Source organism: Streptomyces sp. 142MFCol3.1 (genome assembly GCF_000424945.1).
Taxonomy (GTDB): domain Bacteria; phylum Actinomycetota; class Actinomycetes; order Streptomycetales; family Streptomycetaceae; genus Streptomyces; species Streptomyces siamensis.
This window is the reverse complement of record NZ_AUKV01000019.1, coordinates 173,015-217,001: the sequence shown is the minus strand read 5'-3', so window position 1 is coordinate 217,001 and position 43,987 is coordinate 173,015. Positions and strand designations below refer to the sequence as shown.

At 70.7% G+C, this 43,987-nt stretch carries 44 protein-coding genes and 1 riboswitch (1 of these 45 only partly in view); of the genes, 31 read left to right on the top strand and 13 right to left on the bottom strand.

The genetic code is table 11. From position 1 onward, the window contains the following. The 3 genes from H305_RS0127470 to H305_RS0127460 all read left to right on the top strand — a co-directional run. A partial coding sequence (locus H305_RS0127470; RefSeq protein WP_028803262.1) for a cytochrome c oxidase subunit I occupies window positions 1-971 on the top strand: 971 nt, incomplete at its 5' end. Next, entirely contained in the window at window positions 968-1,366 is a 399-nt protein-coding gene (locus tag H305_RS0127465) for a cytochrome c oxidase subunit 4 (protein WP_028803261.1), read from the top strand. The genes H305_RS0127470 and H305_RS0127465, both read left to right, overlap by 4 nt. A 128-nt stretch (window positions 1,367-1,494) precedes the next feature. Beyond that, entirely contained in the window at window positions 1,495-2,763 is a 1,269-nt protein-coding gene (locus H305_RS0127460; protein WP_028803260.1) for a L,D-transpeptidase, read from the top strand. Between the two features lie 29 nt (window positions 2,764-2,792). Here H305_RS0127460 and H305_RS0127455 read toward each other — a convergent pair whose 3' ends face one another. Next, the gene (locus H305_RS0127455) at window positions 2,793-3,194 is read right to left on the bottom strand and encodes a response regulator transcription factor (protein WP_028803259.1); all 402 of its coding nucleotides are present in this window, start codon (window positions 3,192-3,194) and stop codon (window positions 2,793-2,795) included. Window positions 3,195-3,396: 202 nt separating this feature from the next. Between H305_RS0127455 and H305_RS0127450 the strand changes: the two genes are divergently transcribed. From H305_RS0127450 to H305_RS0127425, 6 genes are all read left to right on the top strand, one after another. After that, window positions 3,397-4,017 (top strand): cytochrome c oxidase subunit 3, encoded by a 621-nt coding sequence (locus H305_RS0127450; protein ID WP_028803258.1) that lies wholly within the window; start codon window positions 3,397-3,399, stop codon window positions 4,015-4,017. A 64-nt stretch (window positions 4,018-4,081) separates the two neighbouring features. Continuing rightward, entirely contained in the window at window positions 4,082-4,891 is an 810-nt protein-coding gene (locus tag H305_RS0127445) for a c-type cytochrome (protein ID WP_028803257.1), read from the top strand. After that, on the top strand, window positions 4,888-5,955 hold the full coding sequence (locus H305_RS0127440; RefSeq protein ID WP_028803256.1) for a ubiquinol-cytochrome c reductase iron-sulfur subunit: 1,068 nt from the start codon (window positions 4,888-4,890) through the stop codon (window positions 5,953-5,955). Before H305_RS0127445 ends, H305_RS0127440 begins: the two co-directional genes overlap by 4 nt. Beyond that, window positions 5,952-7,589 carry a cytochrome b gene (locus tag H305_RS0127435; RefSeq protein ID WP_028803255.1) on the top strand — a complete coding sequence of 546 codons (1,638 nt, stop codon included), beginning with the start codon at window positions 5,952-5,954 and terminating at the stop codon, window positions 7,587-7,589. Before H305_RS0127440 ends, H305_RS0127435 begins: the two co-directional genes overlap by 4 nt. A 153-nt stretch (window positions 7,590-7,742) precedes the next feature. Then, window positions 7,743-8,807: an anthranilate phosphoribosyltransferase gene (gene trpD / locus H305_RS0127430; protein WP_028803254.1), complete on the top strand. Its 1,065-nt coding sequence runs from the start codon at window positions 7,743-7,745 to the stop codon at window positions 8,805-8,807. A 94-nt stretch (window positions 8,808-8,901) separates the two neighbouring features. Beyond that, a riboswitch (SAM riboswitch) is annotated at window positions 8,902-9,018 on the top strand. Between the two features lie 172 nt (window positions 9,019-9,190). Then, a complete protein-coding gene (locus H305_RS0127425; protein WP_028803253.1) occupies window positions 9,191-10,591 on the top strand; it encodes an aminotransferase class V-fold PLP-dependent enzyme in 1,401 nt (466 codons plus the stop codon). 61 nt (window positions 10,592-10,652) lie between these two features. Here H305_RS0127425 and H305_RS0127420 read toward each other — a convergent pair whose 3' ends face one another. Both H305_RS0127420 and H305_RS47195 read right to left on the bottom strand, forming a co-directional pair. Continuing rightward, window positions 10,653-10,934, bottom strand: coding sequence for an Lrp/AsnC family transcriptional regulator (locus H305_RS0127420; RefSeq protein WP_028803252.1), 282 nt, complete (start codon window positions 10,932-10,934; stop codon window positions 10,653-10,655). A gap of 42 nt (window positions 10,935-10,976) precedes the next feature. After that, window positions 10,977-11,753 (bottom strand): rhomboid family intramembrane serine protease, encoded by a 777-nt coding sequence (locus tag H305_RS47195; protein WP_051371015.1) that lies wholly within the window; start codon window positions 11,751-11,753, stop codon window positions 10,977-10,979. A 153-nt stretch (window positions 11,754-11,906) separates the two neighbouring features. Here H305_RS47195 and H305_RS0127410 point away from each other — a divergent pair, with 153 nt between their 5' ends. From H305_RS0127410 to H305_RS0127390, 5 genes are all read left to right on the top strand, one after another. Beyond that, window positions 11,907-12,146, top strand: coding sequence for a hypothetical protein (locus tag H305_RS0127410; protein WP_028803251.1), 240 nt, complete (start codon window positions 11,907-11,909; stop codon window positions 12,144-12,146). 32 nt (window positions 12,147-12,178) lie between these two features. Continuing rightward, window positions 12,179-13,528 (top strand): NYN domain-containing protein, encoded by a 1,350-nt coding sequence (locus H305_RS0127405; protein WP_028803250.1) that lies wholly within the window; start codon window positions 12,179-12,181, stop codon window positions 13,526-13,528. Window positions 13,529-13,832: 304 nt separating this feature from the next. Further along, entirely contained in the window at window positions 13,833-14,867 is a 1,035-nt protein-coding gene (locus H305_RS0127400; protein WP_028803249.1) for a C40 family peptidase, read from the top strand. A gap of 238 nt (window positions 14,868-15,105) precedes the next feature. Next, window positions 15,106-16,128, top strand: a complete 1,023-nt coding sequence (locus tag H305_RS0127395; protein ID WP_028803248.1) for an NlpC/P60 family protein — start codon at window positions 15,106-15,108, stop codon at window positions 16,126-16,128. A 51-nt stretch (window positions 16,129-16,179) separates the two neighbouring features. Next, window positions 16,180-17,385, top strand: coding sequence for a hypothetical protein (locus tag H305_RS0127390; RefSeq protein WP_028803247.1), 1,206 nt, complete (start codon window positions 16,180-16,182; stop codon window positions 17,383-17,385). Here the strand turns inward: H305_RS0127390 and H305_RS0127385 are convergent. Further along, window positions 17,357-17,890, bottom strand: a complete 534-nt coding sequence (locus H305_RS0127385) for a PadR family transcriptional regulator (protein ID WP_028803246.1) — start codon at window positions 17,888-17,890, stop codon at window positions 17,357-17,359. The genes H305_RS0127390 and H305_RS0127385 overlap by 29 nt on opposite strands. Before the next feature lie 185 nt (window positions 17,891-18,075). Here H305_RS0127385 and H305_RS0127380 point away from each other — a divergent pair, with 185 nt between their 5' ends. Next, window positions 18,076-19,386, top strand: coding sequence for an MATE family efflux transporter (locus tag H305_RS0127380; protein ID WP_028803245.1), 1,311 nt, complete (start codon window positions 18,076-18,078; stop codon window positions 19,384-19,386). Here the strand turns inward: H305_RS0127380 and H305_RS0127375 are convergent. Next, window positions 19,347-20,588 (bottom strand): glycosyltransferase 87 family protein, encoded by a 1,242-nt coding sequence (locus H305_RS0127375; RefSeq protein ID WP_051371013.1) that lies wholly within the window; start codon window positions 20,586-20,588, stop codon window positions 19,347-19,349. The two genes, H305_RS0127380 and H305_RS0127375, sit on opposite strands and share 40 nt — an antisense overlap. A 193-nt stretch (window positions 20,589-20,781) precedes the next feature. On the opposite strand from H305_RS0127375, the gene H305_RS0127370 reads away from it, so the two are divergent. After that, window positions 20,782-21,924, top strand: coding sequence for a glycosyltransferase family 4 protein (locus tag H305_RS0127370; RefSeq protein ID WP_028803243.1), 1,143 nt, complete (start codon window positions 20,782-20,784; stop codon window positions 21,922-21,924). 374 nt (window positions 21,925-22,298) lie between these two features. Here the strand turns inward: H305_RS0127370 and H305_RS0127365 are convergent, their stop codons facing one another. Further along, on the bottom strand, window positions 22,299-24,095 hold the full coding sequence (locus H305_RS0127365; RefSeq protein WP_028803242.1) for an AMP-dependent synthetase/ligase: 1,797 nt from the start codon (window positions 24,093-24,095) through the stop codon (window positions 22,299-22,301). A 338-nt stretch (window positions 24,096-24,433) separates the two neighbouring features. Between H305_RS0127365 and H305_RS0127360 the strand changes: the two genes are divergently transcribed. After that, the gene (locus H305_RS0127360) at window positions 24,434-25,189 is read left to right on the top strand and encodes a metallophosphoesterase family protein (protein WP_028803241.1); all 756 of its coding nucleotides are present in this window, start codon (window positions 24,434-24,436) and stop codon (window positions 25,187-25,189) included. A 124-nt stretch (window positions 25,190-25,313) separates the two neighbouring features. Beyond that, window positions 25,314-25,757: an SRPBCC family protein gene (locus H305_RS0127355; RefSeq protein ID WP_028803240.1), complete on the top strand. Its 444-nt coding sequence runs from the start codon at window positions 25,314-25,316 to the stop codon at window positions 25,755-25,757. A 69-nt stretch (window positions 25,758-25,826) separates the two neighbouring features. On the opposite strand, the gene H305_RS0127350 is transcribed toward H305_RS0127355, so the two are convergent. Further along, entirely contained in the window at window positions 25,827-26,060 is a 234-nt protein-coding gene (locus tag H305_RS0127350; RefSeq protein WP_028803239.1) for a hypothetical protein, read from the bottom strand. Window positions 26,061-26,180: 120 nt separating this feature from the next. Here H305_RS0127350 and H305_RS0127345 point away from each other — a divergent pair, with 120 nt between their 5' ends. The 4 genes from H305_RS0127345 to H305_RS0127330 all read left to right on the top strand — a co-directional run bounded on the left by H305_RS0127345 (window position 26,181) and on the right by H305_RS0127330 (window position 30,154). Beyond that, window positions 26,181-27,350, top strand: coding sequence for an ArsA family ATPase (locus H305_RS0127345; RefSeq protein ID WP_028803238.1), 1,170 nt, complete (start codon window positions 26,181-26,183; stop codon window positions 27,348-27,350). A 101-nt stretch (window positions 27,351-27,451) separates the two neighbouring features. Further along, window positions 27,452-27,922 carry a DUF5304 domain-containing protein gene (locus H305_RS0127340; protein ID WP_028803237.1) on the top strand — a complete coding sequence of 157 codons (471 nt, stop codon included), beginning with the start codon at window positions 27,452-27,454 and terminating at the stop codon, window positions 27,920-27,922. A gap of 54 nt (window positions 27,923-27,976) precedes the next feature. Next, the gene (locus H305_RS0127335) at window positions 27,977-28,930 is read left to right on the top strand and encodes an ROK family glucokinase (RefSeq protein ID WP_028803236.1); all 954 of its coding nucleotides are present in this window, start codon (window positions 27,977-27,979) and stop codon (window positions 28,928-28,930) included. A gap of 471 nt (window positions 28,931-29,401) precedes the next feature. Beyond that, window positions 29,402-30,154 (top strand): endonuclease/exonuclease/phosphatase family protein, encoded by a 753-nt coding sequence (locus H305_RS0127330; RefSeq protein ID WP_028803235.1) that lies wholly within the window; start codon window positions 29,402-29,404, stop codon window positions 30,152-30,154. 7 nt (window positions 30,155-30,161) lie between these two features. Here the strand turns inward: H305_RS0127330 and H305_RS0127325 are convergent, their stop codons facing one another. Then, entirely contained in the window at window positions 30,162-30,734 is a 573-nt protein-coding gene (locus H305_RS0127325; RefSeq protein ID WP_420708143.1) for a hypothetical protein, read from the bottom strand. Window positions 30,735-30,864: 130 nt separating this feature from the next. Next, window positions 30,865-31,674 carry an alpha/beta hydrolase gene (locus tag H305_RS0127320; RefSeq protein WP_028803233.1) on the bottom strand — a complete coding sequence of 270 codons (810 nt, stop codon included), beginning with the start codon at window positions 31,672-31,674 and terminating at the stop codon, window positions 30,865-30,867. Window positions 31,675-31,853: 179 nt separating this feature from the next. Between H305_RS0127320 and H305_RS0127315 the strand changes: the two genes are divergently transcribed. The 5 genes from H305_RS0127315 (at window position 31,854) to H305_RS0127295 (ending at window position 36,923) form a co-directional block, all read left to right on the top strand. Further along, window positions 31,854-32,633 carry a lysophospholipid acyltransferase family protein gene (locus H305_RS0127315; RefSeq protein ID WP_051371008.1) on the top strand — a complete coding sequence of 260 codons (780 nt, stop codon included), beginning with the start codon at window positions 31,854-31,856 and terminating at the stop codon, window positions 32,631-32,633. 42 nt (window positions 32,634-32,675) lie between these two features. Then, on the top strand, window positions 32,676-33,899 hold the full coding sequence (macS, locus tag H305_RS0127310; protein ID WP_028803231.1) for a MacS family sensor histidine kinase: 1,224 nt from the start codon (window positions 32,676-32,678) through the stop codon (window positions 33,897-33,899). A 146-nt stretch (window positions 33,900-34,045) separates the two neighbouring features. Beyond that, complete coding sequence (locus H305_RS0127305; protein ID WP_037765510.1) at window positions 34,046-34,693, top strand: response regulator transcription factor; 648 nt, start codon at window positions 34,046-34,048, stop codon at window positions 34,691-34,693. 143 nt (window positions 34,694-34,836) lie between these two features. Continuing rightward, window positions 34,837-35,865, top strand: a complete 1,029-nt coding sequence (locus H305_RS0127300; RefSeq protein ID WP_028803229.1) for a 6-phosphofructokinase — start codon at window positions 34,837-34,839, stop codon at window positions 35,863-35,865. A gap of 62 nt (window positions 35,866-35,927) precedes the next feature. Then, window positions 35,928-36,923: a 2-hydroxyacid dehydrogenase gene (locus H305_RS0127295; protein WP_028803228.1), complete on the top strand. Its 996-nt coding sequence runs from the start codon at window positions 35,928-35,930 to the stop codon at window positions 36,921-36,923. Here the strand turns inward: H305_RS0127295 and H305_RS0127290 are convergent. Both H305_RS0127290 and H305_RS56440 read right to left on the bottom strand, forming a co-directional pair. Next, window positions 36,875-38,788, bottom strand: coding sequence for an anthranilate synthase family protein (locus H305_RS0127290; protein WP_028803227.1), 1,914 nt, complete (start codon window positions 38,786-38,788; stop codon window positions 36,875-36,877). The two genes, H305_RS0127295 and H305_RS0127290, sit on opposite strands and share 49 nt — an antisense overlap. A gap of 119 nt (window positions 38,789-38,907) precedes the next feature. After that, window positions 38,908-38,964: a trp operon leader peptide gene (locus tag H305_RS56440; RefSeq protein WP_076973970.1), complete on the bottom strand. Its 57-nt coding sequence runs from the start codon at window positions 38,962-38,964 to the stop codon at window positions 38,908-38,910. Between the two features lie 83 nt (window positions 38,965-39,047). On the opposite strand from H305_RS56440, the gene H305_RS0127285 reads away from it, so the two are divergent. From H305_RS0127285 to H305_RS47190, 3 genes are all read left to right on the top strand, one after another. Next, window positions 39,048-40,313: a glycoside hydrolase domain-containing protein gene (locus H305_RS0127285; RefSeq protein ID WP_051371006.1), complete on the top strand. Its 1,266-nt coding sequence runs from the start codon at window positions 39,048-39,050 to the stop codon at window positions 40,311-40,313. A gap of 153 nt (window positions 40,314-40,466) precedes the next feature. Then, entirely contained in the window at window positions 40,467-41,819 is a 1,353-nt protein-coding gene (locus H305_RS0127280) for a class II 3-deoxy-7-phosphoheptulonate synthase (RefSeq protein WP_028803225.1), read from the top strand. 186 nt (window positions 41,820-42,005) lie between these two features. Continuing rightward, entirely contained in the window at window positions 42,006-42,323 is a 318-nt protein-coding gene (locus tag H305_RS47190; RefSeq protein ID WP_078629273.1) for a (2Fe-2S)-binding protein, read from the top strand. Between the two features lie 16 nt (window positions 42,324-42,339). Here the strand turns inward: H305_RS47190 and bfr are convergent, their stop codons facing one another. Beyond that, window positions 42,340-42,819 (bottom strand): bacterioferritin, encoded by a 480-nt coding sequence (gene bfr / locus H305_RS0127270; protein WP_028803224.1) that lies wholly within the window; start codon window positions 42,817-42,819, stop codon window positions 42,340-42,342. 154 nt (window positions 42,820-42,973) lie between these two features. On the opposite strand from bfr, the gene H305_RS0127265 reads away from it, so the two are divergent. Further along, window positions 42,974-43,606: a sulfite oxidase-like oxidoreductase gene (locus H305_RS0127265; protein ID WP_028803223.1), complete on the top strand. Its 633-nt coding sequence runs from the start codon at window positions 42,974-42,976 to the stop codon at window positions 43,604-43,606. Between the two features lie 37 nt (window positions 43,607-43,643). Here H305_RS0127265 and H305_RS0127260 read toward each other — a convergent pair whose 3' ends face one another. Beyond that, on the bottom strand, window positions 43,644-43,987 hold the 3' portion of the coding sequence (locus tag H305_RS0127260; protein ID WP_037765469.1) for a DUF4396 domain-containing protein. The gene runs 208 nt beyond the window's last position; 344 of the gene's 552 nt are visible here — the last part of the coding sequence; its start codon lies beyond the right edge, outside the window; its stop codon occupies window positions 43,644-43,646.

The following is a 43,987-nucleotide window of genomic DNA, read 5'->3' as shown; positions in this document are numbered from 1 at the left end:
CCTTGCTCTGGCAACACCTCTTCTGGTTCTTCGGGCATCCAGAGGTGTACATCATCGCGCTGCCGTTCTTCGGCATCATCTCCGAGGTCATCCCGGTCTTCTCGCGCAAGCCGATGTTCGGTTACATGGGCCTGATCGGCGCCACCATCGCGATCGCCGGTCTGTCCGTGACGGTGTGGGCCCACCACATGTACGTCACCGGCGGTGTGCTGCTCCCGTTCTTCTCCTTCATGACGTTCCTCATCGCCGTTCCGACGGGTGTGAAGTTCTTCAACTGGATCGGAACGATGTGGAAGGGCTCCTTGTCCTTCGAGACACCGATGCTCTGGGCCGTCGGCTTCCTCATCACCTTCACCTTCGGTGGTCTGACCGGCGTCATCCTGGCCTCGCCGCCGATGGACTTCCACGTCTCCGACTCGTACTTCGTGGTGGCGCACTTCCACTACGTCGTCTTCGGCACCGTGGTGTTCGCGATGTTCTCCGGCTTCCACTTCTGGTGGCCGAAGATGACCGGCAAGATGCTCGACGAGCGGCTCGGCAAGATCACCTTCTGGACGCTGTTCGTCGGCTTCCACGGCACGTTCCTGGTGCAGCACTGGCTGGGCGCCGAGGGCATGCCGCGTCGTTACGCGGACTACCTCGCGGCCGACGGCTTCACCGCGCTGAACACGATCTCGACGATCAGCTCGTTCCTGCTCGGCCTGTCGATCCTGCCGTTCCTCTACAACGTGTGGAAGACGGCCAAGTACGGCAAGCCGGTCGGCGTCGACGACCCGTGGGGCTACGGCCGCTCGCTGGAGTGGGCGACGTCCTGCCCGCCGCCGCGGCACAACTTCCTCACCCTGCCGCGGATCCGCAGCGAATCCCCGGCGTTCGACCTGCACCACCCGGAGATCGCCGCTCTCGACCAGCTCGAGAACGCCGGTCACGGTACGTCGGCTCTGTCTGGTGGCAAGGAGGCCGGCCAGTGAAGGTCCAAGGCAAGATGTTCATCTGGCTGGCCGTCTTCATCCTCGTCATGGCGATCGTCTATGGCGTGTGGTCGAAGGAACCGGCCGGTACCACGGCGCTCTTCCTGGGCTTCGGTCTGAGCATCATGATCGGCTACTACCTGGCCTTCACGGCCCGGCGGGTCGACCAGATGGCCCAGGACAACAAGGAGGCCGACGTCGCGGACGAGGCCGGCGAGGTGGGCTTCTTCAGCCCGCACAGCTGGCAGCCGCTCGCGCTCGGTGTCGGTGGCGCGCTCGCCTTCATGGGCGTCGTCTTCGGCTGGTGGCTGCTGTACTTCTCGGCCCCGATCATCATGATCGGCCTGTGGGGCTGGGTCTTCGAGTACTACCACGGTGAGAACCGCACCCAGTAGGGCGCGCCGATCACCCGGGAGCCCGGACTTTCCGCGAGGAGGGTCCGGGCTCCCTCGTTTGCCGGTAGCCGTCCCCCGCACGGGTCACCCGCCGCGCAGCAGTTGACGGTCGTTCATAGCGTGGGGCCATGAACGACTTTCCGCGCATCCGCACGGTCGTCGGCTGCACCGCCCTGGTGGTCGCCCTCGGCGCCGGCGTCACCGCCTGCTCCGACGGCCATCCGCTCTCGGCGAAGCCGTACGACGCGGCGGGACTGATCTCCTTCAACGGTGTATCCGGCGACGGCAAGAAGGCCGCGAAGATCGACCCGGACAAGCCTCTGGAAATCACCGCCGAGGACGACGACGAGCAGATCACCGACGTCACGGCCACGGACGCGTCAGGACGCTATGTCGTGGGCGAACTCGCCGCCGACGGCAGCCGCTGGCACAGCACCTCCCCGCTGGCCGCAGGCGCCCACTACTCGGTGCGGGTGAGCACCGAGGACGAGGACGGCGCCCAGGGCCGCAAGACCTTCGAGTTCGACACCACCACGCCCACCACGAAGCAGCACGTGGACGTGAAGTTCGGCCCGAAGGAGGGCACGTACGGGGTGGGGCAGCCCGTCACGGCCGAACTCAGCGTCCCCGTCAAGGACAAGGCGGCCCGCACGGTCGTCGAGCGGGCCCTCCAGGTCGACTCGATCCCCGCCGTGGAGGGCGCCTGGCACTGGGTGGACGACAAGACGCTGCACTACCGCCCCAAGGAGTTCTGGCCCGTCCACGCCACGATCCAGGCGCACAGCAACCTGGCGGGCATCCGGATCGGCGACCGTCTGTGGGGCGGCAACGCCAAGGCGCTGAAACTCACCACCGGAGACAAGCTCGTCGCTGTGACGGACGCCGCCTCGCACTCCATGACGGTCTACCGCAACGGCCGGCAGATCAACCAGATCCCGGTCACCACCGGCAAGCCCGGCTTCGAGACCCGCAACGGCGTCAAGGTGGTGCTGGAGAAGCAGTACTTCGTACGGATGCGCGGCACCACCGTCGGCATCGCCGAGGGCAGCGCCGACTCGTACGACCTGCCCGTCTACTACGCCACCCGGGTCACCTGGAGCGGCGAGTACGTGCACGCCGCGCCCTGGTCCGTGGGCGAACAGGGATACGCCAACGTCAGCCACGGCTGCACCGGCATGAGCACCAGCAACGCCAAGTGGTTCTTCGACAATGTCCGCGAGGGCGACATCGTGCAGGTCAAGAACTCCAACGGCGCGACGATGGACCCGTTCGGCAACGGCTTCGGCGACTGGAACATGCCCTGGAAGAAGTGGCGCGAGGGCAGCGCCGTCGTGGGCGGCACCCCCGATGCCCCCGCGCCGGCGGAGAAGGCCCGCCTGCGCCCAGAGTCCGTGTGACGTCCGGGCGCCGGGTGGGAGCCCGCCTCTCAGGCGCCCAGAAGAGCCTTGCGGCGCAGCAGGGAGGCCAGCGAGGCCGCGAACTCGACCGGGTCCACCGGATGGGTCACGGCCGCCTCCGCGCGGCTCCACGTGGCCAGCCAGGCGTCCTGGGGCCGGCCGATCAGGACGAGCACGGGAGGGCAGTTGAAGACCTCGTCCTTGATCTGCCGGCACAGACCCATGCCGCCCATCGGCACGGCCTCGCCGTCCAGCACACAGACGTCGATGCCGCCCTTGTCGAGCTCGCGGACGACGGCGGCCGGCGTCGCGCACTCCACGAACTCGACGACAGGGACGTCGGGAGCGGGCCTGCGCCCGGTTGCGAGCCGCACCTGTTCGCGGGTGTTGGAGTCGTCGCTGTAGACCAGCACCGTGGCGGTCGGCTGCATTCTTCCTCCGAGACGTCGGCGTCGTACGGACATGAAGCGATCGGGCTGATCGGTCAGGCCCCGATGCGCGGATGCTACTCCCTTGAACACCTCGTCAACACCGGTTCGGACAGGCCTTCGATGGGCCATATGGGCTGGACACACCCCATCAACACTCCGAACGGCACCCCCCGGGGTGAGGGCGGGATAAGCGACCGACATAATGTCGGTCGTGGCGACAGCAACGACAGTAGAAACCGGGCACGCGCACCCGTCGGTCAATCGGCCGAACCTCACCAGCGTCGGAACCATCATCTGGCTGAGTTCCGAGCTGATGTTCTTCGCGGCCCTCTTCGCGATGTACTTCACCCTGCGATCGGTGACCGGGCCGGAGCACTGGAAGGAAATGGCGTCCAGCCTGAACTTCCCGTTCTCCGCGACGAACACCACGATCCTGGTCCTCTCCTCTCTGACCTGCCAGCTCGGCGTCTTCGCCGCCGAGCGCGGGGACGTGAAGAAGCTCCGGATGTGGTTCGTCGTCACCTTCATCATGGGTGCGATCTTCATCGGCGGTCAGGTCTTCGAGTACACCGAGCTGGTCAAGAAGGACGGGCTCTCGCTCTCCTCCGACCCGTACGGCTCGGTGTTCTACCTGACCACCGGCTTCCACGGACTGCACGTGACGGGCGGCCTGATCGCCTTCCTGCTGGTCCTCGGCCGCACCTACGCGGCCCGGAGGTTCACCCATGAGCAGGCGACCGCCGCCATCGTCGTGTCCTACTACTGGCACTTCGTCGATGTCGTCTGGATCGGCCTCTTCGCCACGATCTACATGATCAAGTAGCCGGGCCCACCGCCCGACACATCCAGAAGCATCGACGCAGAAGATCCTGACACCGGGGTAATCCGTGAAAAAGCTCTCCGCACGACGACGCCATCCGCTGGCGGCGGTCGTCGTCCTACTCCTCGCGCTGGCGGCCACCGGGGGGCTGTACGCCGCGTTCGCACCCGCGGGCAAGGCGCAGGCCGATGAAACCTCCCAGTCCCTCGCCATCGACGAGGGCCACAAGCTCTACGCCGTAGGCTGCGCAAGCTGCCACGGCACCGGCGGTCAGGGCACCTCCGACGGCCCGAGCCTCGTGGGCGTCGGCGCCGCGGCGGTCGACTTCCAGGTCGGCACCGGCCGTATGCCGGCCCAGCAGCCGGGCGCGCAGATCCCGAAGAAGAAGGTCATCTACTCGCAGGCCGAGATCGACCAGCTCGCGGCGTACATCGCTTCGCTCGGCGCCGGTCCCGCGATCCCGACCAAGAACCAGGTCAGCCCCGAGGGGGCGGACATCGCCGCGGGTGGCGAGCTCTTCCGCACCAACTGCGCCCAGTGTCACAACTTCACCGGCAAGGGCGGCGCGCTGACCCACGGCAAGTACGCGCCCAGCCTGGAAGGTGTCGACCCGAAGCACATCTACGAGGCCATGCAGACCGGCCCGCAGAACATGCCGTCCTTCCCCGACACGACGCTGTCGACGAAGAACAAGCAGGACATCATCGCGTACCTCGACGCGGTCAACGGTGACGACACCGAGAGCCCCGGCGGCCTCGAACTGGGTGGCCTCGGGCCGGTCAGTGAGGGCCTGTTCGGCTGGGTGTTCGGTCTCGGCGCGCTGATCGCCGTCGCCGTCTGGGTCGCCGCTCGGACCGCAAAGGCCAAGAAGTCATGAGTAGCCAAGACATTCCAGAAGAGAACCTGCCCGCTGCGCAGGACGCCGACGAGCACGCTCACGGCACGGTAGCCGTCGCGGACGAGACGAACCCGTTCGCGGACCCCGGTCTGCCGCCCCACGAGCACCGCATCCAGGACATCGACGAGCGGGCCGCCAAGCGGTCCGAGCGCACGGTCGCCTTCCTGTTCACGCTGTCGATGCTGGCGACCGCCGGCTTCATCGCGTCGTACGTGACGATCCCGAGCGACAAGTCGATCTACGTCTTCCCGATCGGGCACATCAGCGCGATGAACTTCGCGCTCGGTCTGACCCTGGGCGTGGCGCTGTTCACGATCGGCGCGGGTGCGGTCCACTGGGCCCGCACCCTGATGTCCGACGTCGAGATCATCGACGAGCGTCACCCGATCGCGGCTGAGCCCGAGGTCAAGGCCAAGGTCCTGGCCGACTTCAAGCAGGGCGCCAAGGAGTCCGCGCTCGGCCGACGCAAGCTGATCCGCAACACGATGTTCGGCGCGCTGGCCCTGTTCCCGCTCTCCGGCGTGGTGCTGCTGCGCGACCTCGGTCCGCTGCCCGGCACCAAGCTCCGCCACACGCTGTGGTCCAAGGGCAAGCTGCTCGTCAACATGAACACGAACGAGCCGCTGCGTCCTTCGGACGTCGCCGTCGGTTCGCTCACCTTCGCCAAGCCCGAGGGCCTGGAGGAGCACGACGAGGACTTCCAGAAGGAGATCGCCAAGGCGGCCCTGATGATCGTCCGGCTCCAGCCGGGGAACATCAAGGACAAGCAGGAACTCGAGTGGTCCCACGAGGGCATCGTGGCCTACTCGAAGATCTGCACCCACGTCGGTTGCCCGATCTCCCTGTACGAGCAGCAGACGCACCACGTCCTCTGCCCGTGCCACCAGTCCACCTTCGACCTCTCCGACGGTGCCCGAGTCATCTTCGGCCCGGCCGGTCACGCCCTGCCGCAGCTGCGCATCGGCGTGAACGACGAGGGCTACCTCGAGGCGCTCGGCGACTTCGAAGAGCCCGTCGGTCCTGCATTCTGGGAGCGCGGATGAGCACTACCACGACCTCCGACTCGCGCTCGCGCGAGAAGGCGCCCGCGGGTGAGCGGGTAGCCGACTGGGCCGACGGCCGCCTGGGGATCTACTCCCTGGCCAAGGCCAACATGCGCAAGATCTTCCCCGACCACTGGTCGTTCATGTTGGGTGAGGTCTGCCTCTACAGCTTCATCGTCATCATCCTCACGGGTGTGTACCTGACGCTGTTCTTCCACCCGTCGATGAACGAGGTGGAGTACCACGGCAGCTACGTCCCGCTGCAGGGCCAGCTGATGTCCGAGGCGTTCAACTCGACCATGCACATCTCCTTCGATGTGCGCGGTGGTCTGCTGATCCGGCAGATCCACCACTGGGCGGCGCTGATCTTCCTCGCCGGCATGTTCGTGCACATGATGCGCGTGTTCTTCACGGGTGCGTTCCGCAAGCCCCGTGAGGTCAACTGGGTCTTCGGATTCCTGCTGTTCGTCCTGGGCATGTTCACCGGCTTCACCGGCTACTCGCTCCCGGACGACCTCCTCTCCGGCACCGGTGTCCGCTTCATGGAGGGCGCGATCCTGTCCGTGCCGATCGTCGGCACGTACCTGTCGTTCTTCCTCTTCGGCGGCGAGTTCCCGGGCGGCGACTTCGTGGCCCGCTTCTACTCGGTGCACGTGCTGCTGCTGCCGGGCATCATGCTCGGCCTGGTCGTCGGCCACCTGATCCTGGTCTTCTACCACAAGCACACGCAGTTCGCGGGCCCCGGCAAGACGAACAACAACGTCGTCGGCATGCCGCTGCTGCCGGTCTACATGGCCAAGGCCGGAGGCTTCTTCTTCCTGGTCTTCGGTGTCATCGCGGCCATCGCGGCGATCGCCTCGATCAACCCGATCTGGTCCCTGGGCCCGTACCGTCCGGACCAGGTGTCCACGGGCGCCCAGCCCGACTGGTACATGGGCTTCTCCGAGGGTCTGATCCGTGTCATGCCCGGCTGGGAGATCAACTTCTGGGGTCACACGCTCGTCCTGGGCGTGTTCATCCCGCTGATCATCTTCCCGCTGGTCCTGGTCGCGATCGCGGTCTACCCGTTCATCGAGTCCTGGGTCACCGGCGACAAGCGCGAGCACCACATCCTGGACCGCCCTCGCAACGTCCCGACCCGGACCGCGTTCGGTGCCGCCTGGATCAGCTGGTACTTCGTCCTGCTCGTCGGTGGTGGCAACGACCTCTGGGCCACGCACTTCCACCTGTCGATCAACTCGATCACCTGGTTCGTCCGGATCGCGTTCTTCGTCGTGCCGGTGCTGGTCTTCCTCGCCACCAAGCGGATCTGCCTCGGCCTCCAGCGCCGCGACCGGGACAAGGTGCTGCACGGCCGCGAGTCGGGCATCATCAAGCGTCTGCCGCACGGTGAGTTCATCGAGGTCCACGAGCCGCTCAGCCAGGACGCGCTGCACACGCTCACCGCGCACGAGCAGTACAAGCCGGCCGAGATCGGCCCGACGGTCGACGAGAACGGTGTCGAGCGCAAGGTCAACGGCCCGGAGCGACTGCGCGCCAAGCTGAGCAAGGGCTTCTACGGGGAGGACAACCAGATCCCCAAGCCCACGGTCGAGGAGTACAAGGAGATCACGAGCGGCCACGGCCACCACTGATCACCCACCGATCCTGCTGATCGCCACGGCTGGAGCCCCGTCCATTGCATGGACGGGGCTCTTTGCCGTCCTCCGGGCTGGATAGGGTGGAGCCTGCCGGTACGTGCGTGCGTACCCGCCTTTTGTACGTGTCTACGAACCCAGGAGCGGCATATGAGTGCTGTGACCCCCGCTGGAGGCGACATCGCGGCGGGCCGTTCCTGGCCCGAGGTACTGAACGGCCTGCTCGAAGGCCGTGACCAGAGCGCCGACGACACGGCGTGGGCGATGGACCGCATCATGCGCGGCGAGGCGACGGACGCGCAGATCGCCGGCTTCGCGGTGGCGCTGCGCGCCAAGGGCGAGACGGTCGAGGAGATCTCCGGACTCGTCCGGACGATGTACGAGCACGCCAACGTGATCGAGGTGCCGGGCCCGGCGGTGGACATCGTCGGGACGGGCGGCGACGGCGCGAAGACGGTGAACATCTCCACGATGTCCGCGATCGTGGTCGCCGGGACCGGCGCCAAGGTCGTCAAGCACGGCAACCGGGCCGCGTCGTCGGCCTCGGGCGCCTCGGACGTCCTGGAGAAGCTCGGCGTCAATCTGCAACTGACGCCGAAGCGGGTCGCCGAGGTGGCCGAAGAGGCCGGGATCACCCTCTGCTTCGCCGTGAAGTTCCATCCGGCGCTGCGTCACGTGGCGGCCGCGCGCGGCCAGCTGGGGATCCGGACGACGTTCAACATCCTCGGCCCGCTGACCAACCCGGCACGGGTGAAGGCCCAGGCCGTCGGCGTGGCGGACCCGCGCATGGCGCCCATCGTGGCCGGTGTCTTCGCCGAGCGGGGCAACTCCTCGCTGGTCTTCCGCGGCGACGACGGGCTCGACGAGCTGACCACCACGTCGACGTCGCGCGTCTGGGTCGTGCGCGACGGCAAGGTGACCGAGGAGCGCTTCGACCCGCGTGACGTGGGGATCGAGCTCGTCCCGGTGGAGGCCCTGCGCGGCGCCGACGCCTCGTACAACGCGGACGTCGCGCGACGGCTGCTGAACGGCGAGCACGGTCCCGTGCGGGACGCGGTCCTGCTGAACTCGGCGGCTGCGCTGGTGGCGCTCTCGCCGGGCGACGCACCGCTGGCGGAGCAGATCCGTGCCGCCATGGCACAGGCGGCCGAGTCGATCGACTCGGGGGCCGCGAAGCAGGCCCTCGACCGGTGGGTGCGGGTCAGCAACGCCTGACCACTGCTGTCCGTACCCGATGTGACACAGGGCGCAGTCCGGATCCTGGACTGCGCCTTGCACGTCGAAGATCTTCTGGCAAGATGCTGTACCAGGTCATGAGTGACAGCCATCAGGCCCCGGCCGGCTGTCCGGCAACCCTCCGTCCGTGGCGGGGTGCCCCGGGTGAAGACCAGGCCGTAGGCAGCGAGGTCTACGGCAAGCGCGGACCCCTCGCGTCACCAGGGGTCCTGGTCGTTCGAGGGAGCCTTCTGTGAGCAAGCGAATGCGATAGGGCGTCGAGCCCCGCCTCCGCGTACCCCTTTCACCTTTTTCCCGCGCCGAGCCGTACCTCCGTGCACCGGCCGCGCGGTGATTCCGCCTGCCTCTCACAGGAGCTCGCCATGTCTGTCACCACCGTTGCCGCCGACCGGTCCGTCTGTGCCCCTCTGGCCGTTCTCGGGCGAGATGTCACCGTCCCGCTCGTGACGGGCGGCGAGGTCGGCTACGCCGCGCTCGACTACGCCGCCAGCGCCCCCGCCCTCCAGCGGGTGTGGGACGACGTCGCCGCGTACGCCCCGTACTACGGCAGCGTGCACCGCGGGGCCGGCTACCTCTCGCAGCTGTCCACCGACCTGTTCGAGAACGCCCGCCGGACCGTCGCCGGATTCCTCGACTGCCGCCCTGACGACCAGGTCGTCTTCACCCGCTCCACGACCGACTCGCTCAACCTGCTCGCCGCCACCCTTCCGGCCGACTGCCAGGTCTTCGTCTTCGAGACCGAGCACCATGCCTCGCTGCTGCCCTGGCGGGACGCGCGCGTGACGTATCTGAACGCCCCGCGCACCCCCGAGCAGGCGGTCGCGACGCTGGAGCGGGCCCTCGCCGACCGCGACCCTTCCCCAAGCTCTCGGCTGCGCTCGAGCAGGGGAGGCCCCTTTGGCCCGGCCCTGGTCTGCGTCACCGGCGCCTCGAACGTCACCGGCGAACTCTGGCCGGTGCGCGAACTGGCCGCCGCCGCGCACGCCCACGGCGCGCGCATCGTGCTGGACGCCGCGCAGCTGGCCCCGCACCACCCGGTGTCGGTGCGGGACCTCGACGTCGACTGGGTCGCCTTCTCCGGACACAAGCTGTACGCGCCCTTCGGTGCCGGCGTCCTCGCGGGCCGCGCCGACTGGCTTCGGGAGGCCGACCCGTACCTGGCGGGCGGCGGCGCGAGCCGCAAGGTGTCGCGGCGCGAGGACGGCGGTGTGGACGTGGAGTGGCATGACACCGCCGCGCGGCACGAGGCCGGTTCGCCGAACGTCATCGGCGCCTACGCGATCGCGTCCGCCTGCAAGGCGCTCACCGAGGCCGGCTTCGACACGCTGGTCGCCCGCGAGCGGCACCTGATCGACACGGTCCGCGCCGGTCTCGCAGGCGTACCCGAGGTGCGGGTGCTCTCGCTCTTCGGCGACGACGCCGCGCGCGTCGGTGTGATCTCCTTCGTCGTCGAGGGCTGGAACAGCTCGCACTTCGCCGCGGCGCTCTCCGCCGAGTACGGCATCGGTGTCCGCGACGGCCTCTTCTGCGCCCACCCGCTGGTCAGGACCCTGCTCGGCAGCGACCCGCAGACCCAGGGGGAGTGCGGGGCCCCGGAAGCCGAGCCCGGCGAGAAGTCCCTCAACGCGATCCGCGTCAGCTTCGGCGCGGGTACGCCCGACGAGCACGTCGAGCGCTTCGTGACCGCGGTGAGGGAGCTCGTGCGGGACGGCGCGAAGTGGCGGTACCGCACGGAGGACGGCCGCTGCGTGCCCGCGGTCTGAGCGGGGCTGTCGTCAAGGGCCGCCCGTCGACCGGGCGGTCCTTCGTGCCGCGGTCACACGATCAGGAGTCGAGCCCGATCGCGAACGCCGCCTCCAGGTCGTGCTGGGAGTAGGTGCGGAACGCGACGTGCGTGTCCGTGGCCTCGACGCCGGGGATCTTGCTGATCTTGCCGGGGATGACGTCCGCGAGGTCGTCGTGGGCCTGCACCCGGACCATCGCGATCAGGTCGTACGTGCCCGTGACGGAGAAGACCTCGCTGACGGAATCCAGCGCGGCGATCGACTCGGCGATCTCGGGGATCCGGTCCACGCTGGTCTTGATGAGGACGATCGCGGTGATCACGGCTGGTTCTCTCCCTCGGGGGCCGCTGCTGAGGCTCTCACCCTACTCGCGGTCCCACCCGCCCGGTCGCCGCGCCGGGGGTCCGCCGTGCGGCCGGGCCGCCGCCGGGGGAGGTGTCCCCTCGGCGGGCCCGGAGGCCGTCCGGCCGAACCGCAGCCACGCGTAGCCGAAGCCGAGTGTGAAGCCCACCAGGTGGGCCAGATAGGCGACCCCGGGGCCGCCGTCGTCCTGGCCCGCCGCCAGCCACTGGAGGATCACCCAGAAGGGCAGCACCACCCAGGCCGGGAAGCGCAGCGGCAGGAAGAAGAGGAACGGCAGGAGACTGGTCACCCGGGCCGTGGGGAACAGGTACAGAAACGCGCCGAGGACCGCGGAGATCGCCCCGGAGGCGCCGACCAGGGACTGCTGCGACTCCGCGTTGGCCGCGGCGTAGCCGAGGAGCGCGAGATAGCCGCAGACCACGTAGAAGAGGGCGAACTGCAGATGCCCCATGCGTTCCTCGGTCATCAGCCCGAAGACGAAGAAGAAGAGCATGTTGCCCAGGAGATGGAGCCAACTGCCGTGGATGAAGAGGGCAGTGGCGGGGGTCAGCGCCTCGCGCGCGGCTCCGTCGAACAGATCGCCGGGGACCACGCCCCAGCGCCGGAAGTAGGCCCGCTGCGCGGCGGCCAGCGCGTCCCCGGTGCCGTAGACCGGATTGAGGCCGGACGCCGGGCCGATCACGAAGATCAGACAGCACAGGGCGATCAGCCCGTACGTCACCGGCGCCGACTGACCTCGTACCGCTCTGCCGACCGTCGTACCGCATTTGCTGATCATGGTGCAGAGCATGGCGTAACGGGACGGATGAACACAGACCGCCTCGCCGCGGTGGACGGCGGAGCGTCGGGGAGCCGCCAGGCCGTAGGGTTACGAGCCACATGCACCGGGAGACTGGCGCTGGACGGACACTAGAAGGAAGCGGACTGCCTCATGACGGTTCCCCTGCCGGACACCAAGACGCGCTGGCGCTGCACTCTCTGCGGCAACCTCACGCGTTTCGACGTGACCCGCTCGTCGAAGGTCGTCGAGTATGTGCACCTCGACCTGGCCGGTGAGCCGAAGGTCGAGGAGCGCGAGGTGGTCAGTGAGACCATCGAGTCGGTCCGGTGCCGCTGGTGCAACGCGGTGGACCAGGTGGAACTGGTGGACAGGCCGGGCGCCGGCTCCTGAGGGAGCGGGCCCCACAGACATTGGGGTGACGGATGGTGGAGACCACAGGCGGGGAGCCGGACGACGGCGCCGCCGAGGTGCTCGACCGTCCGCTGCCCGACGGCGTGCGCCGCCGCGTCGTGCAGATCGTCTCCGACGGCTTCGGCGGGCTGACCGTCGGTGAACTGCCCGCCCAGTTGCGGCAGTATGCGCGGTTCACCCCCAATCGTCGGGCCAAGTTCGCCGGGAACGCCATGGCGGCGGCCCTGGAGACGGACACGCTGTTCAGGCAGCGCATCGCCGAGAAGCTGAGAGAGGCGCAGCCGGAGATCGCCGGTGCCCTCGACTCGGGCGCGCCACCCCCGGCCGCGGATCCGCTGGACGTGGCGGCCGCGGCCTATGTGCTGCGCCCCGCGGGCTGGGTGAAGCTGGTGACCGCCGCCGGCGAGGAGGCCCTGCGGGCGGATGCCGAGCGCGCCGACGAGGAGACCCGGGCCGAGCTGGAGCGGCTGCGGGCGGAGCTCGCCGAGGCCCGCGGTCAGACCAGGGCCGAGACGGAACGGCTGCGCGCGGAAGTGGAGTCGGCGAAGAAGGAAGCGGAATCGCTTCACCGCAAGCTGCGCGGGGCCCTCAGCGACGTCAAGCGCGGCGAGGCGGCCCTGCGCAAGCTCCAGGGCGAGATGGACGGCGTACGGGCGGAGGCGCAGGCCCAGGTCTCCGCCTCCGACAGCGAGACCCGGCGACTCAAGGCGCGCCTCGGCGAGGTCGAGGCCAATCTGGAGGCGGCACGGCGGGCGGCGCGTGAGGGCCGCAGCGTCGAGGACATGCGGGTGCGGCTGCTCCTCGACACGGTGCTGGACGCCGCCCAGGGGCTGCGGCGCGAACTCGCCCTGCCGCCCGTGTCGGTGCGGCCGGCGGAGACCGTCGACGCGGTCGAACCGGGACGAATGACGCCAAAAGACATCGCCGCTCGCGCGCTGTCCGAGAACGATCCCGCGATCCTCGACCAACTGCTCGCGCTGCCGCAGGCGCATCTGGTCGTCGACGGCTACAACGTCACCAAGACGGGCTATCCGCAGATGCCGCTGGAGAAGCAGCGGCTGCGGCTCCTCGGGCAGCTGTCGCAGCTCGCCGCGCAGACCGGCTCCGAGGTGACCTGTGTCTTCGACGGGGCCGAACTGGCCGCGCCGGTGCTGCTCGCGCCGCCGCGCGGGGTGCGGGTGCTGTTCTCCAAGGCCGGTGTCACCGCCGACGAGCTGATCCGTCAGCTGGTCCGTGCGGAGCCTTTGGGGCGGCCGGTCATCGTGGTCTCGACCGACCGCGAGGTGGCCGACGGCATCGCCAAGGCGGGTGCCCGGCCGGTGGCCTCCGCGGTGCTCCTCAAGCGTTTTTCGCGCGGCTGACCATCTGCGGCCTAAGGCCCATAGGCAACGTACGCCCCATGTGTAACGTCCGGGCGTGATGCCCGAATTGGCGTGACCTTCACGCAACGTAGTGTCAGAGCCGCATCACTGCATGTGAGTTGCCGGCAAAGAATGCGCTCGGTGACCGAGATTTTTCCTATGAGGATTTGAACTGATCACAGGAAGGTCACTAGGGTCAGGCCTCGAACCTCCGCTCGGGTGATCACTCATTGGGAGTGACGGTGGAGGGGCACCGCCCGTCGCACATTCGGCAGGCGGCTGGAGGAAGAAGGAGCTCGCCTTCGTGGCGTCCCACCGTCGACCCAAGCAGCCGAGCCGCACCCGTGTGACCGTGCTCACCACCGCCGCCGCTGCTGCCGTGGCCCTCAGCGCCAACGCCGCCAATGCCGCGCCGAGCGAGAAGCCGAGCAAGGACGAGGTCAAGTCGAAGGTCGACAAGCTCTACGAGGAGGCCGAGAAGGCCACCGAGAAGCTGAACGGCGCCAAGGAGAAGCAGGAGAAGCTGCAGAAGCAGATCAGCTCCCTGCAGGACAACGTCGCCCGCGGCCAGGAGGAGCTCAACGAGCTGCGTGACGGCCTCGGTTCGATGGCCAGCGCCCAGTACCGGACCGGCGGCATCGACCCCTCCGTGGCGCTCTTCCTCTCCTCCGACCCGGACGACTACCTCGACAAGGCGTCCGCGATGGACCAGCTGAGTGCTCAGCAGGTCGAGGCGCTCAAGAAGGTCCAGGAGAAGCAGCGTTCGCTCGCCCAGCAGCGTTCCGAGGCCTCCGAGAAGCTCAAGGACCTCGCCGACACCCGGGCGGAGCTGGCCAAGAAGAAGAAGGAAGTCCAGGGCAAGCTCGGTGAGGCGCAGAAGCTCCTCAACACCCTGACGGCCAAGGAGAAGGCGGCTCTCGACGCCGAGCAGGACCGCGCCAGCCGCGCCAGCGAGCGCAGCGCCCTGGGCGGCTCCAGCACCCCCGCCTCCGGCCGTGCCGGTGCCGCGTTCAGCGCGGCCCAGAGCAAGATCGGCTCGCCGTACGTCTACGGCGCCTCCGGCCCCAGCTCCTTCGACTGCTCCGGCCTCACCTCCTGGGCCTACGCCCAGGCCGGTGTCTCCATCCCGCGCACCTCCCAGGCGCAGGCCAACGCGGGCACGCGCATCTACTCGCAGAGCGACCTCCAGGTCGGCGACCTGGTCATCTTCTACGGCGACATGCACCACGTCGGCCTGTACGCGGGCAACGGCCAGGTGCTGCACGCCCCGCGCACCGGCACGGTCGTGCGCTACGAGTCGATCGGCAACATGCCCTTCCAGTTCGGCGTCCGGATCTGACGCACGCCTCCTGACGAGCCCTCGCCGAAGCCTCGGCGGGGGCTCTCGTCGCTCCGCCCAAACGGGCGAATTGCGGTACCGCCCGCTCACCCCGCGACCCGTCCGTGACCTGCGTCTGAGGCGGGGCACCGCGTCATGTGGCCGCAGGGACCTTTGGCCGTCGCGCAGTCGCACGGCTACTGTCTGGCGCGTTTCCCCCAATCCGGGGGACCGTCAGCGGAAGGGAGAGCGGCCACCCGTGGGGTTTCATCGCCGCCTTGCACCGTCCGGCTTCGACCGGGGCGTCGGCGCCTTCGGTCTCGCCGCCTGCGTGATGTCCGCGGCGGCCGCCGCACTCGGCGCCCTGCCCGCCACCGCGGCACCGCAGGACGACACCCGGGCCGAGGTGGACCGCCTGTACACACAGGCGGAGAAGGCCACCGAGGCGTACAACAAGGCCGACGAGCGGACCGACTCCCTGCGTGAGCAGGTCGGCACGGCACAGGACGAGATCGCCCGGCAGCAGGAACGCATCAACACCATGCGGGACACGCTCGGTTCGCTCGCGGGCGCCCAGTACCGCTCCGGCGGCCTCGACCCCTCCCTGGCGCTGCTGTTCTCCGACGACCCGGCCGAGTACATCGACAAGGCCGCCGCGCTCGACCGGATCAGCTCCCACCAGGCCGGCGAGCTCAGGGATCTCCAGTTCGCCATGCGCGAACTCGCGCAGAAGCGCGAGGAGGCCACCGGCAAGCTCGCCGAACTGGAGAAGAGCCGCAAGGCCGTCGCCCGGCACAAACGGACAGTGGAGCGAAAGCTCGCCGAGGCGCGCCGGCTGCTCAACTCGCTGCCCTACGCCGAACGCGCCGCCTACGACCGGGCGTCCCGCTCCGGCCGCTCGGACCTGCCCGACCTCGAAGACGCCGTCCCGTCCTCCGCCCGCGCGGCCGCCGCGGTCGCCGCGGCCCGCTCCGCGCTCGGCCGCCCCTATGTCTGGGGCGCCAACGGGCCGGGCGGCTTCGACTGTTCGGGCCTCATGCAGTGGTCCTACGCGCAGGCCGGGGTCGGGCTGCCGCGCACCTCGCAGGCCCAGCGGTACGCGGGCCGGCAGGTGCCGCTCTCCCAGGCGCAGCCCGGCGACCTCATCGCCTACCGCTCCGACGCCAGCCACATCGCGATGTACATGGGCAACGGTCAGGTGATCCACGCCCCGTACCCCGGTGCTCCGGTGCGGTACGACCCGGTGGGCATGATGCCGGTCTCGTCGGTCACCAGGGTCTGACCGCGGCCCGACCGGAGTCCGAAGCGCCCGGGCCGCCGTACGATCGGGAACGTGGCTGGTCGAAGGCGCGCGTCGAGAGCGGGACTCTCCCTGGTGCTGCTGCTCGCCGTGCTCGTCGGCTGCGGCGGCCGGACGTCCTCGGACACCGTGCCGGCCGAGGTGCAACGGGTCCTCGACCTGCGCGCCGCCGCGGTGCTCGCCCGGGACGAGCCGGCGTACCGGGCGACCGGGCGGCCGGCCGGCGCCGATCCGGACTTCGCGAACCTGCGCGCCGTCCCGCTGGAGTCCTGGGCGTACCGCGTGACCGACGTCCACCGCACCGGCGACCGGGCCACGGCCGACGTTCAGTTGCGCTACCGCATCAAGGGGTACGACGCCGCGCCCGTCACCGTAGGCCGCGCCCTGCGCCTGGTCCGCGCCGGCGGGACCTGGTACGTCGCGTCCGACGAGCCCGCGAAGAAGGCCAGCGAACAGCTGTGGGAGCAGGGGCCGGTGGCGGTCGTGCACGGCGAGCGCAGTCTGGCGCTGGGGGTGGGGCAGTCCGCAGAGCGGCTGCGCGACTACGCCGGGCTGGCGGACCGCGCGGTGCCCGCCGCGTCCGAGGCGTGGGGCACGGACTGGTCGCGGCACGTCGTCGTGCTCGTGCCGAAGTCGCTGGAGGGCATGGCCGGGCTGCTCGGCGCCCCGGCGTCCGGGTACCGCGGGATCGCGGCGGTCACCACGGGTGAGGCGGGCGGGTCCGGGAAGGCGCCGGCGGACCGGATCATCGTCAATCCCGACGCGTTCGGCGTCCTCGGCGACTTCGGCAAGCAGGTCGTGCTCACCCACGAGACGACCCATGTCGCCACTCGTGCCCACACCTCGGCCGCCACGCCGTTGTGGCTCTCCGAGGGTTACGCGGACTGGGTCGGCTACCGCGGCAGCGGGCGGACGGCCTCGCAGGTCGCGCCGGAGCTGCAGCGTGCCGTGCGGGACGGGAGCCTGCCGGCCGCGCTGCCGGTCGACGGGGACTTCGGGTTCAGCGGGGACGCGGCGCGGCTGGCACGGGCGTACGAGGGCGGCTGGCTGGCCTGTCGGCTGATCGCGGACCGGTGGGGCGAGGTTCGCCTGAACGACTTCTACCGCGCCGTCGGCGACCACGAGAAGCGCGCCGGGGCGGTCGAGGACGCGCTGCGGGGCGTGCTGCACACGACGCCGGAGCGCTTCACCGCGCAGTGGCGGGACTACCTCAGGGCGCAGCTGCTTCCAGCCGGGTGATCGCCTCGGTCAGCCACGCCCGCTCCGCCTCGCCCGTCGCACGGGCCACCCGCAGCATGCCCTCCCGGAACAGGTCGCCGCTGTCCTCGGCCCGCACGGGCTCGCCGTCGCGGTAGAAGAAGCTCGCCGGCGTCCGGAGGAAGTCCAGCCTGCGGCGCAGCACCGCGGCCTGCTCCTGCCGGTCGGGCAGGTGGCGCAGGAAGGCCAGCAGGGTGTTGAACCGCACCTGGTCGGTGATCTCCGCCTGCTTGGGGTGGCGCAGCCGCTCCAGCAGATCCTCACGGCCCCGGTCGGTGAGCGACAGGATGCGGCGGGGGGCCGCGCTGCTGCCGGGCTCCGTGCGCTGGTCCAGCTTGCCCGCGACGACCAGGCGGGTGATCGCGGGGTACAGGGCCCCGTCGCTGACCGGGCGGACATGGCCGCTGAGCGCCTTGATGCGTTCCTTCAACTCATAGCCGTGCAGCGGTTCTTCGGACAGGAAACCGAGGATCGACAGCTCCAGCATGCGGCGGCTCTCCGTGGTTGCGGGTCTCTTGATGTCATGGTACCTCTTATCGAGTTATCTCGAAACGAGGTAGCTCTGTTCGAGGTGTCGCGGCGAACCGCACTCGCCGGGACTCCGTACGAGGCGGGCCCGCCGGGCCGCCCGTCCAGGGAGGCCCGCCGGCCGCCCGCACCGAGGGAGCTCCTGTGAACGCGCACCGCAAGCAGCTCATCGCGCTCGCCCATCCCGTCTACCTCTCCCTGCTCGCCTCCGTCGCCTCCGGGGTCATCAACACGCTCTGGGTCTCCCGGCTCGGCGGCGCCGCCGTGGCGGCCGTCGCCGTCGCCACCAACACCGAGAACGTGCTGCTCGGCGTCGCCCTGGTCTTCGCGTCCGGCACCACCGTGCTGGTCTCGCACGCCCGCGGCGCCCGGGACCCGGGCGAGGTCCGCGCGGCCGTACGCGGGGGATGGGCACTGTGCGCCGTGGTCACACCCACGGTCGTCGCCGGCGGCCTGCTGCTGCGGGAACCGCTGGCCCGGCTGGTGCTCGGCGGTGACGGGAAGGCCACGGTGCTCGCCGTGCAGTACTTCGCGATCTCCCTGCCGGGCATCGCGGTCTTCTTCGCGCAGAACCTCGTCGACGGCATCCTGAAGGGAACCGGAGACACCCGCACCCCGATGCGCCTGGCCCTGCTGGCCAACGGACTGATCCTCTGCCTCGATCCGCTCCTCATCCACGCGTACGGCGTCCCCGGGGCCGCCGCCTCGACCGTGCTCTGCCGCTGCGTGGCCCTGGCGGCCGGGCTGCGCGCCCTGCGCCGGAACGCCCCGCTGCGCGAAGCCGCCCCTACGCCGCCCGCACGGTCGACCGCCGCCGCCCTGCGCCGCGCCCTGCGGACCGGGCTGCCGATGTCCGCCGACTTCACCGTGCGGCAGGGCGGCGCGCTGGTCCTGGTCGCCATCGTGGCCCGGCTCGGGGTGACGGCCGTCGCCGCGTACTCCATCGCCTACAAGGTCATGTACGTCGCCACCATGGCGTTCTACGCGGTCCGGCAGGCCGCCTCGATCCACACCGCGCACACCCGCGGCGAGGGGCGCGACGAGCGGGGTGCCATCGGGCGGCAGGCCGTGCTCGTCTCCGGCGCGGCCGGCCTGTTCGCCGCCTGTCTGCTCGGCGCGCTGGCGCCATGGATCATGCGGGCCTTCGGCGCCGGTCCCGACGTCGCGCACGACGGCGTGCTGTTCCTGCGCTGCGTCGGTCCCTACCTGCTGCTCATGGCCTGCTGCATCGCGCTCGGCGGGGTCTTCGAGGGGAGCGGAGGAGCGCCGGTCCTGCCGCGCGTCACGCTGCTCGGCACCGCGGTCCAACTACCGGTCGCCTACGTCCTGTCCGGGCTCGGACTGCCCGGGATCTGCCTCGCCCTCGCCCTGTCCATGACGGTGCAGTGCGCGGCGCTGGGCGTCTGGGCCCGGCGTCAGGAGGAGGCCAGGCTCTCCTGGGTGCGGGCCGCCTGAGGCCGCACCCTCGGCGAGGGGTCGGACACCGTGCTCCGCCACAGCTCCAGGGCGGCCAGCACGGTGGCGATCACCAGCAGGCCGTTGCGAGCGAACAGGAGGCTCACCCCCAGCAGATCGCTGCCCACGACGTGCGAGAACCAGACCGGGAACTCCAGGACGGTCACGAAGCACGCGGCCAGCACCAGGACGGCCGGCAGGGTCATCCCGCTGCGGCGGAAGCACAGACAGACCGCGGCGAGCCCGACCAGCCACACCATGTACTGCGGGCTGATCACCCGGCTGGTGGTCGTGAACATCAGCACCGCGACGAACGCGGCGTCCGCGAGGGTGTGCGGCAGGAACCGCCTGACGCGCAGCCGCCACAGCAGCAGCCAGCCGAAGGCGAGCCCGGTGAGGACCAGGGCCGCCGTGCTCACCACGTCGACGTACGGGCCGAGGAACTCCACCGAGCCGTAGTTGAGCAGCACCTGACCGTCCCAGCCGTGCCCGCGGGCCACGTGGAAGACCAGGGAGCCGAGCGACTCCACCTCGGTGCCGCGGTCGCGCTGGAACGTCAGGAAGGAGAACGCGCCCGGCATCGCCAGGCCGAACGCGGCCGCGATCACCGCGGCCGCCACCGCGGCCGCGGCCCAGGCCCGACGCCGGACGGCCCCCACCAGCAACAGCACCGGCCACACCTTCACCAGTGCGCCGAAGCCGGTGAGCATCCCCATGATGCGGGGATGGCGCGCACCGGCGAGCAGCGCGGCGACCGCGAGGGCCGTCACCATCACGTCGTAGCGGGCGTACACGGTCGGACCGAGCAGAGGCACCCCGACCACCCACACCCAGGCCCCGCGCAGGGTCTTTCCGGGGCGCAGGCCCGCGTAGAAGAGCAGGGTGAACACCACCAGGTCGGCGACGCAGGCCAGCACGAAGAACGCCTGCGCGTAGCCCAGGGTGGGCAGGAGCGCGGGGGAGAGGATCGCGAGCGCGGCGGCCGGCGGGTACTGCCAGGTGACGTCGTCCAGCGGGAAGGTGCCGTCACGCAGGACCTCGTACCAGCCCTGGTAGATCACGAAGACGTCGCTCGTGACGTCGGGGCCCGGGAAGACGTACACCTTGAACACGAACAGGAGCAGCAGCACTCTGGTCAGGGTCCAGGTCCCGAGCAGCGCGAGCGGTCCGTACGGGAACCACGCCCCCCTAGTGCCCGTCATGCCCACCTGGTCCTTGTCCGTCCGGAACGAATGTGCTGTGCTGCCGTGGTCCCGCACGGCAGCACGTCGCGTCGTCGCGGAGCCCGCCGCGTGCCGCGTGCGCCGTGGTCATGATGGTCGCGCCGCCCTGTGCGCGAGCCGTCAAGCGCGGCCGTGCGGAGCTGTGAGTATAGGTTCGGTAGTGTCGAACACGATGCACAAGACCTTGATCGTGACGAACGACTTCCCGCCCAGGCCGGGCGGCATCCAGGCGTTCCTGCACAACATGGCGCTGCGCCTGGACCCCGAGCGGCTCGTCGTCTACGCCTCCACCTGGAAGCGCGACCGCGAGGGCACCGAGGCCACCGCCGCCTTCGACGCGGAGCAGCCCTTCACCGTCGTGCGCGACCGCACGACGATGCTGTTGCCCACGCCGGGGGCCACCCGGCGGGCCGTCGGACTGCTGCGCGAGCACGGCTGCACGTCGGTGTGGTTCGGGGCGGCGGCACCGCTCGGTCTGATGGCGCCGGCGCTGCGCCGGGCCGGCGCGCAGCGGATCGTGGCCACCACCCACGGGCACGAGGCCGGCTGGGCGCAGCTGCCCGCGGCCCGCGGACTCCTGCGCCGCATAGGCGAGTCCACCGACACGATCACCTACCTCGGTGAGTACACCCGCTCCCGGATCGCCTCCGCGCTGACTCCCGAGGCGGCCGCGCGCATGGTCCAGCTGCCGCCCGGCGTCGACGAGAAGACCTTCCACCCCTCCTCGGGCGGTGACGTGGTCCGCGCCCGTCTGGGCCTGACCGACCGCCCCGTCGTCGTGTGCGTCTCGCGTCTCGTGCCGCGCAAGGGCCAGGACACCCTGATCCTCGCGATGCCGGACATCCTCGCCAAGGAGCCGGACGCGGTGCTCCTGATCGTCGGCGGCGGGCCCTACGAGCGTGACCTGCGCAAACTCGCGTACGACACCGGTGTCGGCGGGGCGGTCCGGTTCACCGGGGCGGTGCCCTGGTCGGAGCTGCCCGCGCACTACGGTGCCGGGGACGTCTTCGCGATGCCCTGCCGTACGCGGCGCGGGGGCCTCGACGTCGAGGGGCTCGGCATCGTGTACCTGGAGGCGTCCGCGACCGGGCTGCCCGTCGTCGCCGGCGACTCCGGCGGGGCGCCGGACGCGGTGCTCGACGGTGAGACCGGGTGGGTCGTCCGTGGCGGCTCCCCGTCCGAGACGGCCGACCGTGTCGTCACCCTGCTCGGTGACTCCGAGCTCCGCCGCCACATGGGCGAGCGGGGCCGCGCCTGGGTCGAGGAGAAGTGGCGCCGGGACCTGCTGGCCGAGCACCTGCGTGAGCTGCTGTAGCGGTCACTCGCCCCCGCCGCCCCTGCCCGTCGCTTGCCCCTGGGGGCTGCCGCCCCCAGACCCCCGCTTCGGCCTGGACGGCCTTGTCCTCAAACGCCGGACGGGCCGAATCAGCCCCTCCGGCGTTTGAGGAGCGGGGTCCGGGGCGGAGGCCCCGGGTGTGGGACGGGCAGGGGCGGCGGGGGCGAGGTCCCTTGCTCTCGGAGGCTGCGCCCCGGGAGCCCCGCTTCGGCCTGGACGGCCTCGTCCTCAAGCGGCGGACGGGCTGGGACTCTTCGGCCCAGGGGCGGCAGAGGCGCAGCCCCACGGGGAGTGGGAACGCGGAGGGCGCGGATCCTCGGTGAGGACCCGCGCCCTGAAGGCTTCCGAAGCGCTCAGCCCCGGTAGATCGCCTCGATCTCGTCCGCGTAGTCCTTCGTCACCACATTGCGCTTGAGCTTCAGCGACGGCGTGAGGTGCCCCGACTCCTCGGTGAACTGCGACGCGAGGATGCGGAACTTGCGCACCGACTCCGCCTTGGACACGGCGGCGTTGCCGTCGTCGACGGCGTCCTGGATCGCCGCGAGGAGATCCGCGTCCTCGCGCAGCGACGCCGCGGTCGAACCGGCCGGCTTGCCGTGCTCGCCGGCCCAGCGGCCCAGGAACTCCTCGTCCACGGTGACCAGCGCGCCGACGAACGGACGCCCGTCGCCGACGACCATGCACTCCGCGACGAGCGCGTGCGCACGGATGCGGTCCTCGATCACGGCCGGGGCGACGTTCTTGCCGCCCGCGGTGACGATGATCTCCTTCTTGCGGCCGGTGATGCGGAGGTAGCCGTCCTCGTCGAGGGTGCCGATGTCACCGGTGTGGAACCAGCCGTCGGCCAGCGCCTCGGCGGTCGCGGCCTCGTTGTTCCAGTAGCCCTTGAACAGGTGCTCGCCGTGCAGCAGCACCTCGCCGTCGTCGGCGATGCGGACGACGGAGCCGGGCAGCGGCTGGCCCACCGTGCCGATCTTCGTCCGGTCCCAGGGGTTGAACGCGGTCGCCGCGCAGGACTCGGTCAGGCCGTAGCCCTCCAGCACCGTGAAGCCGATGCCGCGGAAGAAGTGGCCGAGGCGCTCGCCCAGCGGCGCGCCGCCGGAGATGGCGTACTCGCCGCGGCCGCCGAGCACCGCGCGCAGCTTGCTGTAGACCAGCTTGTCGAAGGTCTTGTGCTTGATCCGCAGGCCGAGGGATGGCCCCGACGGGGTGTCCAGGGCGCGGCTGTACGCGATCGCCGTGTCCGCCGCCTTGTCGAAGATCTTGCCCTTGCCGTCGGCCTGGGCCTTGGCGCGCGCCGAGTTGTAGACCTTCTCGAAGACGCGGGGCACGCCGAGGATCAGCGTCGGCCGGAACGCGGCGAGCTCGTCGGTGAGGTTCTTGATGTCGGGGACGCAGCCGAGCTTGATCGGCGCCATCATCGGCGCGACCTGCACGAGCCGGCCGAAGACGTGCGCCAGCGGGAGGAACAGCAGGACGGAGCACTCGCCCGTGCGGAACAGGGGGCGCAGGCGCTCGACGATGTTGCCGCACTCCGCGAAGAACGCCCGGTGGGTGAGCACACAGCCCTTGGGACGGCCGGTGGTCCCGCTCGTGTAGACGATGGTCGCCGGGTCGTCGGCCTTGGCGAGGGAGCTGCGCTCCTCGACGGTCGCGTCGCTGACGTCCTTCCCGAGCCGGCCCAGCTCCTCGATGCCGCCGGCCTCGATCTGCCAGACGTGCTTGAGGGCGGGCAGCCGGTCGCGCACCGAGTCCACCGCGGCGGCGTGCGCGTCCAGTTCGACGACGCAGGCGGTCGCGCCCGAGTCGCCGAGGATCCACTGGACCTGCTCGGCGGAGCTGGTCTCGTACACGGGCACGGTGATCGCGCCGGCGCTCCAGATCGCGAAGTCGAGCAGCGTCCACTCGTAGCGGGTGCGGGACATCAGGCCCACCCGGTCGCCGGGCTGCACGCCCGAGGCGATCAGGCCCTTGGCCGCGGCGTGCACCTCGGCGAGGAAGGCGGTGGCGGTGACATCCGTCCACGTGCCGCCCACCTTGCGGGCGATGACGGCCACGTCGGGATGCTGCGCGGCGTTTCTGCGGACGATGTCGGTGAGATTTCCGTCCGCAGGGACCTCGTACAAAGCCGGAAGGCTGAACTCGCGCAAGACTGCTGCTCCTCATAGGGCGCCGACGCCACGACTCTGTGTGATGCGACGGTGCGGTCCAAGGCTCGGGCAGGCACTCGGGTGATCACTTGTTGAAAACCTGAGTACGACTGGACTGCCCGGACGTTACCCGCCGGTATGACGTCTTCGACAGGGGGTCCCGCTGAGATGTTCTGTGCGTCACACGTGTTGGCGTTCCTTCGCGCACAGTAGTCCACGCAATTCCTGACTAGCCAGTAACCGCAGGTCCGACCGCCTCTGTTCACGTTTGCCCCACACGCCTACGCTTGATCGTCATGGCACCCACACCGGTCGGTAACGCGAGGACGCGCATTCATGTGGTCAGTGACGTGCACGGCAACGTCCGCGACCTGGCCAGGGCCGGGGACGGCGCGGACGCCCTGATCTGCCTCGGTGACCTGGTGCTCTTCCTCGACTACGCCGACCACTCGCGCGGCATCTTCCCGGACCTGTTCGGTGTGGAGAACGCGGACCGCATCGTCGAGCTGCGCACCGCCCGCCGCTTCGAGGAGGCGCGCGCGTTCGGCGCCCGGCTGTGGTCGGGCATCGGCGCGGACCGGGCCGCCGCCATCGAGAAGGCGGTGCGCAAGCAGTACGCCGAGATGTTCGCCGTGTTCCCGACGCCGACGTACGCGACGTACGGCAATGTCGACATGCCGACCCTGTGGCCGGAGTACGCCGGGCCCGGTACGCAGGTCCTCGACGGCGAACGCGTGGAGATCGGCGGCCGGGTCTTCGGGTTCGTCGGCGGGGGACTGCGGACACCGATGCGGACGCCCTACGAGATCAGCGACGAGGAGTACGCGGCCAAGGTCGAGGCGGTCGGTGAGGTCGACGTGCTGTGCTCGCACATCCCGCCGGACGTGCCGGAGCTGGTGTACGACACGGTGGCGCGCCGCTTCGAGCGCGGCTCCCACGCCCTGCTGGACGCGATCCGGCGCACCCGCCCGCGCTACGCCCTGTTCGGCCACGTCCACCAGCCGCTCGCCCCCCGTATGCGGGTCGGCGCGACGGAATGCGTCAATGTGGGCCACTTCGCGGCCACGGGAACGCCCTGGGCGCTGGAGTGGTGAGGTGCCGAGGCCGTGAACCCCAGGTGGGGTGACAGCGCCCGCGGCTGTGCGCGGTAGCCTTCACGCTGCACACACGTGCGCCCCACCCTCCCTCACCGGACCCGCATCTGGAGGAGCCACCGCGATGGCGGAACACACCAGTTCGAGCATCACGATCGAGGCGGCACCGGCTGACGTCATGGCGGTGATCGCCGACTTCGCCCGCTACCCGGACTGGACGGGTGAGGTGAAGGAGGCCGAGGTGCTCGCCGCCGACGACCAGGGACGCGCCGAACAGGTGCGCCTCGTCATGGACGCCGGCGCCATCAAGGACGACCAGACCCTCGGCTACACCTGGACCGGCGACCACGAGGTCTCCTGGACCCTGGTCAAGTCCCAGATGCTGCGCTCGCTCGACGGCTCCTACCTCCTCAAGCCCGCGGGCACGGGTGCCACCCAGGTCACCTACCAGCTGACCGTCGACGTCAAGATCCCCATGCTCGGCATGATCAAGCGCAAGGCCGAGAAGGTCATCATCGACCGTGCGCTGGCGGGCCTGAAGAAGCGCGTGGAGTCGGGCGAGGTCTGACTCCCGGCACCCGCGCGCACCTACGGCGATCCCGGCACCCCGGGACCGGAGCGGGGCGCGCGCGGCGGTCTACGGCAGCGGCGCGGGGCCCCCGGCGTCCTGGGGGCCGAGTCCGGTGACTCCGGCGGTGTCCGTCAGGAGGGTGACGTACGCGGTGACCTGGGGGCCGAGTCCGGTGACTCCGGCGGTGTCCGTCAGGAGGGTGACGTCCGCGGTGACCGCCGGACCGGGCGCGGTGGACGCGGCGACCCGGGACCGGAGCGCGGCGAACCGGGCGGCCCGGCGTCGGGATACGACGCCCACGGCAGCCGGAAGAAGACGGAACACGGTGACCTCGGCGACCGGGGGACCGAGTGCGGTGACCTCGGCAACCGGGGGAGCGCGGTCCGTCCCGCCTGTGCGGCGCAGGTACCGTTCACCCTCATGCGCACCATCCTGATCACCGGCCAGGGCGGCACCGGCCGTACCACCGTCGCCGCGGCCACCGCGCTGCGGGCAGCCCGCCGGGGCACCCGCACCTTGGTGCTCACCGCCGACCGCACGGACACCCTGGGTGCGGTCCTCGGCGTCCCGACCGGCCCGACCCCCGTGGAGGCCGCGCCGAATCTCACCGCCTGGCGCCCCGACGCCGCCGCGCGTTTCCGCGAGGACCTCACCGCCTTCCAGAAGCGGGCGACAGCCGCCCTCGACCTGCTCGGCGCCTCCCGCCTGGACGCGGAGGAAGTCACCCCGCTGCCCGGCGCCGAGGAACTCGCCGTGCTGCGCGCCCTGCGCGACGCCGCGCTCTCGGAGTCCTACGAGCTACTGGTCGTGGACCTCCCGCCGGCCCCGCAGACCCTCGACCTCCTCGGCCTCCCCGAGGAACTCCGCCGCTATCTGCGCCGGCTGCTCCCGCCGGAGCGCCAGGCCGCCCGCGCCCTGCGGCCCGTCCTCGGCCGGCTCGCGGGCGTCCCGATGCCCGCGGAGTGGCTGTACGAGACGGCCGCACGCTGGGACGTCGAGCTGGCCGCGGTGCAGGCGGTCGTCGAGGACAGGGCCACGACCGTACGACTGGTCGCGGACCCCGGCCCGGCCGGCACCGACGCCGTACGGGCCGCCTGCACCGCGCTCGCCCTGCGCGGACTGTCCGTCGACGCCCTGGTCGCGAACCGTGTCCTGCCCACCGCCACGGACGACCCCTGGCTCGCCGCACTCGCGGCCCAGCAGCACAAGGTCCTGGACGAGTGGCGCGAGACGTACGACCTGCACGAGGTCCCGCACCTGGGGCGGGACCCCCGGGGCGGCGGCGACCTCGCCGAACTCCCGGTGCCCCACGTCAACGCGGCGCCCCACCCGGTCGAGTGGCCCGTCACCGACCGGCTCGCCGCCGACGGCGTGCTCGTCTGGCACATCCCGCTGCCCGGCGCGATACGCCACGAACTGGACCTCGTCCGGCGCGGCGACGAACTCGTCGTCACCGTCGGGCAGTTCCGCAGGATCGTCGCCCTTCCGTCGGCCCTGCGCCGCTGCACCGTGGACGGCGCGGCGCTGCGCGAGGGCGAGCTGCGGATCCGCTTCGCGCCCGACCCCGCGCTGTGGCCGCGCGGCGAGTGAGGCACCGTCCGCGGCCCGGCCGATCCGTGCCCCGGACACGGTGAACGGTGTACCCCCGTTCGGGTAACGTCGAAGGGACGAACCGTAGGCAGGAGTCCGCCATGAGCGAAGAGCGCCCCACAACCGACGCCGCTCAGGAGGAGACGGCCGAAGAAGTGCGCGCGGCCGACGCCGACGCCTGGGCGCAGGCGTGCGCCGAGGACCTCGCGGCCGAGAAGGCCCGCCGCCGCGCCCAGTACGGCACGCCCCCCGGCTCGGCCGCCGAGGAGCTGCGCAAGCTCGTCGACGCCGTCGCCGACAAGCTGTCCGGACTGCAGTCGCCGCTGTTCGGCGCGGTCGCCTCCGGCACCGCCCAGCAGATGGTCAACCAGGTCGTGCAGCAGGCCAAGGCCGCCGTCGAGCCCGTCCTGGAGCGGAACCCGGACGTGTTCGACCATCTCGCGGCCGCGGGTTCCGAGCTGCTCGCCGCCTACCGCTCGGCCGTCGAGGCCCAGGAGCGGCGCTGGACCACTCGGGACACCGGGCCTCGCGACGAGGGCACGGGTCCGGGGGAGCGGATTGACTTGGACTGAAGGCCCCTCGGGTACGGTTGGCCGTAGCGGGGCTCGACCGAAACTGAGGGATTCATGGGACTCACCATCGGCGTCGATATCGGCGGCACGAAGATCGCGGCCGGTGTGGTCGACGAGGAAGGCAACATCCTCTCGACCCACAAGGTGCCGACCCCCAGCACGCCGCAGGCCATCGTCGACGCGATCGCCTCGGCCGTTGAGGGCGCGCGCGCCGGTCACGACATCGTGGGCGTCGGCATCGGTGCCGCCGGATATGTGAACCGCCAGCGCTCGACGGTCTACTTCGCGCCGAACATCGACTGGCGGCAGGAGCCGCTCAAGGCCGAGGTCGAGGCCCGCGTGGGCCTGCCGGTCGTCGTCGAGAACGACGCGAACGCGGCCGCGTGGGGCGAGTACAAGTTCGGCGCCGGCAAGGGTCACCGCAACGTCATCTGCATCACCCTGGGCACGGGCCTCGGTGGCGGCATCATCATCGGCAACAAGCTGCGCCGCGGGCACTTCGGGGTGGCGGCCGAGTTCGGCCACATCCGCATGGTGCCCGACGGTCTGCTGTGCGGTTGCGGCTCGCAGGGCTGCTGGGAGCAGTACGCCTCGGGACGCGCCCTCGTCCGGTACGCCAAGCAGCGGGCCAACGCGACCCCCGAGCACGCGGAGATCCTCCTCGCCCTGGGCAACGGCACGCCCGACGGCATCGAGGGCAAGCACATCTCGGTGGCCGCGCGCCAGGGCGACCCGGTGGCGGTGGACTCCTACCGCGAGCTGGCCCGCTGGGCCGGTGCCGGCCTCGCCGACCTGGCCTCGCTCTTCGACCCGTCCGCGTTCATCGTCGGCGGCGGCCTCTCGGACGAGGGCGAGCTGGTCCTCGACCCGATCCGCAAGTCGTACAAGCGCTGGCTCGTCGGCGGCAACTGGCGCCCCGTGGCCGACGTCATCGCCGCACAGCTGGGTAACAAGGCCGGCCTCGTCGGTGCCGCGGACCTGGCCCGGGAGCCCGACCCGATCATGTGACACCCGCACCGCCTGTGTACGTCTCCGCCCGCCGCGCCCTCCGGGGACGGCGGGCGGTGCCATGCCCGCCCCGTTCCCCGACCGGACCGCCGAAGCGGACGTCCACGCCGGCTCTCCGGCCGCAACGCCGCCCCGGCGCGCACCGTCGCTGTCCGACCGGATCACCGACCGAGACGCGCCGTCGTGCTTCCCCGGCCGGGTCGCCGCCCCTGGCGCGCACTCCCGCTCCCCGACCGGGTCGCCGCCCTGGCGCGCACCGCCGATCGACTCCGACCCGCACCGCCGATCCTCGGCCGGATCATCGACTCCGACCCGCACCGCCGATCCCCGACCGGACCAACGACTTCGACCCGCACCGCCGATCCTCGACCGGATCACCGCGTCGGCGCGCCCTCCTGCTTCCCGACCCGGATCACGCCCCCGGCGCGCAGTCCCGCTCTCCGTGGGCCGCGGCGGCGTATCTTGATCGGCATGGCGACGACCCCGCTGCCCAACTCCCGTACCGAGCCAGACGGTTCCGCCGTCATCCGGGTGCTCAGCTACAACATCCGCTCGATGCGCGACGACACCGACGCGCTCGCGCGGGTGATCAGCGCCTGCGAACCCGACCTCGTCCTGGTCCAGGAGGCGCCGCGCTTCTTCCGCTGGCGCAAGAAGCTGGCACGGCTCGCGGCGGCGTCCGGGCAGGTGATCCTCTCGGGCGGGGCCACCGCCGCAGGCCCCGCACTGCTCTGCTCCCTGCGCGGGACGGTGGAACGCACCGAGGACGTCCTGCTCCCGCTCACCCCCGGCCTGCACCGGCGCGGTTTCGCCACCGCCGTGGTGCGCTTCGGGAGCGCTCGCCTCGGCGTCCTGAGCTGTCACCTCTCGCTCCAGAAGGACGAGCGGTACGAGCAGGGCGGCATGCTCCTCGACCGTCTCGCCGGCCTCGGCACCCCGTATGCCGTCGCGGGCGGAGACCTCAACGAGCGCCCCGGCGGGCCCGCCTTCACGCGCCTGGCCGGCACGCTCCAGGACGGCTGGACGACCCGCCCCTGGGGCGCCGAGCACACCTCCACGCCCACCGACCCGCACCAGCGGATCGACGCGATCTTCGCCACGCAGGGTGTCGAGATCCTGGGCTGCGGGGTGCCGCTCGGCCTGCCCGGGGTGACGGAGGAAGACCTGAGGGCGGCCACGGACCATCTGCCCGTACTGGCCGCCCTCAGGGTGCCCGCATCCTGAGACGCGCTCAGACCACCGCGCCCCGGCCGGGGTCGTCCTCGTCCTCGTCGTCGGTCTTCATCCGCATCACCAGGGTGGTGAAACCGCCCAGGAAGCCGCCTATGCCGAGGGTGGCGAGCCACCAGGTCATGTCCCAGCCGAGGAGCACCGCCAGCAGCAGGAGCACCGGGCCGCCGAGCACGGCGAGCCAGGCGAACTTCGCGGTCGCGTCCGCGGCCGGCAGCGGGGGCGGCTCGGGCGGCACGAAATGGCCCTCGTCGTCCTCGTCGAAGTCGTCGTCGGAGGGCGCGGACGCGCGGTAGTCGCGCGGGCCGCCCACACCGGGAGCGAACGCGACCGAACTGCCCAGCGGCTTCGCCGGGGACGGCTCGTCCGTGGACGGCCGCTGCGAGGATCCCGTCCCCGCGGCGCCCTTGTCGCCGTCGTTCTTCTCGGCGTGGTCCGGGCCGTCGTTCGTCTCCGGGTCGAGGAGCGCGAGGTCCTCGACCGACTTGAACGGCTTCGCACCCGGCGGGTCCGGCGGTTCCTCCCCGTACCCCGCGACGATCGCCTGCCACGCGGCGTCCTCGTCGAAGGGCACGCTCTGCTCCTTCGGCGACCCGCCGAGGGAGTCATCGGACGACCCGCCGAGGGGGTCACCGGACGACCCGCCGAGGGGCTCCCCGACCGGGATGCCCTTCTCCTCGGAGTCGCCGCGGTCCGCGTCGTACTCAGCCACCGGTGGCCGTCCCTTCCTGCTGACCCAGCCGGCCCGTGCCGGGCTCCTTGCCGACAGCGGGCGCGAGCCGGGCGATGAAGGCGTAGCTCTCCTCGAAGATCCGGTCCGCGTCATGGTCCAACGTCGCGACGTGGTAGCTCTGTTCCAGCAGGATCTCCGTGACGTCCGTGGACGACACCCTGCTCAGGACACGGGCCGAGTCCGCGGGCGGCACGACATGGTCCTGCGGGCTGTGCAGCAGCAGCAGCGGCTGGGTGACCTGAGGCAGCTCACCGTCGACCTGCCGGTAGAAATTCCGCATGGAGTGCGCGGAGTGCAGGGGCACCCGGTCGTAGCCGACCTCCTGGGCGCCCTCCATGGCGATGTCGCTCGTGATCCCCTTCACGGTGGGCACGAGGTGGCGCAGGACCGGGAGGGCGTGCGCGGCGAGGCCGTGCACCCTGTTCGCCGGGTTGATGACCACGACGCCGGTGACGTCGTCGCCGTGCTTGGCGGCCAGCCGCAGGGCCAGGGTGCCGCCCATCGACAGACCGAGGACGAAGACCTGGTCGCACCGGTCCTTCAGGACGCGCAGCTCGCGGTCGACCTCCGCGTACCAGTCCTGCCATCCCGTGAGCTGCATGTCCTCCCAGCGTGTGCCGTGCCCCGGCAGCAGCGGCAGCGCGACGGTCAGGCCGCGCTCGGCGAGAAACTCCGCCCAGGGCCGCAGCGACTGCGGGGACCCGGTGAAACCGTGGCAGAGGAGGACGCCGACCTCTCCGCCCTCACGGCGGAACGGCTCGGCTCCAGGAAGGACCGGCACCTTCGGTCTCCTGTTCATCAGGCGGGCGGAACGGAACGAACAAAACCCCCGAGGCTTCGAGGCGTACTTCACCGTACGCGACCGCACTGACACCGACCAGGGTCGTCGGACCCTTTGACGGCGCTCCGGGTTAAGGTCTGACCGACGACACAGGAGGCACTCGGTTGATCTACGGCGCAATGAAGTTTTCCATCGGAGGGCCGCTGAAGCTCGTCTTCAGACCCTGGGTGGAAGGCCTCGAGAACATCCCCGCCGAGGGCCCCGCGATTCTGGCGAGCAATCACCTGTCGTTCTCGGACTCCTTCTTCCTGCCCGTCATGCTGCACCGCAAGGTGACCTTCATCGCGAAGGCCGAGTACTTCACGACGCCCGGCCTCAAGGGCCGGATGACGGCCGCCTTCTTCAAGGGCGTCGGGCAGCTTCCCGTCGACCGTTCCGGCGCGCGCGGCGCGGGCGAGGCGGCGATCAAGAGCGGCATCGAGGTCATCGAGCGCGGTGAGCTGTTCGGCATCTATCCGGAGGGCACGCGCTCCCCGGACGGCCGTCTCTACCGGGGCAAGCCCGGCGGCCTCGCGCGCGTGGCGCTCGCCACCGGCGCCCCCGTCATCCCGGTGGCGATGATCGACACCGAGAAGATCCAGCCGCCGGGGAAGGTGATGCCCAAGCTGATGCGCCCGGGCATCCGTATCGGCAAGGCGCTCGACTTCAGCCGGTACGCCGGCATGGAGCACGACCGTTTCGTGCTCCGCGCGGTGACCGACGAGGTCATGTACGAAATCATGAAGCTCTCCGGCCAGGAGTACGTCGACGTGTACGCGACGGCGGCCAAGCGGCAGATCGCGGAGGCGGCGAAGGCCGAGAAGGAGGCCGAGAAGGCGGCGAAGGCGGCGCTCGCGCAGGCCGCGAAGCAGGCCGCCGGGGAATCCGGCCACGGAGACAAGGAACGTTCCGGCTCCTAGCCGCGTCCGTGAGGACGTCGGGGGGCGGTGGGGTGGGGGGACATGGCCAGGCGCGAGAGAGTCATGAGGATGTCGGTCGAGCTGCCGCTGTGGCGCGCGCTCACCGCCTACCGCGTCCTGACCATGTTCTACGCGGTCGGGCTCTTCGCCACCGCGTACGACGAGTTCACCCGCCCCTGGGTGGCCATCGTGTTCTACGCGGTGCTGTGCGTGTGGACCCTGGCCACCCTGCCCAGGGTGGCGAACGCGGCCAACTGCACCAAGCGGTTCCTGGCCGCCGACCTCACCGTCGCGCTCGCCGGCATCCTGCTCACCCGCGTCGCCGACGCCTCGTCGCGGATCGAGGACGGCGGCCCGACGCTGCCGTCCATATGGACCGCCGGTTCCGTCCTCGCCTTCGCGGTCAAGGGCGGCTGGCGATGGGCGGCCTTCGCGTCGACCCTGGTCGCGGCGGTCAACGTCGTCGAGCGGGGCGCCCCGACCCGCGACACGGTCCACAACGTGATCCTCGTCTGGGTCGCCTCCATCGCCATCGGATACGTCGTCGAGGTCGCCCGCGCCTCGGAGCGCACCCTCGCCCGCGCCCTGGAGATCGAGGCCGCCACCCGCGAACGGGAGCGCCTGGCCCGCGACATCCACGACGGCGTGCTCCAGGTGCTCGCCATGGTGCAGCGGCGCGGATCCGCACTCGGCGGCGAGGCGGCGGAGCTGGGCCGGATGGCCGGTGAGCAGGAGGTGGCGCTGCGCACCCTGGTCTCGGGCGGCCTGGTGCCCGTCTCCCGGGTGTCCGAGGACGCCGCGCTCGGCGCGGTCGTACGGGCCGTCGACGAACCGGACGCGGGCGAGGAGACGGCCGGCCCGGTCGACCTGCGGGTCCTGCTCGCCCCGTACGCCACCGCGCGCGTGACCCTCTCCGAGCCCGGCGCGCCCGTACGGCTCGCACCGGGTGCAGCCGGGGAACTCGCCGCCGCGGTCGGTGCCGCCCTCGACAATGTCCGCAAGCACGCAGGCCCCGAGGCCCGTGCCTGGATCCTCGTCGAGGACGAACCGGACGAGGTGATCGTGACCGTGCGGGACGACGGTCCCGGCATTCCGGAGGGCCGGCTCGCGCAGGCCGAGGGCGAGGGGCGGCTCGGGGTCGCCCTGTCGATCCGCGGGCGGCTGCGCGACCTGGGCGGCACGGCCGAGCTGATCTCGGTCCCGGGTCAGGGCACCGAGGTCGAGCTGAAGGTGCCGAAGGCGTCCGCGGCGAAGGCGGAGCAGTGACCCGGGCGAGGACGGAGCGGTGAACCGGAGGAAGGCGGAGCGGTGATCCGGGGGGAAGAGGCAATGGCGACGACGAACACGGTGGGGCGGCGATGACGGCGAAGACGGAGGCGGCGGACGTGCGGGGGAACGACCCGATCAAGGTCATGGTGGTCGACGACCACCCCATGTGGCGTGACGCCGTCGCCCGCGACCTCACCGAGTCGGGTTTCGACGTGGTCGCCACCGCGGGCGACGGCGAGCAGGCCGTGCGCCGTGCCCGGGCCGCCGCCCCCGACGTCCTCGTGCTCGACCTGAACCTGCCCGCCAAGCCCGGCGTCCAGGTCTGCAAGGAACTGGTCGGCGCCAACCCCGCCCTTCGTGTCCTGGTCCTGTCGGCCAGCGGCGAGCACGCCGATGTCCTGGAGGCGGTGAAGTCCGGCGCCACCGGTTATCTCCTCAAGTCGGCGTCCACGGAGGAGCTGATCGACGCGGTGCGCCGTACGGCCGTCGGCGACCCGGTGTTCACACCGGGCCTCGCGGGCCTCGTCCTCGGCGAGTACCGCAGGCTCGCCTCCGAACCGGCCCCCGCCGCGGGCGACGACGAACCGAAGGCCCCGCAGCTCACCGACCGCGAGACCGAGGTGCTCCGGCTCGTCGCCAAGGGCCTGAGCTACAAGCAGATAGCGGAACGTCTGGTCATCTCCCACCGCACGGTGCAGAACCACGTGCAGAACACCTTGGGCAAGCTCCAGTTGCACAACCGGGTGGAGCTGGTGCGGTACGCCATCGAACGCGGTCTTGACGAGGCGTAAACCTGGTGCATCCCACCTGCGGGTGAAGGTCGTAGATCAACACCCGCACAATTCACCGGAATTGACCTTCCGCACCATGCCGAAGTGACCTGCATCACCCTTAGCGTGAGTTCATCAGGCAACCGCGGCGAAGGGACTTTTCCATGCGGGTCGGAGTACTGACCGGAGGCGGCGACTGCCCCGGGCTCAACGCCGTCATCCGGGGCATCGTCCGCAAGGGCGTGCAGGAGTACGGCTACGATTTCGTCGGCTTCCGGGACGGCTGGCGAGGTCCGCTCGAAGGCGACACCGTCCGTCTCGACATCCCCGCCGTGCGCGGCATCCTGCCGCGCGGCGGCACCATCCTCGGCTCCTCGCGGACCAACCCCCTCAAACAGCAGGACGGTATCCGCCGGATCAAGGAGAACCTCGCCAAGCAGGAGGTCGAGGCGCTCATCGCGATCGGCGGCGAGGACACCCTGGGCGTCGCGGCACGCCTCACCGACGAGTACGGCGTGCCCGTCGTCGGCGTACCGAAGACCATCGACAACGACCTCTCCGCCACCGACTACACCTTCGGCTTCGACACCGCGGTCGGCATCGCGACCGAGGCCATCGACCGCCTGCACACCACCGCCGAGTCGCACATGCGCGTGCTCGTCGTCGAGGTCATGGGCCGTCACGCGGGCTGGATCGCCATCCACTCCGGTCTGGCGGGCGGGGCCAACGCCATCCTCATCCCGGAGCAGCGCTTCGACGTCGAGCAGGTCTGTCAGTGGGTGACCTCGCGCTTCAAGGCGTCGTACGCCCCGATCGTCGTGATCGCCGAGGGCGCCATGCCCAAGGACGGCGAGATGGTCCTCAAAGACGGCTCGCTCGACTCCTTCGGCCATGTCCGCCTCTCCGGCGTCGGCGAGTGGCTGGCCAAGGAGATCGAGAGGCGCACCGGCAAGGAGGCCCGCACCACCGTGCTCGGGCACGTCCAGCGGGGCGGCACCCCGAGCGCCTTCGACCGCTGGCTCGCCACCCGATTCGGCCTGCACGCCATCGAGGCCGTCCGGGACGGCGACTTCGGCAAGATGGTCGCCCTGCGCGGCACGGACATCGTCCGCGTCCCGATCGCGGAGGCCACGGCCAAGCTGAAGACGGTCGACCCGAAGCTGTACGAGGAAGTCGGCGTCTTCTTCGGCTGACCCGGCACCCTGGGGTTATGGGCCGTATATTCGGCCCATAACCCTCCAGAGCGGAGATGCCGGTGGAGATCGTCGCGTTCGGCGTGCAGTCCGACGAGAGGCCGCTCATCGAGAAGGCCTTCGAGGGGCACCACGACGTCCGCTGCCTCGACGTCTTCCTCACCGAGGACACCGCTCCCATCGCGGCCGGCTACGAGGCCGTCTCCAGCAGCGTCAACTGCGGTCTGGGGCACCGCGTCCTGCAGACGCTCGCGGTCGGCGGCACCCAGCTGATCGCCCAGCGCTCCACCGGGTTCAACAACATCGACCTCGAGGTCGCCGAACGCCTGGGCATGACAGTCGCCCGGGTCTCGTACTACTCGCCCCACTCGGTCGCCGAGTTCGCCTGGACCCTCGCCATGGCCGTCAACCGCCGTATCGTGCGCGCCGCGACCCGCACCCGCGACTTCGACTTCCGGCTCGACGGGCTGATGGGCCGCGACATGCACGGCCGTACCGCCGGCGTGGTCGGCACCGGCAAGATCGGTGAGGCCTTCGCCACGATCGCGCACGGATTCGGCATGAACCTGCTCGGCTGGGACATCGCCGAGAACCCGGCCTGCGTCGGACTCGGCATGAAGTACGTCCCCAAGGAGCGCCTCCTCGCCGAGTCCGACCTCATCACCCTGCACGTGCCGCTGATGCCGCAGACCCATCACCTCATCGACGCCGCCGCCCTGCGCGCCATGAAGGACGACGCGATCCTGATCAACTCCAGCCGCGGCGGACTCGTCGACTCCCGGGCCCTCGTCACCGAACTGCGCGAGGGCCGCTTCACGGGCGTCGGCCTCGACGTGTACGAGGAGGAGGCCGGGCTCTTCTTCCTCGACAAGTCCCTGCAACCCGTCGAGGACGACACCCTGGCCCGCCTCGTCACCTTCCCGAACGTCCTGGTCACCTCCCACCAGGCGTACTACACCGAGGACGCCGTCGGCCAGATCATCGACACCACGGTCCGCAACGTCCTCGACTACGCCGAGGGCCGCCGCTCGGAGAACGTGCTGGTGCCCCGCAGCTGACCGATCAGCTCCCGCACCACGGCCGTGCCGTTCAGCGTCAGCACCGACTCCGGGTGGAACTGCACGCCCGCGAACCCCGCACCGCGCATCGCGTGCACCTCGCCGCCGTCGCCGCGGCTCACCTCGACGCCGTGCGCGGCGAGCTCCGCGAGAGCCTCGTCGTCGCAGCGCGCCACGAAGCTGTTGTAGAAGCCGACCGTCTCCGTCCGCCCGAAGAGGTCGATCGCCGTCTGCGCCCCCTGGTACGGCACCTCCTTGCGGACGATCTCCAGGCCCAGCTCGGCGGCGATCAGCTCATGGCCCAGGCAGACGCCCAGCACCCCGTGCCGGTGCCCCCGGATCACCTCGGCGGTGAGGCCGCGCAGGAAGCGCATCTTCGGGTCCCGGACGTCGCCCGGATCGCCCGGACCGGGGCCCAGCACGAGGGGACCCTCGTGCGCGAGGACCGCCTCCCGCAGCCCCGGCTCGTCGTAGCGCCGCACCGTCACGCCGAGGCCCGACGAGCGGAGCAGATGCGCGAGCATCGCCGTGAAGGTGTCCTCGCCGTCCACGACGAGCGCGTGCCCGTCGAGACCGTCGCCCCGCTCCTGCATCCGCAGCCAGAACGGCGCGAGCGAGGACCGCCGGCCGTCGAGCGCGGCCCGCACCCCAGGGTCGTCCGCCAGCCGCGGCCCCGCGTGCTCGGTGCGCGGCCGCGCCGCCCCGACCCCCAGCGCCGCCAGCACCCCCGCTGCCTTCGCATGCGTCTCGGCGACCTCGCCGACCGGATCCGACCCCCGTACGAGGGTGGCGCCCACCGGGACCCGGAGCCGTCCGTCCGCGTCGATGTCGGCGGTCCGGATGAGGATGGGGGAGTCGAGGGTCTGCGCCCCGCCGGAGTCCCGCCCGACGAGGGCGAGCGCCCCCGCGTAATAGCCGCGCCCGCCGACCTCGTGCCGCTCGATGACCCGGCAGGCGTTCTGCACCGGTGACCCCGTGACGGTCGCGGCGAACATGGTCTCGCGCAGCACGTCCCGCACGTCCAGCGAGGTCCGGCCCCGCAACTCGTACTCGGTGTGCGCGAGATGGGCCATCTCCTTGAGCCGCGGGCCGATCACCACCCCGCCCATGTCACCGACCGTGCACATCATCTTGAGCTCCTCGTCGACGACCATCGACAGCTCCTCGATCTCCTTGCCGTCGGCCAGGAAGGCGAGCAGGTCCTTCGGTGTCGGGCCCTCGGCCGGATAGCGGTACGTCCCGCTGATCGGGTTCATCACGACGGTCCCGCCCGACATCCGGACATGCACCTCGGGGCTCGCTCCGACCAGCGTGCGCCCACTCGTCGCACGCCCCGCGGGCCCTGCCTGCGCCCCGGTGTGCACCACGTACGTCCAGTACGCGCCCCGCTCACCCACCAGCAGCCGCCGGAAGAGGGCGAGGGCGTCGGCCCTCCCGAACCCCGTGATCCGTCCCTCGTACGTCCGCCGGATCACGAAGTTCGCGCCCTCGCCCCGCCCGATCTCCTCGTCGAGCACCCGCCCGACGATGCGGGCGTACTCCTCGTCGCCGACGTCGAAGCCGCCGCCCTCGACCCGTACGTCGTGCGACGGCAGCTGCTCCAGGACCCGGTCCAGCGGGAGTTCGTGGCGCTCCTGGGGGACGAGCACGGTGAGCGGGGTGCCGTCGTCGCGGACGTCGAAGCCGCGCTCCCGGATCTGGCGGAAGGGGATCAGCGCGAGTGCCTCGCCGGGGATGTCGGCGAGCAGGCCCACCTCGCGCACCTCGCCCAGCAGGAGTTCCACCACGTCGTGGTCGTGGCCGGGTGTCCGGCGGCGCAACAGGGCGAACGGTCGGGGATCGTCCAGCAGGTCGAGCATGTTCATCGGTCGGTTCCTTCTCGTGAGCGGAGCTCGCTCGGCGAGCTCACCTGGAGAGGAACGGACCCCGGAAACACCGAAGGCCGCCCCTCGGGCGGCCTTCGCGAAGTCTTGCGTACGCGCAGTCAGTGGGCCGCCGGATGAGCGGTCCACCACCAGTTCTGGATCGAGTGCGCGAACATGCGCCGAACCCTACCCGACGCCGACGGTCGGGCAACAGCGTGAACCGTCCCCGCGCGGCGTTCGGACAGCCCGGTCAGCGGCCATGGATGGCGAGGAAGACCCGCCCCGACCGGAGGAGAGAGCCATCCACGCCGCCCGTTCACCCCAGTTCCGCCGAAGGAGCGCCCGCGCTCTCACTCTGGTCCTCGCCGCCGCGGCCCTGGCCGCCGGACCGCTCGGCGCCGCGCGCTCGGCCCCGCTGCCGACCGACTCCGACGACATCACCCGGGTCTCCTACCGGGGCCACGAGTTCACCGTCCCCGCCTCCTGGCAGGTCGTGGACCTGGAGAAACATCCGGATGCCTGCGTCCGGTTCGACCGGCACGCCGTGTACCTCGGCACACCGGGCAGCCAGCAGGACTGCCCGGCCCACGCCAAGGGGCGCACCGAAGCGCTCCTGATCCAGCCGGCGTCCGCGCCCGTCACGGGCAGCGCCGTCACGGAGAACCGTGTGGCGCGCACCTACCGGGCCACCGCAGACCGGATCATGGTGACCGCCGCCTACAGCTACGACCGCACCCTCATCCAGGACGTCCTGCGCAGCGCGGGCCTGCCCGTCGCCGCCGCCCAGGACGAGCAGCCGTCAGGGTCGCCCGCCGTGGCCCCGCTGCCCGTCGACGCGACCTCCTTCCGCGGCGAGGGATTCGACGCCTGCACCGCGCCCGGCCAGGAGGCCATGGACGCCTGGCGGGAGCACTCCGACTACGGCGCCATCGGCATCTACATCGGCGGCATCAACCGGGCCTGCTCGCAGACGAACCTGACCGCCGCATGGGTGCGGACGCAGTACACGAAGGGCTGGCGGTTCTTCCCGCTGTACGTCGGCCGCCAGCCCTCCTCCGACGGTGGCAGTTGCCAGGGCGACTGCGCGGCCATCACCAGCCCGGTGACGCAGGGCACCGCGGCCGCCGACGACGCGGCCCGGCAGGCCGCCGCGCTCGGCTTCGGCAAGGGCTCGGTGATCTACAGCGACCTGGAGAACTACGAGCCCGGCGGCACCGTGACCGACCAGGTCCTCGGCTACGTCGACGCGTACACCGAGCGGCTGCACGAGCTCGGCTACCGGGCGGGCGCGTACGGCAACACGTCGTCCCTGGTCGCCGACCTCGTGAAGAACCGCAATGACGTCACCCTGCCCGACGTGATCCACTTCGCCCGCTGGAACAACCAGGCGACCACCGCCGACCCGGCGGTCCCCGCCGACCTGTGGAACCAGCACCAGCGCATCCACCAGTACGCGGGCGACACGGCCGAGACCCACGGCGGCGTGAAGATCTCCATCGACCGCGACCGGCTCGACGTGGGCTGACCGGGCCGGGCCGACGAGCCCGGAGAGCCTCGGTTCCGGGCGGCCGGGCGACCCTGTCGCGCCCGCCGCCCGGGGCGTCCCGATCGAGCATGCGCCGTCTCACTTGATGAGCACATGAATGGACGCCCGACACGACCCCGTAATGTTGGGAGGGTGACCGTGAACGCTAAGTCCAGCGCGAGCGCTGGCAACACCTGGCGAAACCTGCCCGCGGCGCAGCAGCCCGAGTACCCCGATGCCGAGGCTCTGCGCGATGTGATCGCGGACCTCGAGTCGTATCCGCCGCTCGTCTTCGCGGGCGAGTGCGACCAGCTGCGCGCCCGGATGGGAGCCGTCGCCAAGGGCGAGGCGTTCCTCCTTCAGGGCGGCGACTGCGCCGAGGCTTTCGACGCCGTGTCCGCCGACCACATCCGTAGCAAGCTCAAGACCCTGCTCCAGATGGGCGCCGTGCTGACGTACGCCGCCTCGGTGCCGGTGGTGAAGGTCGGCCGGATCGCCGGCCAGTACTCCAAGCCGCGCTCCAAGGGCACCGAGACCCGCGACGGCGTGACCCTGCCGACCTACCGGGGCGACTCGGTCAACGGCTTCGACTTCAACGAGAAGGCCCGCGTCCCGGACCCCGAGCGCCTGAAGCGGATGTACAACGCGTCCGCCTCCACGCTCAACCTGGTGCGCGCCTTTGCCACCGGCGGTTACGCCGACCTGCGCCAGGTGCACGCCTGGAACCAGGACTTCGTGAAGTCGTCCCCCTCGGGCCAGCGCTACGAGCAGCTGGCGCGAGAGATCGACAACGCGCTGAACTTCATGCGGGCCTGCGGCACCGATCCGGAGGAGTTCAAGACCGTCGAGTTCTACGCCTCCCACGAGGCGCTGCTCCTCGACTACGAATCGGCGCTGACCAGGGTCGACTCGCGTACGGGGCAGCTGTACGACGTCTCTGGCCACATGGTGTGGATCGGTGAGCGCACCCGGCAGCTGGACGGCGCGCACATCGAGTTCGCCTCGAAGATCCGCAACCCGATCGGCATCAAGCTGGGCCCGACGACGACGGCCGAGGACGCGCTGCAGTACATCGACCGCCTCGACCCGGAGCGTGAGCCGGGCCGTCTCACCTTCATCGTGCGGATGGGCGCGGACAAGGTCCGCGACAAGCTGCCCGAGCTGGTCGAGAAGGTCACCGCGTCCGGCGCGACGGTGGCCTGGGTGACCGACCCGATGCACGGCAACACCTTCGAGGCGGCCTCGGGCCACAAGACCCGCCGCTTCGACGACGTGCTCGACGAGGTCAAGGGCTTCTTCGAGGTCCACAAGGCCCTCGGCACGCACCCGGGCGGCATCCATGTCGAGCTCACCGGTGACGACGTCACCGAGTGCGTGGGCGGTGGCGACGAGATCTTCGTCGACGACCTGCACCAGCGCTACGAGACGGCCTGCGACCCCCGCCTGAACCGCAGCCAGTCCCTCGACCTGGCCTTCCTCGTCGCCGAGATGTACCGCGACCAGTAACGGACCACCGTCAGGTCCGGCTGTTACCAGCAGGTGAAGTGGGGCGTGGATCACATACGATCCGCGCCCCATCGCACTTTTGCGGCCCCTGGAGGCCGGGTAAGGTTAGGTTAGCCTCACCGATCAGTCGGGCATCCGCTCCATCGGTACGGCACGACCCTGAAACCCCGACGGGAGGTGGACCGCGTGTTCGTCTGCAGCTGCTTCGGTGTCACCGAGGCGCAGGTGAAGAAGCACGCGGAAGAGGGTGCCTGCACCCCCCGCCAGATAGCGTCGGCATGCAAGGCGGGCACGGACTGCGGTTCGTGCGTGCGCCGCATCCAGGCCCTGCTGGGCCGTGGCGCGTGCCCGCGCCGTGAGCTCGCGGACGAGGGCAGGCCGGTCCTGTCGGACCTCGCGGACGCCCCGGTGCCCTCGCCCGTGGCGATGCCCGCGTCGGCGATGCCCGCCACGGCGGCTCTGACCGTGGCGGCGCTGACTGCGGTGGCGGCCGAGGCCGCCTGACGCGTCTGTCGCCGGATCAGCTCTCCGGCTGTTCGATCAACTGCGCGATGTACAGCGCCTCACCGAGCTTCTCGATCAGTTCGAGCTGGGTGTCCAGGTAGTCGATGTGGTGCTCCTCGTCCGCGAGGATCGACTCGAAGATGTTCGCCGAGGTGATGTCGCCCTTCGTGCGCATCACCTCGACCCCCCGCTTGAGGCGGTCGATCGCCTCGACCTCCACCTGTCGGTCCGCCTCGAACATCTCGGTGAGGGTCTGTCCCACCCGGACATGGAACAGGCGCTGGTAGTTCGGCAGGCCCTCCAGGAAGAGGATCCGGTCGGTGAGCACCTCGGCGTGCTTCATCTCGTCGAACGACTCGTGCCGCGTGTACTTGGCGAGCTTCGTCCAGCCGAAGTTCTCCTGCATCTTCGCGTGCAGGAAGTACTGGTTGATCGCGGTGAGCTCGCCGGTCAGCTGCTCGTTGAGGAATTCGATGACCTCGGGGTCGCCCTGCATCGCAGAGGCTCCTTCCATGCGGGGACTGGGCAGGTTGCGCCGCATCCTCGCATCGGTGCAGTGAACCGTCCAGTAAGTGCACGCTTAGTACGAGTTGCCCGATTCGGGACGGGGCTGGTCATGTGCACTGTCCCGGGTCTGTCAGGATGGAGTCATGGGTCAGCCGGTGGAGAGAGAATCTGGAGAAGCGGCACAGTCGGAGCTTCCGCCGGGGCAGCGACTTCAGCGCGGCTGGCCGGTCACGCACTACGGGCCCGTACCCAAGTTCCGTCCCGAGCGCTGGGAGTTCAGGGTCTTCGGCGCCACCGCCGACGGGGAGAAGCACTGCTGGACCCACGAGGAGTTCACCGCCCTGCCGTACGCCTCGGTCGTGGCCGATCTGCACTGCGTCACGAAGTTCAGCATGCTCGGGGCCGAATGGGGCGGCGTCCCGGCCCGGACGATCCTGGACATCGCCCCGCCCGCACCGTCCGTCACTCACGTGATGGTCTGGGCCGAGTACGGCTTCAGCTCGAACCTCCGCCTGTCGGACTTCGCGGCCGACCGCACGATCTTCGCCACGCACAAGGACGGTGAGCTGCTGACGGCGGAGCACGGCTTCCCGCTCCGCCTCGTCGTCCCGCACCTGTACGCCTGGAAGGGGCCCAAGTGGGTCCGCGGCGTGGAGTACATGACCGCCGACCGCCGTGGTTTCTGGGAGGAACGCGGCTACCACAACATCGGCGACCCCTGGCGGGAGCAGCGCTACTCCTACCAGGAGGAGCCCGGGGACGGCCCCGAGCTCTGACTCCCGTGACGGCGGCCGGCCGCTGACCGGCGGCTTCTCAGTGGTGGTACCGGTGGACCACCGCGTGCCCCTTGCCGCGGCCGATCGTCCACTTGTTGACGGGCGTGGTGACCACGAAGGCGATCACCAGTGAGATGGCCAGCGAGATCCAGAACAGGGCGTCGGCCAGGCCCGCGTCCATGGCGTCCGGCCACAGCAGGATCACGCCGTTGTCGATCAGCTCCATCACGGCGATGGACAGGGTGTCGGCTGCCAGCGCCACCCGGAAAGCGGTCCGGAAGTCCACGCCCGCCCGCAGGACACCGCGCAGCGTGAGCGAGTAGCCGAAGAAGAACGCGAGCGCGATCGCCAGGACCATCGTCGGCACGTTGCCCCAGCCGA

Excerpts from the sequence above, each read along its gene's own strand:
- H305_RS0127460 (WP_028803260.1), top strand. The coding sequence starts at position 1,495 with ATGAACGACTTTCCGCGCATCCGCACGGTCGTCGGCTGCACCGCCCTG.
- H305_RS0127455 (WP_028803259.1), bottom strand. The coding sequence starts at position 3,194 with ATGCAGCCGACCGCCACGGTGCTGGTCTACAGCGACGACTCCAACACC.
- H305_RS0127450 (WP_028803258.1), top strand. The coding sequence starts at position 3,397 with ATGTCGGTCGTGGCGACAGCAACGACAGTAGAAACCGGGCACGCGCAC.
- H305_RS0127440 (WP_028803256.1), top strand. The coding sequence starts at position 4,888 with ATGAGTAGCCAAGACATTCCAGAAGAGAACCTGCCCGCTGCGCAGGAC.
- H305_RS0127435 (WP_028803255.1), top strand. The coding sequence starts at position 5,952 with ATGAGCACTACCACGACCTCCGACTCGCGCTCGCGCGAGAAGGCGCCC.
- trpD (WP_028803254.1), top strand. The coding sequence starts at position 7,743 with ATGAGTGCTGTGACCCCCGCTGGAGGCGACATCGCGGCGGGCCGTTCC.
- H305_RS0127425 (WP_028803253.1), top strand. The coding sequence starts at position 9,191 with ATGTCTGTCACCACCGTTGCCGCCGACCGGTCCGTCTGTGCCCCTCTG.
- H305_RS47195 (WP_051371015.1), bottom strand. The coding sequence starts at position 11,753 with ATGATCAGCAAATGCGGTACGACGGTCGGCAGAGCGGTACGAGGTCAG.
- H305_RS0127410 (WP_028803251.1), top strand. The coding sequence starts at position 11,907 with ATGACGGTTCCCCTGCCGGACACCAAGACGCGCTGGCGCTGCACTCTC.
- H305_RS0127405 (WP_028803250.1), top strand. The coding sequence starts at position 12,179 with ATGGTGGAGACCACAGGCGGGGAGCCGGACGACGGCGCCGCCGAGGTG.
- H305_RS0127385 (WP_028803246.1), bottom strand. The coding sequence starts at position 17,890 with ATGCTGGAGCTGTCGATCCTCGGTTTCCTGTCCGAAGAACCGCTGCAC.
- H305_RS0127375 (WP_051371013.1), bottom strand. The coding sequence starts at position 20,588 with ATGACGGGCACTAGGGGGGCGTGGTTCCCGTACGGACCGCTCGCGCTG.
- H305_RS0127370 (WP_028803243.1), top strand. The coding sequence starts at position 20,782 with ATGCACAAGACCTTGATCGTGACGAACGACTTCCCGCCCAGGCCGGGC.
- H305_RS0127355 (WP_028803240.1), top strand. The coding sequence starts at position 25,314 with ATGGCGGAACACACCAGTTCGAGCATCACGATCGAGGCGGCACCGGCT.
- H305_RS0127345 (WP_028803238.1), top strand. The coding sequence starts at position 26,181 with ATGCGCACCATCCTGATCACCGGCCAGGGCGGCACCGGCCGTACCACC.
- H305_RS0127340 (WP_028803237.1), top strand. The coding sequence starts at position 27,452 with ATGAGCGAAGAGCGCCCCACAACCGACGCCGCTCAGGAGGAGACGGCC.
- H305_RS0127335 (WP_028803236.1), top strand. The coding sequence starts at position 27,977 with ATGGGACTCACCATCGGCGTCGATATCGGCGGCACGAAGATCGCGGCC.
- H305_RS0127330 (WP_028803235.1), top strand. The coding sequence starts at position 29,402 with ATGGCGACGACCCCGCTGCCCAACTCCCGTACCGAGCCAGACGGTTCC.
- H305_RS0127315 (WP_051371008.1), top strand. The coding sequence starts at position 31,854 with ATGAAGTTTTCCATCGGAGGGCCGCTGAAGCTCGTCTTCAGACCCTGG.
- macS (WP_028803231.1), top strand. The coding sequence starts at position 32,676 with ATGGCCAGGCGCGAGAGAGTCATGAGGATGTCGGTCGAGCTGCCGCTG.
- H305_RS0127305 (WP_037765510.1), top strand. The coding sequence starts at position 34,046 with ATGGTGGTCGACGACCACCCCATGTGGCGTGACGCCGTCGCCCGCGAC.
- H305_RS0127300 (WP_028803229.1), top strand. The coding sequence starts at position 34,837 with ATGCGGGTCGGAGTACTGACCGGAGGCGGCGACTGCCCCGGGCTCAAC.
- H305_RS0127290 (WP_028803227.1), bottom strand. The coding sequence starts at position 38,788 with ATGAACATGCTCGACCTGCTGGACGATCCCCGACCGTTCGCCCTGTTG.
- H305_RS0127285 (WP_051371006.1), top strand. The coding sequence starts at position 39,048 with ATGGATGGCGAGGAAGACCCGCCCCGACCGGAGGAGAGAGCCATCCAC.
- bfr (WP_028803224.1), bottom strand. The coding sequence starts at position 42,819 with ATGCAGGGCGACCCCGAGGTCATCGAATTCCTCAACGAGCAGCTGACC.
- H305_RS0127265 (WP_028803223.1), top strand. The coding sequence starts at position 42,974 with ATGGGTCAGCCGGTGGAGAGAGAATCTGGAGAAGCGGCACAGTCGGAG.